38 protein-coding genes and 5 tRNA genes (1 of these 43 cut by a window edge) are annotated in these 49,368 nt (G+C 64.1%); 23 read left to right on the top strand and 20 right to left on the bottom strand.

The window, feature by feature from the left end; genetic code table 11:
* Window positions 1–30 precede the first annotated feature (30 nt).
* The 3 genes from GYK42_RS13500 to GYK42_RS13490 all read right to left on the bottom strand — a co-directional run bounded on the left by GYK42_RS13500 (window position 31) and on the right by GYK42_RS13490 (window position 422).
* A tRNA-Leu gene (locus GYK42_RS13500) sits at window positions 31–115 on the bottom strand.
* 68 nt (window positions 116–183) lie between these two features.
* A tRNA-Leu gene (locus tag GYK42_RS13495) sits at window positions 184–268 on the bottom strand.
* 69 nt (window positions 269–337) lie between these two features.
* Window positions 338–422 (bottom strand) — tRNA-Leu (locus tag GYK42_RS13490).
* Window positions 423–529: 107 nt separating this feature from the next.
* Here GYK42_RS13490 and GYK42_RS13485 point away from each other — a divergent pair.
* Window positions 530–694, top strand: coding sequence for a hypothetical protein (locus tag GYK42_RS13485; protein WP_166447911.1), 165 nt, complete (start codon window positions 530–532; stop codon window positions 692–694).
* A 30-nt stretch (window positions 695–724) separates the two neighbouring features.
* Here GYK42_RS13485 and GYK42_RS13480 read toward each other — a convergent pair.
* Window positions 725–809, bottom strand: a tRNA-Leu gene (locus tag GYK42_RS13480).
* 408 nt (window positions 810–1,217) lie between these two features.
* Here GYK42_RS13480 and rnr point away from each other — a divergent pair.
* The 4 genes from rnr (at window position 1,218) to GYK42_RS13460 (ending at window position 6,129) form a co-directional block, all read left to right on the top strand.
* Window positions 1,218–3,752, top strand: a complete 2,535-nt coding sequence (rnr, locus tag GYK42_RS13475) for a ribonuclease R (protein WP_166447910.1) — start codon at window positions 1,218–1,220, stop codon at window positions 3,750–3,752.
* Window positions 3,753–3,766: 14 nt separating this feature from the next.
* Window positions 3,767–4,510: a 23S rRNA (guanosine(2251)-2'-O)-methyltransferase RlmB gene (rlmB, locus tag GYK42_RS13470; RefSeq protein ID WP_034756912.1), complete on the top strand. Its 744-nt coding sequence runs from the start codon at window positions 3,767–3,769 to the stop codon at window positions 4,508–4,510.
* A 148-nt stretch (window positions 4,511–4,658) separates the two neighbouring features.
* Window positions 4,659–5,408 carry a serine O-acetyltransferase gene (cysE, locus tag GYK42_RS13465; protein WP_166447933.1) on the top strand — a complete coding sequence of 250 codons (750 nt, stop codon included), beginning with the start codon at window positions 4,659–4,661 and terminating at the stop codon, window positions 5,406–5,408.
* A 10-nt stretch (window positions 5,409–5,418) separates the two neighbouring features.
* Window positions 5,419–6,129 (top strand): YceH family protein, encoded by a 711-nt coding sequence (locus tag GYK42_RS13460; protein ID WP_046684714.1) that lies wholly within the window; start codon window positions 5,419–5,421, stop codon window positions 6,127–6,129.
* A gap of 16 nt (window positions 6,130–6,145) precedes the next feature.
* On the opposite strand, the gene GYK42_RS13455 is transcribed toward GYK42_RS13460, so the two are convergent.
* Window positions 6,146–6,559: a tetratricopeptide repeat protein gene (locus GYK42_RS13455; RefSeq protein ID WP_205711391.1), complete on the bottom strand. Its 414-nt coding sequence runs from the start codon at window positions 6,557–6,559 to the stop codon at window positions 6,146–6,148.
* Window positions 6,560–6,928: 369 nt separating this feature from the next.
* Between GYK42_RS13455 and GYK42_RS13450 the strand changes: the two genes are divergently transcribed.
* The 3 genes from GYK42_RS13450 (at window position 6,929) to udk (ending at window position 8,417) form a co-directional block, all read left to right on the top strand.
* On the top strand, window positions 6,929–7,432 hold the full coding sequence (locus GYK42_RS13450) for a DUF2199 domain-containing protein (RefSeq protein ID WP_166447909.1): 504 nt from the start codon (window positions 6,929–6,931) through the stop codon (window positions 7,430–7,432).
* 18 nt (window positions 7,433–7,450) lie between these two features.
* On the top strand, window positions 7,451–7,690 hold the full coding sequence (locus GYK42_RS13445; protein ID WP_166447908.1) for a hypothetical protein: 240 nt from the start codon (window positions 7,451–7,453) through the stop codon (window positions 7,688–7,690).
* Between the two features lie 82 nt (window positions 7,691–7,772).
* Window positions 7,773–8,417: a uridine kinase gene (gene udk / locus GYK42_RS13440; RefSeq protein WP_166447907.1), complete on the top strand. Its 645-nt coding sequence runs from the start codon at window positions 7,773–7,775 to the stop codon at window positions 8,415–8,417.
* A 12-nt stretch (window positions 8,418–8,429) separates the two neighbouring features.
* On the opposite strand, the gene GYK42_RS13435 is transcribed toward udk, so the two are convergent.
* The 7 genes from GYK42_RS13435 to GYK42_RS13405 form a co-directional block, all read right to left on the bottom strand.
* Window positions 8,430–9,599 carry an HlyD family type I secretion periplasmic adaptor subunit gene (locus GYK42_RS13435; RefSeq protein ID WP_166447906.1) on the bottom strand — a complete coding sequence of 390 codons (1,170 nt, stop codon included), beginning with the start codon at window positions 9,597–9,599 and terminating at the stop codon, window positions 8,430–8,432.
* The gene (locus GYK42_RS13430; protein ID WP_205711390.1) at window positions 9,596–11,740 is read right to left on the bottom strand and encodes an ATP-binding cassette domain-containing protein; all 2,145 of its coding nucleotides are present in this window, start codon (window positions 11,738–11,740) and stop codon (window positions 9,596–9,598) included. Before GYK42_RS13430 ends, GYK42_RS13435 begins: the two co-directional genes overlap by 4 nt.
* A 28-nt stretch (window positions 11,741–11,768) precedes the next feature.
* Window positions 11,769–13,040 carry a TolC family protein gene (locus tag GYK42_RS13425; protein ID WP_058048543.1) on the bottom strand — a complete coding sequence of 424 codons (1,272 nt, stop codon included), beginning with the start codon at window positions 13,038–13,040 and terminating at the stop codon, window positions 11,769–11,771.
* A 135-nt stretch (window positions 13,041–13,175) separates the two neighbouring features.
* The gene (locus GYK42_RS13420; protein ID WP_166447905.1) at window positions 13,176–20,273 is read right to left on the bottom strand and encodes a hypothetical protein; all 7,098 of its coding nucleotides are present in this window, start codon (window positions 20,271–20,273) and stop codon (window positions 13,176–13,178) included.
* Window positions 20,274–21,033: 760 nt separating this feature from the next.
* A complete protein-coding gene (locus tag GYK42_RS13415; RefSeq protein WP_166447904.1) occupies window positions 21,034–22,035 on the bottom strand; it encodes a hypothetical protein in 1,002 nt (333 codons plus the stop codon).
* Window positions 22,032–22,904 (bottom strand): ABC transporter ATP-binding protein, encoded by an 873-nt coding sequence (locus GYK42_RS13410; RefSeq protein WP_166447903.1) that lies wholly within the window; start codon window positions 22,902–22,904, stop codon window positions 22,032–22,034. Before GYK42_RS13410 ends, GYK42_RS13415 begins: the two co-directional genes overlap by 4 nt.
* Window positions 22,901–23,281: a GntR family transcriptional regulator gene (locus GYK42_RS13405; protein ID WP_166447902.1), complete on the bottom strand. Its 381-nt coding sequence runs from the start codon at window positions 23,279–23,281 to the stop codon at window positions 22,901–22,903. The genes GYK42_RS13410 and GYK42_RS13405 overlap by 4 nt, the downstream gene beginning before the upstream one ends.
* 245 nt (window positions 23,282–23,526) lie before the next feature.
* Between GYK42_RS13405 and GYK42_RS13400 the strand changes: the two genes are divergently transcribed.
* Entirely contained in the window at window positions 23,527–25,767 is a 2,241-nt protein-coding gene (locus GYK42_RS13400; RefSeq protein ID WP_166447901.1) for a hypothetical protein, read from the top strand.
* On the opposite strand, the gene GYK42_RS13395 is transcribed toward GYK42_RS13400, so the two are convergent.
* The 4 genes from GYK42_RS13395 to GYK42_RS13380 all read right to left on the bottom strand — a co-directional run bounded on the left by GYK42_RS13395 (window position 25,764) and on the right by GYK42_RS13380 (window position 28,580).
* Complete coding sequence (locus GYK42_RS13395; protein ID WP_166447900.1) at window positions 25,764–26,483, bottom strand: DUF72 domain-containing protein; 720 nt, start codon at window positions 26,481–26,483, stop codon at window positions 25,764–25,766. The two genes, GYK42_RS13400 and GYK42_RS13395, sit on opposite strands and share 4 nt — an antisense overlap.
* Window positions 26,484–26,552: 69 nt before the next feature.
* The gene (locus GYK42_RS13390) at window positions 26,553–27,299 is read right to left on the bottom strand and encodes a UDP-2,3-diacylglucosamine diphosphatase (RefSeq protein ID WP_046683598.1); all 747 of its coding nucleotides are present in this window, start codon (window positions 27,297–27,299) and stop codon (window positions 26,553–26,555) included.
* 86 nt (window positions 27,300–27,385) lie between these two features.
* Window positions 27,386–27,877, bottom strand: coding sequence for a peptidylprolyl isomerase (locus tag GYK42_RS13385; protein ID WP_034784044.1), 492 nt, complete (start codon window positions 27,875–27,877; stop codon window positions 27,386–27,388).
* 73 nt (window positions 27,878–27,950) lie between these two features.
* Window positions 27,951–28,580, bottom strand: a complete 630-nt coding sequence (locus GYK42_RS13380) for a peptidylprolyl isomerase (protein WP_205711389.1) — start codon at window positions 28,578–28,580, stop codon at window positions 27,951–27,953.
* Window positions 28,581–28,859: 279 nt separating this feature from the next.
* Here GYK42_RS13380 and cysS point away from each other — a divergent pair, with 279 nt between their 5' ends.
* The 6 genes from cysS (at window position 28,860) to GYK42_RS13350 (ending at window position 35,212) form a co-directional block, all read left to right on the top strand.
* Window positions 28,860–30,257, top strand: a complete 1,398-nt coding sequence (gene cysS, locus GYK42_RS13375) for a cysteine--tRNA ligase (RefSeq protein WP_166447899.1) — start codon at window positions 28,860–28,862, stop codon at window positions 30,255–30,257.
* Window positions 30,257–30,970, top strand: a complete 714-nt coding sequence (locus GYK42_RS13370; RefSeq protein WP_166447929.1) for a DNA-3-methyladenine glycosylase family protein — start codon at window positions 30,257–30,259, stop codon at window positions 30,968–30,970. Before cysS ends, GYK42_RS13370 begins: the two co-directional genes overlap by 1 nt.
* Before the next feature lie 54 nt (window positions 30,971–31,024).
* Window positions 31,025–31,999, top strand: a complete 975-nt coding sequence (locus tag GYK42_RS13365) for an acetyl-CoA carboxylase carboxyltransferase subunit alpha (RefSeq protein ID WP_166447898.1) — start codon at window positions 31,025–31,027, stop codon at window positions 31,997–31,999.
* A 147-nt stretch (window positions 32,000–32,146) separates the two neighbouring features.
* Window positions 32,147–33,565 carry a tRNA lysidine(34) synthetase TilS gene (gene tilS, locus GYK42_RS13360; protein WP_166447897.1) on the top strand — a complete coding sequence of 473 codons (1,419 nt, stop codon included), beginning with the start codon at window positions 32,147–32,149 and terminating at the stop codon, window positions 33,563–33,565.
* A 196-nt stretch (window positions 33,566–33,761) separates the two neighbouring features.
* Window positions 33,762–35,009, top strand: coding sequence for an aspartate kinase (locus GYK42_RS13355; RefSeq protein ID WP_034756957.1), 1,248 nt, complete (start codon window positions 33,762–33,764; stop codon window positions 35,007–35,009).
* Window positions 35,010–35,119: 110 nt separating this feature from the next.
* Window positions 35,120–35,212 (top strand) — tRNA-Ser (locus tag GYK42_RS13350).
* Between the two features lie 241 nt (window positions 35,213–35,453).
* On the opposite strand, the gene GYK42_RS13345 is transcribed toward GYK42_RS13350, so the two are convergent.
* Genes GYK42_RS13345 through tssK form a run of 4 tightly spaced genes read right to left on the bottom strand, consistent with a single transcriptional unit; the run spans window position 35,454 to window position 41,868 of the window.
* Window positions 35,454–35,906: a hypothetical protein gene (locus tag GYK42_RS13345; protein ID WP_166447896.1), complete on the bottom strand. Its 453-nt coding sequence runs from the start codon at window positions 35,904–35,906 to the stop codon at window positions 35,454–35,456.
* Between the two features lie 41 nt (window positions 35,907–35,947).
* On the bottom strand, window positions 35,948–39,730 hold the full coding sequence (locus GYK42_RS13340; RefSeq protein WP_166447895.1) for a type VI secretion system Vgr family protein: 3,783 nt from the start codon (window positions 39,728–39,730) through the stop codon (window positions 35,948–35,950).
* On the bottom strand, window positions 39,730–40,512 hold the full coding sequence (gene icmH, locus GYK42_RS13335) for a type IVB secretion system protein IcmH/DotU (RefSeq protein WP_166447894.1): 783 nt from the start codon (window positions 40,510–40,512) through the stop codon (window positions 39,730–39,732). Before icmH ends, GYK42_RS13340 begins: the two co-directional genes overlap by 1 nt.
* Window positions 40,513–40,521: 9 nt before the next feature.
* Entirely contained in the window at window positions 40,522–41,868 is a 1,347-nt protein-coding gene (gene tssK / locus GYK42_RS13330) for a type VI secretion system baseplate subunit TssK (RefSeq protein WP_166447893.1), read from the bottom strand.
* A gap of 289 nt (window positions 41,869–42,157) precedes the next feature.
* On the opposite strand from tssK, the gene GYK42_RS13325 reads away from it, so the two are divergent.
* The 8 genes from GYK42_RS13325 to tssH all read left to right on the top strand — a co-directional run.
* Window positions 42,158–42,733, top strand: coding sequence for a hypothetical protein (locus tag GYK42_RS13325; protein ID WP_166447892.1), 576 nt, complete (start codon window positions 42,158–42,160; stop codon window positions 42,731–42,733).
* A 72-nt stretch (window positions 42,734–42,805) separates the two neighbouring features.
* On the top strand, window positions 42,806–43,315 hold the full coding sequence (gene tssB, locus GYK42_RS13320) for a type VI secretion system contractile sheath small subunit (RefSeq protein ID WP_058047866.1): 510 nt from the start codon (window positions 42,806–42,808) through the stop codon (window positions 43,313–43,315).
* Window position 43,316: 1 nt separating this feature from the next.
* The gene (gene tssC / locus GYK42_RS13315) at window positions 43,317–44,801 is read left to right on the top strand and encodes a type VI secretion system contractile sheath large subunit (protein WP_166447891.1); all 1,485 of its coding nucleotides are present in this window, start codon (window positions 43,317–43,319) and stop codon (window positions 44,799–44,801) included.
* Window positions 44,802–44,834: 33 nt separating this feature from the next.
* Entirely contained in the window at window positions 44,835–45,326 is a 492-nt protein-coding gene (locus GYK42_RS13310; protein WP_035817450.1) for an Hcp family type VI secretion system effector, read from the top strand.
* Window positions 45,327–45,421: 95 nt separating this feature from the next.
* Entirely contained in the window at window positions 45,422–45,913 is a 492-nt protein-coding gene (tssE, locus tag GYK42_RS13305; protein WP_058047868.1) for a type VI secretion system baseplate subunit TssE, read from the top strand.
* A gap of 2 nt (window positions 45,914–45,915) precedes the next feature.
* Window positions 45,916–47,760: a type VI secretion system baseplate subunit TssF gene (gene tssF, locus GYK42_RS13300; protein WP_166447890.1), complete on the top strand. Its 1,845-nt coding sequence runs from the start codon at window positions 45,916–45,918 to the stop codon at window positions 47,758–47,760.
* Window positions 47,724–48,809 (top strand): type VI secretion system baseplate subunit TssG, encoded by a 1,086-nt coding sequence (gene tssG / locus GYK42_RS13295; protein ID WP_166447889.1) that lies wholly within the window; start codon window positions 47,724–47,726, stop codon window positions 48,807–48,809. Before tssF ends, tssG begins: the two co-directional genes overlap by 37 nt.
* 53 nt (window positions 48,810–48,862) lie before the next feature.
* Window positions 48,863–49,368, top strand: the 5' end (the start) of a protein-coding gene (gene tssH, locus GYK42_RS13290) for a type VI secretion system ATPase TssH (RefSeq protein WP_166447888.1). Its footprint extends 2,155 nt past the window's final position; only the first 506 of its 2,661 coding nucleotides appear in the window; it begins with the start codon at window positions 48,863–48,865; its stop codon lies beyond the right edge, outside the window.

Raw genomic sequence — 49,368 nt, 5'->3', positions numbered from 1 at the left:
AAGTTTGCGGCTTTTTTGCGAATTAGGTAATGGTGCCCACGAAGGGACTCGAACCCCTACACCCGAAGGCACATGGACCTGAACCATGCGCGTCTACCAATTCCGCCACGTGGGCACTGATGCTGCTTGCTGCTATATCTCACTACTTTACTGCGGACTACAACGAAAACAACCCGTTGCTGGTGGTGCCCACGAAGGGACTCGAACCCCTACACCCGAAGGCACATGGACCTGAACCATGCGCGTCTACCAATTCCGCCACGTGGGCATTGTGCTGCTTGTTACTGCAATCTTACTACTTTACTGCGGATCACAACGATGAACAACTCGTTGCTGGTGGTGCCCACGAAGGGACTCGAACCCCTACACCCGAAGGCACATGGACCTGAACCATGCGCGTCTACCAATTCCGCCACGTGGGCATTGTTACTGCTTGCTGCTTGTCGCTGCGTGTTCTGCAGCGAGGACAAAATCATAAGGGCTGGCGCGCATTCGGTCAATCAACATTTTGCACTTTTCTTCAAGAAACATGTTTTTTCGCCTGAAAAGGGCTGTTCCCTATGAAGAAAGGCTGGCTCTGCCTATTTTTTCAGCGTTTTTGCGCAGCTTTTCGTCCGCAGGCATGTCAGGCGAGTTGCTTGCTGGAAGGAGAGGGCTTTTCGCTGCGGAAATGAAAAAAGCCGCAAACTCGTGAAAGTTTGCGGCTTTTTTGCGAATTAGGTAATGGTGCCCACGAAGGGACTCGAACCCCTACACCCGAAGGCACATGGACCTGAACCATGCGCGTCTACCAATTCCGCCACGTGGGCACTGATGCTGCTGTGACTTATTACATTACTGCTCGAGTACTTGTTGCCAAATAACTTAGCAACAATTCTGCTATTATAGCGACTTGAAGAGTTTTGCGCCAGATGAGCTTTCGCTCCATACTGCACATCAACCCTGTACCGCTTTCCTGCAACTGCATTCCCGTGAAGGTTTGTCGCTGCAAGAGACCGAGATTATAGAGCAATATTTGCCGAAGTCAAATGCATTGCGCAGCTTTTCTCCTTTTTTTCATCGGCGGGGCACTTGTTCGGTTTCCGCTACGCTGTCCGTTAGGCAAACCAAGGCGTCCTCCGGTACACTACCGGACATCACCGTGTCAATATTGACGGTGATGTCATCGGTCTTTGTCTTCCGTTTGATCACTGTCAATAACAACTATAGAAATACTTTTGAGCCAAAATACCCACACCATCCCCAGCCGGGAGGACATTCTCGGCATATTCCGCAGCGTCAACGCGCCTCTCGACCCGCAGTCTCTCGGGAAAACGCTGCAAGTGCATGCCGATTCCATGGATGTCCTCGTTCGTCGCCTGAAGGCGATGGAGCGCGACGGCCAGCTCAAGTCTGACGCCAGCGGTGTTTTCAGCCTGGCCGACCAGAGCGCGCTTGTCGCCGGTCGCGTCACCAGCCACCGCGATGGCTTCGGCTTCGTCATTCCCGACGACGCCAGCGCCGACCTGTTCCTGCCTGAGAAAGAAATGCAGAAAGTACTGCATGGCGACAAGGTCATGGCCCGCATCGTCGGCACGGACCGCCGCGGCCGCCCGGAAGGCACGATCGTCGAAGTCACCTACCGCGCCAATACCCACGTCATCGGCCGCCTGATCCAGGAAAACGGCACCTGGGTCGTGGCGCCGGAAGACCAGCGCATCGGCCAGGACATTCTGGTCACCGGTTCGGTTGGCAAGGCAAAGGCCGGCCAGATCGTCAGCGTCGAGCTGACCGAGCAACCGATGCGCTTCAAGCAGCCGGTCGGCAAGATCGTCGAAGTGCTCGGTGCGCTCGACGACCCCGGCATGGAAATTGAAATTGCCGTGCGCAAATTCAACGTGCCGCACATCTTTTCCGCCGCCGCCCTCAAGCAAGCTGAAAAGCTGCCGTTCGAAGTGCGTGCCGCCGACCTGAAAGACCGTGTCGACCTGCGCGACGTGCCTTTGGTGACCATCGATGGCGAGGACGCGCGCGATTTCGACGATGCCGTGTATTGCGAACCCGTCAAGATCGGCCGCGCCAACTGCTTCCGCCTGATCGTGGCCATTGCCGACGTTAGCCATTACGTGAAACCGAACGACGCGCTTGATGTCGATGCGCTCGAACGCAGCACGTCCGTCTACTTCCCGCGCCGCGTGATCCCGATGCTGCCGGAAAAACTGTCGAATGGCCTGTGCTCGCTGAACCCGGCCGTCGACCGCCTGACCCTCGTCTGCGACGCCGTCGTCAGCGACAAGGGCGAGCTGAAGGCTTACCAGTTCTATCCGGCCGTCATTCATTCGGCCGCGCGCCTCACGTATGACGAAGTCGCTGCCGTGCTGGGCAACACCAAGGGTCCCGAAGCGGCACGCCGCGCGGACATCCTGCCGCATCTGCAGAATCTGGAAGCCGTCTACCGCGCTTTGCTGAAAGCACGCACGGAGCGGGGCGCCATCGACTTCGAGACGACGGAAACGTATATCGTCTGCAATAGCGCCGGCAAGATCGAAAAGATCATTCCCCGCACGCGCAACGAAGCGCACAAGATCATCGAAGAGTGCATGCTGGCGGCCAACGTTTGCGCGGCCGATCTGTTGCTGCGTAACAAGCACCCAGGCACCTACCGCATCCACGCCAGCCCGACCAAGGAAAAGCTCACGCAAGTGCGCACCTTCCTGAAACAGGTTGGCCTGAACCTGACGGGCGGCGACACGCCATCGGCATCCGATTACCAGACTCTGATGCAGCAGATCAAGCAGCGTCCCGACGCGGCCCTGCTGCAGACGATGCTGCTGCGCTCGATGCAGCAAGCCGTCTACAGCCCGGACAATATCGGCCACTTCGGCCTGGCCTACGAGGCGTATGCCCACTTCACCAGCCCGATCCGCCGCTATCCCGACCTGCTGACGCACCGCGCCATCAAGGCCATCTTGCAAGGCAAGAAATACGAGCCGAAGCTGTCCGACAAGGTCGTACTGAACACCAACGTGTCGAACGCCACGCGCAAGCAGCAGGCCAAGGACAAGGCCGACGGCAAGCCGAAGAAGACGGACCTGACGATCTGGGACGCGCTGGGCGTGCACTGCTCGGCCAACGAGCGCCGCGCCGACGAAGCATCGCGCGATGTGGAAGCATGGCTGAAGTGCTACTTCATGCAGGACAAGCTGGGCGAGGAATTCACCGGCACCATCACGGGTGTAACCACCTTCGGCGTGTTCGTGCAACTGGACACCCTGTTTGTCGAAGGCCTGGTGCACGTCACCGAGCTGGGCACCGACTACTTCCAGTACGACGATGCGCGCCATGAATTGCGCGGCGAACGCACGGGCAAGCGGTACCAGCTGACCGACCGTCTGACGGTGCAGGTGGCGCGTGTCGACCTGGAAACGCGCAAGATCGACCTGCGCCTGGTGACCGATGCGGAACTGGCGGGCGAAGAAGCGCCGGCCAAGCAAGCTGGCGGCAAGCGCAAGGGCGAAAAGAAATCGATGGTCAAGCCCGGTCCCGCGACCGAGCAGCGCCACGAGATCAAAACCAGCGTCAATGGCGGCGGCAAGGCTGGCAAGGGTTCCGGCGGCCGTTCCAATGGCGCCAAGGCGCAAGCCAAGCCTGCAGCCAAGGCCACCCCCAAGGCCGCCGCGCCGAAGCGCAGCAAGAAACCAGCCGCGGCACCCGCTGCGGCGGCACCAAGTGCAGCAAAAACTGTATCAAAATCAAGCAAGAACAAGCGATAAGCGATAGATAGATAATGAAGAATAAAATGATTTTCGGCTTCCACGCCGTCACCTCGCGTCTGCGTCATGAAGCGTCGTCCGTGGAAGAAATTTTCGTCGATGCCAGCCGCGTCGACGGCCGCATGAAGGACATGATCGCCGCTGCCAAGGCTGCCAACGTGCGCGTCATGCCTGTCGACTCGTCGCGTCTGGACAAGATCGTCGGCACGCGCCGCCACCAGGGCGTGATCGCGTTTGCCTCGCAACTGTCGCTGGCGCGCAATCTCGATGAGCTGCTGGACGCCATCGACGGCCCGCCGCTGCTGTTGATTCTCGACGGCATCACCGACCCGCACAACCTGGGCGCCTGCCTGCGCGTGGCCGACGGCGTCGGCGCACATGCCGTCATCGTGCCGAAGGACCGCGCCGTGGGCTTGAACGCCACGGCCGCCAAGGTCGCCAGCGGCGCCGCCGAAACCGTCCCGTACATCACCGTGACGAATTTGGCGCGCACCATGCGTGAACTGAAAGAGCGCGGCATCTGGCTGATCGGCACCTCGGACGACGGCGAAAAAGGCTTGTACGAAGCCGATTTCACGGGCCCGACGGCCCTCGTCATGGGTTCCGAAGGCGAAGGCATGCGTCGCCTGACGCGCGACACCTGCGATATCCTAGTCAGCATCCCGATGTTCGGCTCTGTCGAGAGTCTGAACGTGTCCGTGGCATCGGGCGTGTGTCTCTACGAAGCCCGCCGCCAGCGGATTGCGCTGGAAGCCTAAAAACGTCCATGGCTGCGTTGCATTGAACGTTTTGCAGCGCTTCCAAAAAATCAGCCGCCGCCCTTGAGGCGGCGGTTGTTTATCTGCCTCTCCGGCAGCACGCCGCCGAATACGCTACCATTTGCGTTCCACCTTATTCATTTTCATTATGTTCCACCACCTGCGCGAAGACATCAACAGCATCATCGAACGTGACCCGGCCGCCCGCAATGGCTGGGAGGTGCTGACCTGTTATCCTGGTTTGCACGCCATCGTCATGCATGGCTGGGCGCACTGGTGCTGGACGCGGCACATGAAGTGGGTGGGGCGCTTCATTTCGTATATCGCCCGCATCATCACGGGCATCGAGATCCATCCGGGCGCCGTCATCGGCCGGCGCGTCTTCATCGACCATGGCTTCGGCGTGGTGATCGGCGAGACGGCCATCGTCGGCGACGACTGCACCATCTACCAGGGCGTGACCCTGGGCGGCACCTCGCTGTACAGCGGCGCCAAGCGTCATCCGACCCTGGAGCGCGGCGTCATCGTCGGCGCCGGCGCGCAGGTGCTGGGCAGCTTCACGGTGGGCGAGTACGCGAAGGTGGGTTCGAACGCCGTGCTGTTGAAACCCGTGCCGTCCGGCGCGACAGCCGTGGGCAATCCCGCGCACATCGTGCAGAAGGATGTCAGCGCCCTGCGCGAGGGCAGCACGGCCCATTTGTTCGCCGCGTATGGCGTCACGCCCAACGGCGACGATCCGCTGTCGAAGGCCCTGCAAGGCCTGATCACGCACGCCGTGGCGCAGGAACAGCGCATCGAAACCATCCTTGCCACACTGAAGGCGGCGGGCATCTGCTGCCAGGCTGTGCCCGAGTGTGATAAATTCGATTCCGAGCAAATGAACAAGCTGGTTGATTAAGGATACAGGCATGACTACAGACGCAAACATAGCTGAAAACGCAGCAGAAAAAAGCACTGACAATCCGAATCTGCTCGACCCGTTCGAGATCCGCGTGTTGGCCGTGCTGGCCGAAAAGGAAGCACTGACGCCGGACAGCTATCCGCTCTCGCTCAACGCGCTGACGAACGGCTGCAACCAGCTGTCCAGCCGCGATCCCGTCATGGCCCTGTCCGAGGAAACCGTCTACGACGTGCTGCAGCGCCTGATGCAGCGCAAGTTCGTCAACGGCATCACGCAGGCCGGCGCCCGGGTCGCCAAGTACGAACACCGCATGCGCATCAAGTGGTCGCTGGAGCAGGACAAGCTGGCCATCCTGACGATTTTGATGCTGCGCGGCTTGCAGACGGCGGGCGAAATCCGCAGCCGCAGCGGCCGCGTACATGAATTCAAGTCCGTGGCGGAAGTGGAGTCGGGCCTGCAGTTCCTGATCGACAAATACCCGCCGCTGGTGGCCAAGCTGGCCGTCGCCCCCGGCGCCAAGGAACCGCGCTACGGCCACTTGCTGGGCGGCGAGGAAGCGCTGGCGCAGATCGAGACGGCGGCAGGCTACGCCGGCGCCGTCAGCGCGCCGCAGCAGGGCAGCCGTGTCGCCCAGCTGGAGCAGGAAGTGCTGCAATTGCGCAGCGACTTCGATGGCCTGGCGGCGCAGTTCGAAGCGTTCAGGAAGCAGTTCGAATAATTTTCGTGGTACGCGCCTATTGGGCCTGCGGGTCGAAGTAGGCGGACCAGGTCAGGCTGGACGCGGCAAGGCCGTGGGCCTTGCCAAATTGCGCCATGGCCTTGCGCGGTTTTGCCAGCCCCGTCAGGGCCACACCCAGGTTGTAATGGGTATGGCTGTCCGTCGATCCCAGCTTGAGCGCCGTTTCCAGCACCTTGACGGCTTCCCCATACTTGCCTTGGTCACACAGCACGGCGCCCAGGCAAGTGATCAGGGCGGTGTCTTGCCGGGCCGCCGGCAAGGCGCTGTGCAACACGGCTTCAGCGGCCGCCATGTGCACCTCCCATTGCCCGGCATCGTCTCCGGCCAGCTGGATATGCGCCTTGCTTGCGGCGATGGCGTCCATCGCCGCCTTGGCCGGGCCAGGAAGCGGATGTGCTTCCGGTTTCATACTCGACGCTGGCGGTAAAATCCCGGTACTCATCGAAGCCCTTGCTGTCCTTGACCGGCAACTCGGCGAGAGTTTCGGCCCATGCTTCCAGCGCCGTATCGGTCGCCGTCTTTCAGGGCCGCACGGTCGATGTGCTGTATCCGCTGCCAAAATTTTTCTTCGTTCATCGTTACTTCCGGGTAAACAGTCCATGCAATCCATCGAGACTGACGCAGGCCAGGCATGCAATGCGGGCGGCGCGGTTGGTCCCGCCTGTGCATCTTGGGCTTGTGTAGAATATCATCTTGCCTGAATACTACGCGCACGGCTTTCCCAAGTGACTATTTGGCAGTCAACGCCACCAACGATACGAATGAACGGCTTTTACGCATGACTTTTTCCTTCCTGTGCCGCTCCTGCGGCGAGACCCACACGGGCATGCCCAGCTTCGGCGCCGACGCGCCATGGATGTACGACCAGATGGCGCCTGCGGAGCGCGAAGCGCGCTGCCAGCTCGACAGCGACGCCTGCGTCGTCGACGCGGAACACTGCTTCGTGCGCGCCACCATCGACATTCCCGTGCATGGCGCTGACGAGCCATTCAGCTGGGGCGTGTGGGTATCGCTGAGCGGCGACAGCTTCGACGCCTGGGATGCCTGCTTCCATGACGCCAAGCGCGCGCACGTCGGCCCTTTCTTCGGCTGGCTCAGCACGCAGTTGCCCGTCTATCCGGCTACCCTGAACCTGAAGACCCGCGTGCACCTGCGCGACGGCGGCGTGCGCCCGGCCATCGAGCTCGAACCGACCGACCATCCGCTGGCCGTGGAACAGCGCGACGGGATCACGCTGGAGCGGGTGGCCGAACTATATGCATTGCTGGTGCATGCCGGCTGACGTCATGGAGGACAGGTAATGACAGGTAAATTTCTGCGCCGTGGCGCCCTCGTCGATCTCATCAAGAGCCAGGAGCGCACGAACGCCCTCCAGAAGCGGGCGGGAGGAATCGCTCACCCCGTGCGGACGGTCTTGTGCGGCTGTCCCGACGTGGACTGCGGCGGCTGGCACCGCATCCTTGCCGAGGCCACGATTCCCTCGGCAGAGCAATGTGTGGCGCTACTGAAGGAAGAAAAAGCCAACCGCAAGCGCCGCTAGCCGGTGGCCGGTAGCCGCGGAGCCTGGCTCGGCCGATCAAGCTGTCCCTGTCAGTCCGCGCATGTTTCCGGTATCATTCGGCATGAATACTATTTCCTTCCAACCGTTTGTTATTGGCGTCGCTGGCGGAAGCGGCAGTGGCAAGTCCACCGTATCCCAACAAGTACTGGCGTCGTTCGGCGCCGACATGGTCTCGGTCGTGATGCAGGACGACTACTACTGCGACCAAACCCATCTTTCCCCAGAAGTCCGGCGTCAGCAGAACTACGACCATCCGCAGGCGTTCGAGTGGCCATTGCTGGTGCAGCATATCCAGGCCTTGCGCAATGGCGAAGCGATCGAGATGCCCGAGTACGACTTCACGCTGCACAACCGCTCCAACCGGACCATACCCGTCAAGCCGGCGCCCGTGATCGTGATCGAAGGCCTGTTTGCCTTGTATGACGAAGACTTGCGCAACATGATGTCGCTGAAGATCTTTGTCGACACGGCCTCCGACGTGCGCTTCATCCGCCGCATGCAACGCGACATCACGGAACGCGGCCGTTCGGTGGAAAGCGTCATCGAGCAGTACCTGGAAACGGTACGCCCGATGCACAAGCAATTCATCGAGCCGACCAAGCGCAATGCCGATGTCATCTTGCCGCATGGCGCGAATGGCCCCGCGGTCGACATGATTACGGCCAAGGTGGCCAGCGTCATCGGCAGGTTGAAACCGGCCGGCTAAACGCCTGCTACGTCAGCGCTCTCCCATCGATTCCGAGAACGTCTTGGTGATCGGTTTCGTCAGGTAGCGCAAGACCGTCTTGCGGCCCGTATTGATTTCCACGGTGGCCGTCATGCCGGGCTGGATCAGGATCGGCTCGCCATTCTTGCCCATCAGATTACGCCCGCTGGTCTTGATCTGCACGCGGTAGTAGGGCTGCTCGTTGCCCTTGTTGTCTTCACTTAAAGTGTCGGCGCTGATGTAGCTGACGGTACCGCGCAGGCGCCCGTAGATGCCGTAGTCGTAGGCGTCCAGTTTGACGGCCGTCGGCAGGCCGGGCTTGATGAAGGCGATGTCGGCCGGTTTGACTTTCGCTTCGATGATCAGGTCATCGTCCGTCGGCACGATCTGCAGGATTTCCTCGCCCGGCTTGGCCACGCCGCCCAAGGTAGTGAGGCGCACGTTGCGCACGATGCCGTCCGTGGGCGCGTAGATGTCCGTCGAGCCCAGCTGCTCCTTGCGCTGCGTGACCGTCTGCAGCACGCCGGCCAGGTCTTCCTGGGCTTTCACCAGGTCCGTCTGGCTATCCTGCAGGTATTTGTTGCGCCGGTTGGTGATCTGCGCCTGGATGTCGACCACCTGCCGCCGCAGTTTCAGCACTTCGGCGCGGCTGACGTCCCCCGTTTCCAGCAGCGGCAAATTCATTTCCAGCTCTTCCTTGATCAGCTTCATGGCGCTTTCCAGCGAGCTCACTTCCGCCTGCACGGCGCCCTGGCGCTTGCTGAACAGGGCCAGCTGGTTGGCGCGAAATTCCGGGAACGCCTGCAGTTCGGGCGGGAACTTCGGCGCGCCGCCAAACACCTCGGCCTGCAGGCGCGCCACGGCCGCCTTCAGGCCGGCTGCCTTGGCCGTGCTTTCCAGGTAGCTCGTCTCGGCCCGCGTGCGGTCGAAACGGGCCAGCAATTCGCCCTTTTTCACCACACTGCCTTCATGCACGCGCAGTTCGGCCAGCACGCCGCCATCGGCTACCTGGATGATCTGGTTGCGCGAACTGGCAATGACCTGGCCGTTGGCGCGCGTGACCTGGTCCAGCTCCGCCCACGAAGCCCAGGCGATGACGCCCGCCAGCGCCGCCGTGCAGCTCCAGATCAGCACCCGGCCCCGTTTCGCTTCCTCTTTCGCTTCGACCTTGGCCAGCTTCATGCGACGGCTCCTTGCGCCAGCGGCGCAGTTGCTGGTGCAGCGACCGGCGTGGGCACGGCCTGCGGCTTGCCCGACAGCTTGGCCAGCACGGCATCGCGCGGGCCGTCGAGCAGTACTCTTCCCGCCTGCAGCACCACCAGGCGGTCGAGCAGGGGCAGCAGGGCGTTCTTGTGGGTGGTGGCGACCATGGTCACGCCTTCGGCCGCCAGTTCGCCCAATAGCCCGACGATGCGCGCCTCCGTCTTCGCATCCATGGCGCCCGTCGGTTCATCGAGCAGCCAGATGCGGGGTTTGGCCAGCAGCAGGCGCGTGACGGCGATCAATTGCCGCTGGCCGCCCGACACGCCGCGCCCGCCTTCGGTAATGCCCAGCGCCAGCCCCCGTGGCTGGCCCAGTATCAGCTCGATCAGGCCCGTGCGTTTGGCCGCCGCCAGGATCGCTTCCTCGCCCGGGTCGGCCAATCCCAATAGCAGGTTGTCGCGCAGGGTGCCGCTGAACAGCCGCGTTTCCTGAGGCAGGTAGCCGACCATTTCGCGCACCACGGCCGGCGCCAGCAGGGCCATGTCGACGTCGCCCAGGTACACCTTGCCTTCGGCCGGCTGGTACAGGCCCGAGGCCAGTTTCAGCAGGGTGCTCTTGCCCGAGCCGATGGCGCCCACCAGGCCGACCCGTTCGCCGGGGAGGATGGCCAGGTTTTCCACTTCCAGCGCCACCTTTTGCGCGCCGCCGTACGTAAAGCGGATGCGTTCGAAGCGCAATCCCGTATCAAGGCTGCGCGGCGTCAGGGCGAACTGCGCGTTGTCGGCCTCGTTGGGCAGGCTGATGACCTGTTCCAGGCCGTCGATCGAGGCGCGCGCGTGCGCCCACTGCACCATCACGGAGGGCAGCTGCACGATGGGCATCAGCGCGCGGTTGCTGATGATGGTGCAGGCCATCAGGGCGCCCATGGTCATCTGGTTCTCGGCCACGAACCACGCGCCCATGGAGATCAGCGCCACGTTGGTCAGCTGCTGGAAGGCGGCCGTGATGTTTTGCGACAGCGCCGCATAGTCGCGGATATTCTGTTCCGCGTGGCTGGTCTCGGCCACCAGTTCGGCCCAGCGCGCCTGCATCATCCATTCGGCGCTGCTGCCCTTGAGCGTTTCCACGCCATCGACGGCTTCCACCAGCAAGCCCGCCTTGCGGTTGCTGGCGTTGAGGTTCTTGCGCGTGTGGCTCTGGATGGCGCGCTGGAACATCAGCCCGCACACGAGGGCCAGAGGCAGGGCCACCAGCGGCACCACCACCAGCCAGCCGCCGATGATGGTGATCATGGCGAGGAAAATCAGGGCGAAGGGCACGTCCGTCAGCACGAACAGCGAGGTGGACGTGAGTACGCCGCGCACCATTTCAAAGCCTTTCACCTGCGCCGCCAGGGTGCCGACGGAAGCGGGGCGCGCCTCCATGCGGATACCCAGCATGCGCTGGAAAAACCACTCGGACAGTTCATGGTCGACGTCATTGCACGAGTGGTCGACGATGCGGCTGCGCACCTGCTTGAGGATGAATTCCAGGCCGATCGACAGCGCCACGCCCACCACCAGCACCCACAGGGTGCTGAAGCTCTGGTTCGGGATCACGCGGTCGTACACCTGCATGGAAAACAGCGAGGTGGCCATGGTCAGCAGGGTCACGAGCGCGGTGGCCAGCACGGCGTCGACAAACACGCTTTTCTTGAGCCACAGGGCCTTGCGCACCAGGTCCAGCGCACCGGGGCGGGCACCGCTTTTTTCGCTGCGGCGCGGCAGGCCCACGCCAGCGAGGCCGGCCAGCGAGGCCAGTTGCAGGGCGCGCCCATCGATGCCTTCTCCGCGCCAGGCGCCGTCCGCGCCGCGCGACTGCAGCAAGCCCCAGCCTGTGCTGGCGCTGTAGACGGCAAACGGCAGCTCGCCCGGCGTCGGCTCGTGCAGCGGGCGCGCCGCGCCTTCCAGGCCGGCCGCCTGCCAGATGGTGGTCAATACCGTGCTGGGCGCGCCATTGTCGTCGACGTCGTCGAGCTGGCGCTGCAGGTCGGCCAGGCGCGCTCTAGCGACGTGCTGTCCTGTCAGGCGGGCGGCCCGTTCGATGAGTGTCAGCAAGCCATGTTTGATGGAGGTATCCACGCTGTCTCCTGTGTGCATCATGTCGGTGTCAATTCGCGCGCGCCAGGCCTGCCGGCGTCGTGCGCCCGGCCAGGGTGCCCGTCTGCGCGGCCAGGCGCAGGCTGGCGGCAATCGCCTGCGCGCGCGTGTCTTCCAGCGAAAAGCGCGCCTGGGTTGCTTCGCGCACGGCGTTGAGCACGTCGTTCCAGCTCTTGCGGCCGATCACGTACTGGCGCGCATACGATTCGAATACCTGCGTCGAGGTGGTGCTGGCTTCGCCCGCGTTGCCCAGGCGCTGGCGGCTCGCTTCGGCCTCGTTCCAGTCCAGGGTGAAACGCTCGCGCACGTCGCGCTCGGCCGCATCGTGCGCGGCGCGCGCGCCTTCGCGCCGGGCAACGGCCGCGTCCACGCCGGCCTTGGCCGACAAGCCGGCGCCCGGCTGCGCTTGCAGCACCAGCATGGCGCGCGTGCTGTTGTCGGCATTGATGCCGCCGCCCGTGGGCTTTTCCATGCGCAGCACCACCTTCGGCATGTAGGCCGAGCGCTGCATGGTGATCTCGGAATCGGCTGCCTGCGCCTCGAAATCGAGGCGGTGCAGGGTAGGGGAGTAGTCGATGGCCTGGCGCATGACCCGATCCAGGCTGGCGTCGGGCAGCGGTTCGCCCACACCGATGCCGGCGGCGGTGACGAGGCGCACGGGTTTGCCTGCCAGCTGCGACAGCTGCGCCAGCGCATTTTCCTGCGCCTGGCGGGCATTCGACACGTCATTGGCCGCCTGGTAGGCGCGCGACTCGGCCAGGCGCTGGTCCGTTTGCGAACTGACCGACTGGGCCACGCGGCGCTTGATCATGTCCAGCAGGCGCTGGTGTTCGGCAAGACCCTCTTCGGCCGAGCGCATGCGGGCTGTCTGGCGCAGCGCTTCCGTGTAGGCGGCGATCACGCGCAGCGAGAGGGTCAGGCGTTCCTCTTCTATGGCCGCGCCGGCCGCGTCGACCCGGCTGCCGGCCGCATCGATGCCCGCGTTGATGCGACCGCCGCTCCACAGCGGCTGCTCGATGCGCACCACGCCGCCCGTTTCACGCGAACCTGCGGGAACTTCGGCCGACAGGCTGGGGAAGCGCTGCCACTGCGCGCCATCGAGGTCGGCGCGCGCGGCCGCCTGCGCCGAGCGCTTGCCTTGCACGGCGGGATGGTTTTGCAGCGCCTGCTGCAAGACCTGGTCGAAACTCCAGGCGGTGGCGCCCTGGGCCTGGGCGAAGGAGCTGATGGATGCCATGGCCATGGCCGCCAGCAAGGCCGCGCCACGTGGCAGTACAAACAATGCTGGGAAACCGCGTAATCTCATCCCGTATTTTTCCGGCACCAGGCCTGAAGCATTTCAAGGTAGGGGCGGGAGCGCGCTGCTGCACGCTCCCGCTGCCGTGCCAGGCGCGGCGCCTGGCTTGGGTGCACGGCGTCAGACGACGAAGTTGGCCGCCGTCAGTTGCGTGATGTTCACCCCGCTGAGCAGTACCAGCGCCGTGTCGATGGCGTTGGCGTTGCTCAGGTCACTCGAGTGATATACCGTCACGGCGCCGCTGTTTTGCGCATCGGCGATGACGATGTAGCCCTGTCCCGACAAGACGCTGTCGTCGGCCGCGATGGCGCTGGCCGCCGCGCCGATCGACACGGACGTGCCGTCGAAGATGAACAGGTTGTTGTTGCTGAAGTCCGTGCCCACGTTGACGCCGACGGCCACCGACGCCGTCAGGTCGGCGATGGCCGACATGTCGATGACGTCGCCGCCGGCGGCCGGCAGGCCCGTGCTGAAGTCGGCTACCGTCAGCGGGTTGTGCAGGGCATTCTGGCTCAGCACGAACAGCTGGCTCGCATCCGTCAGGTCGGCCTGCGCCTGGGCTGCCGCCGCCGCCGCGGCATCGGCATTCGCCGCCACCGTCAGCGAGCCCGCATCCGTCAGGTCGGCTTGCGCCTGCGCCTGCAGGGCGGCGGCCGCCGCCGCATCGGCTGCCAGGTGCAGGGCGTTGGCGTCCGTCAGGTCGGCCGTTTGGGTCGCTGCCAAGGCCGCTGCCGCTGCCGCATCGGCGGCCTGCGTCAGCGCCGCGGCATCGGTCTGGTCGGCGATGGTTTGCACGGCCGCGGCGTGGGCCGCGTCCGTGGCTGCCACGGATGCCAGGGCGCTGGCGTCGGTCTGCGCGGCGATGGCGTTCGCTTGCGCCAGGGCGATGTCGGCCGCTTGCGCGTCGGCATTGGCCTGTGCTGCCGCCGCGTCGTCCGCATACGCGGCGTTCGCATTGGCATGCGCCTGCACAGCTGCCGCTGCCGCGCTGGCGGCGGCGGCATCGTCGGCTTGCGCCACTTGCAGGGCCAGCAAGGATGCTGCGGCCTGTGTCTGCGCCAGTGCCGCTGCCGCATCGTCGGCATGGGCGGCCAGCGCGGCTGCCGCCGCATTGTTGGCGTTGATGGTGGCAGTCGCTGCCGCCGCATCGTCGGCCTGCGCCGCCTGGGTGAGCGCCAGGGAGGTGGCGGCCTGCGCTGCCGTTGCCGCGGCCGCGTCGTCGGCGTCCTGCGCTGCGGTGGCCGCTGCCAGTGCGCTGGCAGCCGCTGCCGCCGTGCTGACAGCCAGGGCGTCGGCGGCAATGGCTGCCGTGTGCGCGGCGGTGGCGGCGGCGGCATTGGCCGCTGCCTGGTTGGCGGCCGTGTCGTCGGCCTGCGCCGCCTGTGCGGCGAGCAGTGACGCTGCCGCTGCGGCGGCGCTGGCGGCAGCGGTGGCATCGGCCGCTGCCGCTGCCGTGGCAGCCGCTTGTGCCAGCGCTGCGGTGGCGGCGGCATCGGCTGCCGCCTGGTCGTCGGCGACGGCGGCGTTGTGCGCTGCCTGGGCGTTGGCGGCGTTGGCGGCTGCCAGCGCGGCTGCCGCGTCATCGGCCTGCGCCGCCTGGGTGGCTGCCAGGGTAATGGCTGCCGCAACGGCGGCGGCTGCCGCCGCAACATCGGCGTCATGCGCGTTTTGCGCCGCCAGCTGGGCTGCCGCTGCCGCGGCGGCGGTGGCGGCGACGTTGGCGTCGGCTGCCAGGGCTGCGTCCAGCGCCGCTTGCGCGCTGGCTGCCGCCGCAGCGGCAGCGGCTGCCGTGGCGTCGTCCGCCTGGGCATTGAGGGTGGCGGCCATGGAACTGGCCGCTTGCGCCGCTGCCGCTGCCGCGGCGGCATCGGCGTTTTGCGCCGCGACCGCCGCCGCATGCGCGGCAACTGCATTGGCGGCGGCGGTGGCGGCCGCCGCGTCGTCGGCCTGGGCCGCCGCCAGCGCCGCATGGGCGGCAGCCGCATTGGCATTGGCCTGGGCCGCGTCATCGGCCGCCCCTTGGGCGGCGATGAGGAGGTTCAGTTTCAGCGTCTTGTCATTGTCGGCATCCGTGGCGTTGATATCGGCCGTCACGGCGGCGCTCAGGTTGGCGATGGCCGCGTTGAGCGCGGCATGGGCGTTCAGGGCTGCCGTATCGGCCAGTTGCGCCGCCAGGGTGGCCGCCGCCGAGAGGGCTGCCGTATGCGCGGCATCGGCGGCGGCATCGTCGAGGGCCAGCGCCGTGCTGGCGGCGTTCAGTGCGTTGTTGGCCGCCGTGGCAAGGGCCGCCAGGGCGCCATCGGCCAGCAGCGCCGCATCGGCAAGGAGCTGGGCCGCTGCGGCAGCTGCCGCCGTGCTTGCCGCCGTGGCGTCGTCTGCCGCAGCGGCATTGGCGGCGGCGAGCGAGGCGCTGGCCGTCAATATCGCCGCGTTGAGTGTGGTCGTGGCGTTGTTCAGGGCCGTTTGTGCGTTGGCCGCTGCCGTGGCTGCTGCTGCGGCGGCGCCGTCATCGGCCAGGGCCTGGTTCAATGCTGCCAGCGCGCTCGCCGCCGTTGCCGCAGCCGTGCCGACGGCGAGATCGGCGGCCTGTGCGGCTTGGGTGGCGGCCAGCGAGATCGACGCCGTGAGGGCGGCAGTGGCGGCGGCAATATCGTCCGCTTGCGCGTGCTGCGTGGCGGCGGCCGAGATGGCTGCCACGGCGGCCGCCGCGGCGGCAGCCGTGTCGGCGGTGGCAGCGGCAACTGCGGCAGCCGTTGCATTGGTGGAGTTCAGCACAGCCGCAGCGGCGGCCGCATCGTCGGCCAGGGCCGCATTCAGCGAAGCGAGCGCGTTGGCGGCGATGGTGGCGGCGCTGGCGGCGGCATTGTCGGCCAGTTGCGCCGCCTGGGCAGCCGCTTGCGAGACATTGGCGACCGTGGCGGCCGTGGCAGCGGCCAGATCGTCCGCGATGGCGGTAGCGGTGGCCGCGTTGGCCAGAACGGCGGCCGCAGCCGTGGCGGCCGCATTCGCATCCGCTTGCAAGGCAGCATTCAGGGCGGCCAGGGCGTTGGCCGCCGTCGCTGCCGTCGCGGCGGCGGCCGTATCGGCTGCCTGCGCCGCCTGGGCCGCTGCCAGCGAGGTGGCGGCCACGCCAGCGGCGGTGGCCGCGAGCGTGTCGTCCAGCGCCGCCGCCGTGGCTGCCGCCTGGGAAGTCAGGGCCAGGGTGGCGGCAGCGGTGGCGGCATTGTCTGCCGCGAGCGCATTGTTCAGGGTTGCCAGGGATGCTGCGGCCGCGGCGGCTGTCGAGGCAGCAGCGGCGTCATCGGCTTGCGCCGACTGCGCGGCGGCGAGCGACAAGGATGCCGTGGTGGCGGCGACGGTGGATGCCAGCGCCGCCACCAGGTCGAACGGATGGGCGGCCGAATAGGCGGCCAGGGCGGCGGCATTCGCCGCATCGTTGTTGGCGACGGTGGTCAGGGCGGCGGCATCCGTCAAGGCGGCCTTGGTGGCCGCCACGGTGGCGGCCGTGACGTCGAGCGTATGGGCCGTGCCCAGCAGGACGGCGTCGGTGAGGCCGGCGACGGCTGCCGCCGCCGTGGCGGCGGTGGCGTTGGTGGTCGCTGCCAGGCCCAGGACGACGGCGTCCGTCAGGTTGGCCGTCGTTTGCGCCGCAGTGGCGGCGGCCGCATCGACGGTCGCTACCAGGCCCAGGGCGACAGCGTCGGTCAGGGCTGCCGTGGCCGCAGCCGTGTTGGCGGCGGCCGTGGCGGCCGTCGAGACGGTGCCCAGGGCGACGGCATCGGTCAGGCTGGCAACGGCGGCAGCGGCGCTGGCGGCCGTGTTGGCGGCCGTCGACACGAGGCCCAGTGCCACAGCGTCGGTCAGGTTGGCCGTCGTTTGCAGGGCGGCAGCGGCAGTCGCGTCGGCCGTGGCGACCAGGCCCAATGCCGTGGCGTCCGTCAGCGCGGCGGTGGCGGCAGCCGTACTGGCGGCCGTGGTGGCGGCGGTCGAGAGCGTACCCAGGGCTACCGCATCGGTCAGGTTGGCAACATTTGTCGCCGTATTGGCGGCCGCCGCCGCAGCCGTGGCGAGCAGGCCCAGACCGGCGGCATCCGTCAGGTTGGCCGTTGCCTGCAGGGTGGCGGCCACGGCGGCATCGGCGGTCGAGATCAAGCCCAGCGCCGAGGCATCCGTCAGCGCCGCCAGGCTGGCGGCCGAGGAGGCGAGCAGTGCATCGGCATTCGAGATGAGGCTCAACGCGGTGGCGTCGGTCTGGCCAGCCGTCGTGACGGCCAGGGCTGCGGCAGCATCGGCGGCCGTCGAGACGAGGCCCAACGCCACGGCGTCGGTCAGGTTGGCAGCAGATTGTGCCGCCGTCAGCGCGTTTTGCGCCAGGGTGTTGGCGGCCGTCAAAGTGGTGACAGCCGTCTGCGCGGCAAGTTCGGCGGCGGCGTCGGTGGTGGAAACGAGGCCCAGCGCGCCGGCATCGGTCAGCAGGGCCTGTGCGGCGGCAGCCGCGGCGGCGGCCTGTGCGGCGGCAGCAGCGCTGACTGCCGAGATGTCGACCCCGCCCAGCCCGGCGGCCACCTCCGCCGCCGAGACGGCAGCAGCGGCCGTGGCGATGAGTGCCTGGGCATCGGTCGCGGCGGCGAGGGTTTGCAGGCCGGCTGCCGTCAGCGCATCGGCGGTGGAGATGCCGGCAAGGATGGTGGCATCGAACAGGGCGGCAGTGATATCGGCATTATCGGCACCGAGCTGCAAGGTATTCACGGTGGCCGTCAGGTCGAGCACGCTGGTTTGGCCAGCCGTCACGTTGGCGGCCAGGGCGGCGAGGCTGGCGAGATTGAAGGCATTGAGCGCGACATTGACGTCCAGCAGGCTGGCCTGCGCATTGGCGGCGGCCGCATCGGCATCGGCCTGGTCGGCTGCTTGCTGCAGGGCGACGACATCGGTCTGGTCGGCCACTGCCTGGGCGTTGGCGGCATCGCTGGCGGCGGCTGCGTCGGCGGCGGCCAGGGCGGCCGCATCCGTCTGGTTGGCCGTCGTTTGCGCGGCCAGCGCGGCGGCGGCATCGGCGTCGGAAATCACTTGCAGGGCGGCCGCGTCCGTCAATGCCGCTTGTGCGGCGGCGCTGGCGGACGTGCCGGAGGCTGCATCGGCCGTGATTTGCAGGGCTGCCGCGTCGCTCTGGTTGGCGGTAATCACGGCATTCGCCGCTGCGGTGGCGGCAGCGGCGGCGGCGACATCAAGCGCGGCGGCATCGGCGCTGGCGGCCAATGCGGCTGCCGCTGCCGCGGCAGCGTCGGCATCGGAAATCAGGGCCAGTGCAGCCGCGTCGGTCAAGTCGGCCTGCAGTTGTGCCGCGTCAGACGCCGCGGTGGCGGCATCGGCGATCAGGCCCAGGGTGGGCGCGTCCGTCATGTTCGCTTGCGTCTGTGCATTGGCGGCGTTCGTGGCGGCGGCATCGGCGGCGGCCTGCAGGGCGACGGCGTCGGTGGCGTTGGCGATCGACGCATCCTGGGCGGCGATGGCGGCAGCGGCGTCCGCTGCCATGCTCAAGGCGACGGCGTCGGTGAGGCCCGCTTGGGTGCTGGCGGCGGCGGCCGCATTCGCGGCGGCGGTGGCGGCGATACCGAGTGCCGTGGCGTCGCTGGCATTGGCGGCGGTTGCCGCGTTCGCTGCCGCGGTGGCGGCGGCGTTCGAGGCGGCGGCCAGGGCTGCTGCATCCGTGGCGGCGGCCAGGCTGGCCGCTGCGGCGGCGTTGGCGGCATCCGCATCCGAGATGAGGGCCAGGGCGGCGGCATCCGTCAGGCCCGCCTGGGTGTTGGCCGCGACGGCGGCGTTGGCGGCGGCGGCGGCCGCCAGGTCCAGCGCTGCGGCGTCCGTGGCATTGGCCAGGGTCGTGGCGGCGGCGGCGGCGGCGGCATCATTGGCCGAGATGACGCCCAGCGCGGCCGCATCGGTCAGTGCTGCCTGGGTGTTGGCTGCGGTGGAGACGACATCGGCCGCATCCGCGATGGTTTGCAATGCCGGGGCGTTGGTCTGGTCCGCTTGCGTTTGCGCCGCATCGGCAGCGGCGTGCGCGGCGGCGGCGTCGGCGGCGGCCGTGGCGGCGGCGGTATCGGCATTTTGCGCCGATGTGGCGGCGGCCTGGGATATGGCAGCGGCGGCGGCAGCGGCGGCAGCGGCGCTGTCGTCGCTCGTGGCGGCGGTAGCGGCCGCTTGTGCTGCGGGGACGACAGCGGCCGTGCTGGCCGCCAGGGCATCGTCGCTGGTAGCGCTATTGGCGGCGAGCAAGGCCGCTGCTGCAGCGGCAGCGGCTTGCGCCGCCAGCTGGTCGGCCAGGGTGGCCGCATTTGCCGCAGCCAGCGAAGCTGCTGCCGTGGCTGCCGCAGCGGCGGCGGCAGCGTCATCGGCCAGCGCATTGTTGGCGGCGGCAACGGCGGCCGCGGCGGCCAGTATGGCCGCGTCGGTCACAACGGTGGTGGTGGATTGATTGCCCGTGCCACCGCCGGTCGAGCCGCCCGTGCCACCCGTGCCGCCGGTACCGCCCGTGCCCGTGCCACCGCCGGTTCCCCCCGTGCCTGTACCACCGCCGGTTCCGCCAGTGCCACCGCCAGTACCGCCAGTGCCTGTACCACCGCCGGTGCCGCCCGTGCCCGTCCCACCGGTGCCGGAACCGCCGGCCGCGGCGCCACCGCCTCCGCCGCCGCCTGCTGCTGCGGCAACGAGGCCAAGGCCGCCGAGCGCGCCCAGCACGCCAAGACCACTCAGCCCGCCCACAGCACCCGCGCCGGAGGCGGATCCTGCGCCAGCAGATGCGCCGGCGACATCAACGACACTGCCGCTGGGGATGCCGGCGGCGCCCGCGCCTGTGCCCGCAGCGCCTGCGGCGCCGCCATTGTTATCGCTTTGCGGCGTGCCGAGGTCGGCACCAGCCTGTCCCGCCTGTCCTGCGCCTGCGCCCGCGCCACCTCCACCGGCGGCCAAGGCGGCTGCCACAGCGGCGGCTGTGCCGAGGGCGGCGGCATTGCCGTTGCCGGCGCTTCCCGTGACTTCCACGACATTTTCAGGCGGCATAGTCGCGCTGGCATCGGCCCCTTTGATCAGTTCATCTTCGTCATATTGCTTGCGGTCGCCGGTTTTCTGGTCGACGGCTTTTTTTGCGGGCGTCGCGGTCTTGGCGCCAGCGCCTTCGGCATTGACGGGAACTTGTGCTGGATTTGGGGTGGTGGCCATTTGAAAGTCTCCGGGAAAGGTTATGTGTTCGTTCAATTTTCTAAAATAATAAAAAATCAATAATATGGTTCACTTCCTTGCTTGCTCCGGCGAGGCTTGGGCCGAGGTCGAACTTTGGTGTTTCCGATGTTGATAGTGGCAAGTAAAACATAATTGGGAAAAAAACGCTGCGGCAAAAGGGCGCTACTTCGGCAATATTTAAAATGTCATTTTCATATTCGTTTTATGTATTGCCGCTTTCCTGTATTTTGTTGCGCCGGCAACGGGCTTATCCGGCCAGACGCGCTGACAGGGCGAAGCCTTTGCACGAGGCATGTACTGGCTCCCACTCTGAGAATAGTTTCAATTTTGAAATTTCCAATTGGATTTTGATCACTTTCCATGACGCTATTCTGTCCAGCGCTGTGTGTGATAATTCTCACGGATTGTCACCAAATGGACTTTTTCGGCTGTATTTGCTGCTGTGTTCCCGTATCTCTGCACCTTTTATTCAAAAAACTAGCTTGCTATCGAATTGCTAGTTGTTGTTTTTTTGACTGTCGATTATCAAATGTGATTGGTAATAAAATACGATAGGAATAATTATTTGTAATTTTTATATCGCATTAATACTATCGAATGAATAGCCTGAATGTGGTGAGCGGGATTTTTCATAATAACTATCAATAAAGTAGTTATTATTTCAGAGGCTGAATTGGGATAGAAATGCAAAACGCCCCGGCGGGCGGGGCGTTTTTTATGGGGCGGTGATACTGCGCTGTCAGCCTTCCTCGCGCCAGCGGCGCAGGCGGATGGCGGCGTAAATCAGCGCCGCGCCCGCCGCCGCACCCAGCCAGACGGCTGGCAAGGCGAGGCTGGACCAGGAATTGCTGAACACATCGATGCGCGTCATGTGCGATCCCCCTTCCGCCAGGGCGTGCATTTGCGACAGCAGTTGCGGCTCGAACAGATACCAACTGCCGGGGAGAGTGCCCAGCAGGGCGCGTCCGATGACATTCATCTGTATCCAGTCGACGCCGCTTTCCGTCTGCGCCAGTTTGCCGGCCCAGACGGTCAGGATGAGCAGCAGCAGCGGCACGCCGACGGCCCACAGGAAGACTTTCGACTTGGCCCAGCTCGATACCATCAGCAGCCAGCCGACCGTCGGCAAGGCCCACAGGCAATATACGGGCAGCAAGCCGAACACGCGCAGCGGTCCCAGGTACAGGCCGGGGGTGGCGAGCAGTTCGGCAAGCACGTGGATGCCGTTGGCCGCCAGCACGCCGCTGAGGATCAGGATCAGGGCCAGCGAAGTCAGGCTGGCAGCGGCGGCCACGATCAGTGGCGCGACCAGCAGGGCGATGGCCGCTTTCGACAGCACCGTCTGCGCATCCGAGATGGGCAGCGATTTCCAGAACAGCACGCTGCGGTCGCGGCGGTCGTCATGCAGGGCGCTCAGGCAATAAAAGAACACGAGGAAGCCCAGCGCCAGGAACAGCGGCGCGGCCGCGTACGTATAGTTGTTGGCGACGGCGTCGATGATTTCCGTGCGGCGCGGGCCGAAGGTGCGCGTGTTGAAGACGGTGCTCCAGGACACTTCCTCGCCATTGACGATCAGCGCCGTGCGCATCTTGGTCTTGGCGATGGTGGCTATCGTCATCAGGGCGCCCAGCACGGTCATGGCGATGCCGATCAGGGCGGGCGTCCACACCAGCATGCCCTTGTGTTCCCACAGTTCACGCCGGATCAGCCATTGCATCTTGTTGGCAGGGGAAATACTCATTGGTACGATCCTTTCATGGTCGCGACAAACAGGTCAGCCAGGCTGGGCGTGCGTACTTCGCCCAGGGCGGCCAGCTGGGTGCGGGCGACGCCATCGAACAGCATCACCGACTTGCCGAACACGCTGCGTTCGCTGATCGGCTGCAGGGCGCGCGCCGGATTGACGTGCTGCGGGCCCACCATCACTTCGATATAGCGTTCGCCCACTTCTTCCATGCTCGAGGCCAGCACGATCTTGCCGTCGCGAATGAACATCAGGTCGCTGAGGATATGTTCCACTTCCTCGATCTGATGCGTGGTGATGACGATGGTCTTTTTTTCATCGAAATAGTCTTCCAGCAAGTTCTGGTAAAACTGCTTGCGGTACAGGATGTCCAGGCCCAGGGTCGGCTCGTCGAGCACCAGCAGCCTGGCGTCGATGGCCATGACCAGCGCCAGGTGCAACTGCACCACCATGCCTTTCGACATGGCCTTGACCTTCATCTTCGGCGCCAGCTTGGTGTGGGCCAGGTAGCGCTCGGCCTTGCTGCGGTCGAAACGGGGATGCACGCCCGCAACGAAATCGATGGCGTCCGCCACGCGCAGCCAGCCCGGCAGGATGGCCACGTCGGCGATGAAGCACACGTCGTCCATCAGCGCGTCGCGCTGCACGCGCGGGTCGCGCCCCAGCACCGACAGCTCGCCTTCGAAGCCCGTCAGTCCCAGGATGGCTTTCAGGGTGGTGGTCTTGCCCGAGCCGTTAGGCCCGATCAAGCCGACGATGCGTCCCGGCGCGATATCGAAGCTGATGCCGGCTATGGCCACCTGTTTGCCATACTGCTTGCGCAGGCCGCGTGCGCTGATGACGCTGTCCTTGTTCAATGCATTCATGCGCTCTCTCCGTGTGCGCCACTGTCGCGGCTTGCTTGCAGTAGTTGCTCGAAATTCAGGCCCAGTTGCGTGATGCGTTCCAGCATCGCCGGCCACTCTTCGCGCATGAAGCGCTCGCGTTCACTTGCCAGCAATTTGTCGCGGGCGCCTTCCAAGACATACATACCGAGTCCTCTGCGTTTTTCCACCAGGGCCTCGTCGACCAGTTCCTGATAGGCGCGCGAAACCGTGATGGGATTCAATTGATAATCGGCCGCCACCTGGCGCACCGAAGGCAGGGCATCGCCGGACTGCAGCGCGCCATCGAGCATCATGCCCACCACCCTGGCCTTGAGCTGGCGGTAGATGGGGCTATTGTCATTCCATTCCGCGCTCATGGGATGCGCTCCCATAAAGGCGGGGCGGTGCGGCGCGTGAAAAATGCGGTAGGCATCGAAGCTCCGTGGTGTAGTTTATTGGTGTTGTAGTTAACTATAACAGTAAAAAATCGGATGTCAACACAATCTGTGTATTTTCAACATTGTTAAACGGGTAATATGCTGGCTCTCGAATAGTGCCTATAGGCAACTATCAGAGAAAATCTTCCTCAACAGCAATGAAAGCAACGATGAGAATGAAGTGCATGGAGAAACAGAATCTGTTCGGGCGCGCGGCCTGCGGCGTCGCCTTGCTCATTGGACTGAGCGCTTGCGGCGGCGGTTCCAGCGATGCCGGTGCCCCGGTTGCGCCAGTCGCACCGGTCGCACCGGTGGCCGAAGCGCCGAGCTACCTGGTGGGCGGCACGGTGAGCGGCCTGGTGCCCGGCGCCCAGGTGGTGCTGGCCAACGGCAGCGACAAGGTCACCGTCACCGCGAATGGCGCTTTTCACTTTGCGGGCAAGCTGGCGCCAGGCGCCAGTTACGATGGCAAGATAGCGAGCACGTCCGAGGGCCTCGGCTGCACCCTCGCCAAGGGGGCAGCGACGGTGGGCAATGCGGACGTCAACACTGTGGCCGTGCGTTGCCTGCCTGTCGTGCTGGCTGGCGTGCAAGAGAAAATCCAGAATGTGTCCGGCATGGTGCAAGATGCGGCGGGCAACTATTACATTGCCGATGCTGTCCTGCAGGTCATCCATAAAGTCACGCCTGCGGGCGCCGTGAGCGTGTACGCGGGCATTCCGGGCAAGCCGGGCGCCGACGATGGCGCCGCTGCGGCAGCCACTTTCTATCTGAAAAGCGGTGTGTCGATCCTGGCCATCGACCGGGCAGAGAATTTGTATCTCTTCGAGAATTGCAATGCGCTCTTGCGCAAGATTACGCCAGCCGGCGTCGTCAGCACGGTGGCGGGACAGCGCGGCGCCGCCTGCGATTGGTCCGCCCCGGAATCGGTAGTCGCCGATGGGCAGGGCGCGCAGGCGAAATTCGGCTGGACGACGGGCATGGCCATGGATAGCAATGGCGATGTCCTGCTTGCGAATGCGGCGCAGCAAATGATTCGCCGGGTGACGCCTGCGGGCCTCGTCAGCTCCGAAAAGCTGGTCGATGGCAAGGGTTTCCGGATATCCCCATCGCAAATTGCCGTCGATGCCAGCGGCACGATTTACTTCAGCGAAGGGGCTGGCAGCCGGATATTTCGCTGGCAGCAGGGAGTGGCCGTCGTGGTTGCGGGAAGCAACAAGCGCATGAGCGCGGACGGCAAAGGCGTCGCCGCCAGCTTCAGTAATATCCGGGGCATGGCGACTGACCGTGACGGCAATGTGCTGCTGGCCGATACCGCCTCGCTTCGCCGCGTCACTCCGGATGGCAACGTGACGACCCTGGTGGGCGGAACGGTGGCCGATGCGGCGGGGACTTCGGCCGACTGGACGAACCTCGGTTCGCTATTGCTGGAGCCTTCCGGCAGCATGATCGTCCACGATGTCAGCAAGCACCGTTTGAACAGACTGGACACGGCAAAGGTGTTGTCCGCCATGCCTGTCATGCCGGGCAATAGGGGAGTGACCGAAGCTGTCGGCGGGGCGGCCCGCGTGGGAAACGTGGGTAGCTCTGGCATGTGCAGCGATCCTGCCGGCAACGTCTATTTGCTCGACATGGCTAACAAGGTGCTGCGCCGTGTGACGCCGGATGGCGCATTGAGCGTCTACGCGGGCATGGCTGGCGTCGCCGGCAGCAATGACGGGCCACGCGCAAGCGCGACCATGCTTGGTCCTGTCGCGATCGCCTGCGACCAGGATGGCGCCGTATATTTTGCCGACAAGGCAGCGGCAGGCACCGCGTTTAATTTGCGCAAGATCAGCAAGGATGGCCAGGTGTCGACACAGGAAGCGTTGCCTGCCGGCACAGGCAAGCCTTTGCAGTATCGGCTGGCCATCGACAAGGATGGCTATATGGCCTGGCTGGGCTGGGGCCGCGACGGCATCTTCCGCCGCCCTCCCGGTGGAACGTTCTCGGCGTTTCTGTCATTCGAAGCCATGATGCGCTCGCTGGGGGAGGCAGACAGTTGGGAGCACATGGACCCAGGCAGCCTGGTTTTTGACAGCAAGGGCAATCTGTATTTTGACGATAGTGTGCACCAAGTCGTCTTCAAGGCCGATCGCACAGGCAAGGCCAGCGTGTTTGCCGGCACCCTCAACAAGGGCAGCGGCGGCGATGGCCCGCCAGGCGTGGGCGGCTTGCCGTTTTCGGGGACATCAACCCTGGCTGTCGATGCGAGCGACAATCTGTACCTGAGCGGCCAGGGCTGGCTGCGCAAGATCGATACGGCTGGCGTCATTTCCACGCCAGCATTGGCATGGGGCCGTCCTGCCATCAGTATCCTCGCCTTCGGCAACGGCACCCTGTACGGTTTCACGTCCCAGGCCGTGCTGCAGACGCCCTTGCCCTAGGCGCTGATCCGCGCCTGCACCTCCAGCGCATTGAACACGGCGGCGCCCGCCGCCGTGTTGTCGAAGATGCACCAGCTGCCCGCATGCGCTGGTGCGCGCAATTCGGTCGCCAGCGCTGCCAGGTACTCGGCCGGGTAGTCCGAATAATATATTTTCGGACTGCCGTGCAGGCGCAAGTAGGCGACTTCCGTCGTCGGCACGTGCGGACCGGGCTGGCCTGCAGGCGGATCGGCGCGCACGCGGGTGATGCCATGCATCGTTAACAGTTCGGTCGCGCCCATTTCGAACCAGCTGGGGTGGCGCGCTTCGCACGCGAGCATGCCGTCGAAGCGCTGGCGCAGTGCATGGAAAAATGTTGCGGCCACGTCCGCTTCGAAACGCAGGCTGGGCGGCAGTTGCACCAGCACGCAGCCCAGCTTATTCCCCAACTGCAAGACTTCTCCCGCAAAGCGATCCAGTTCGGTCGCGGCATCGCGCAAACGCCGTTCATGCGTGATGCTGCGCGGCAATTTCACGCTGAAGCGGAAATGGTCGGGCACGCTGTCTGCCCAGCGCGCGTAGGTGGCGGGCTGGTGTGGGCGGTAGAACGAGCTGTTGATTTCCACGCAATCGAGCACTTGGGCATAGCGCTGCAGGTGGCTGCCATCGAGGGGGAAGTGGCTGGCGGCGGCGCTGGAAATGCTCCAGCCGGCCGTGCCGATGTAAACAGTATGCATGGCACCATTACAACAAGGCCAGGCGGGCGCGGCTATCGGACAAACGCCCGTGCGGCCGTCGGCGCGGGTCTAGTCGATGATGTCGCCGTTCAGGTCGTGGCGCGTGATGTTGCCGCGCGTATCGATGGCGATCCAGCCGCCGCGCGGCGGCGTGACATCGCATTCCCAGTCCGGCAGGACATAGCGCAGGGTATGGTCGACCTGGTGCAGGGCGGGGCGGTGCGTGTGGCCGTGAATCATGATGGTGCTCGCATGTTCGGCAAACACTTGCGCGACAGCATCGGGGGTGACATCCATGATATCCATGGATTTTTCGCCATTGTGCTCGCGGCTGCTCTGGCGCAAACCGTCGATGATGGCCTTGCGCTGCGCCAGCGGCATGGACAGGAACTGTTTTTGCCAGGCGGGCTGGCGCACCATGGCGCGAAACTCCATGTAGCTGACGTCTTTCGTGCATTCAGCGTCGCCATGCAGCAAGACGATGCGCTGGCCGGCTATCGTGGCCACGTGCGGTTCACTGAGCAGGGTGGCGCCGGCGGCGGCGGCAAAGCCGGAGCCGACAAGAAAGTCGCGATTACCGGCGATCCAGTAGACGTGCACGCCCGCATCGCTGACGGCGCGGATGGCAGCCGTCATGCGCGCATTGAACGGGTCTTCCAGGTCATCGTCGCCGGCCCAGTATTCGAACAGGTCGCCTAATAGATACAGCGCTTGCGCATATTGCGCATGGTGTTCCAGGAAAGAAAGAAACGCCGCGCTGGTGCGCGGGTGCGAGCTCTGCAGATGCAGGTCGGAAATAAAGAGTGCGGCAGGCATTGTCATCGTTCAACGCTCCCAAAAAGTGATGTGCATGGAGAGGCGCAAACGCTGCAATGCCTGTTATTCATGATGCTGTAACCGAATTAAACCGCTTCAACTTTTTCGATGATGACATCGGTCACTGGCACATCGGCGAACATGCCGGCGCGCGAGGTTTTGACGGCACGGATGGCGTCGACGACTTCCTTGCCTTCGGTGACTTTACCGAACACGGCGTAGCCCCAGCCGTCCTGGCCTGGGTAGTCGAGGAAGCTGTTGTTCTTGATGTTGATGAAGAACTGGGCCGATGCCGAATGCGGATCCGACGTGCGGGCCATGGCCAGGGTGTAGGTGTCGTTTTTCAGGCCGTTCTTGGCTTCGTTTTCCACGGTGGTATCGGCCGGCTTTTGTTTCATGCCTGGTTCGAAACCGCCGCCCTGGATCATGAAGCCGTCGATGACGCGGTGGAAAATCGTGTTGTCGTAGTGACCGGCTTTCATGTAAGCCAGGAAGTTGGCAACCGTTTTCGGCGCTTTCTCGGCGTCCAGTTCAGCGGTGATCTTGCCCAGATTGGTGGTGATGATGACGGAGGTCATGATGATCCTTAATAAATTGGATGAATAATTGATTCAGCGGCGCCAGGCAGGCCGGCGCCGTAAAAACGCTATTTTACAGTTTTGCGGGCGCGGACTTGAGTAAAGTCGCCGATTCGATCACCACGGGGGTGACCGGCACGTTCTGGTGCGGGCCCTTGTCGGCCACGGGCACGGCCTTGATCTTGTCGACCACGTCCATGCCGCTGACGACTTTGCCGAACACCGTGTAGCCGAAACCGTCGCGGCCCGGGTAGTCGAGCGCACCATTGTCATTGACGTTGATAAAGAATTGCGCGGTGGCCGAATGCGGGTCGCCAGTGCGCGCCATGGCGATGCTGTAGGTGACGTTTTGCAAGCCGTTCTGCGCTTCATTCTTGATCGGCGCCTTGGTGGCTTTCTGCTTCATGTTCTTGTCGAAGCCGCCTCCCTGTATCATGAAGCCGTCGATGACGCGGTGAAACACGGTGCCCTTGTAATAACCGCTTTTGACGTACTGCAAGAAATTGGCCACACTTTGCGGCGCTTTTTCCTGGTTCAGTTCCAGCACGATTTCGCCCATGCTGGTTTTCAGGGCCACGTGGGGCGTGGGGTCGAGGGCGGTCACCGGAGCGGCCGCCACGACGGCGCTGCCCAGGGTCAGGCCGGCAAACAGGGTGCAAAAACGGGCCAGGAAAGACAGGCGTTTCGATTTGGTTTCTTGCATGAAGGCGTCCTTGATCGTTATTTTTCTTTAAACTTGCTTTAATTGTAAAGAAATGAAAATTCGGTTGAACATCGTAAAAACCTGATTCATATCGGGCCAGTATGGTTTTTATCAATGTTATACTTGACCGCTAACGCCCTAATTCTAACAAACAAGAACAACAATATAGCGGGTCGTACAGTCTTTGGCGCACACGGCAGTTCTGTGGCGCGGCACCCCCGGTGTCCGCGCCTGTCTGTCGTTTTGCCAGGCTGGCGGCCGCTCCACTTGCAAAGTACGATGAGCAATCTAAAGATTTACAACACCCTGGCGCGCGAGAAGCAGGTATTCGTCCCGATGGAAGCGGGCAAGGTACGCATGTACGTGTGCGGCATGACCATCTACGATTATTGCCATATCGGCCATGCGCGCATGATGATGGCGTTCGACGTCATCTACCGCTGGCTGAAGGCGTCCGGTCTCGACGTCACCTATGTGCGCAACATTACGGACATCGACGACAAGATCATCCGTCGCGCCGTGGAAAACGGCGAGACGATTTCCCAGCTGACGACGCGTTTCACCCAGTACATGGATGAAGACACGGCCGCGCTGGGCATCTTGACGCCCGACCACACGCCGCGCGCCACCGAATACGTGCCGCAGATGCTGCGCCTGATCGAGCAGCTGGAAGCGAAAGACCTGGCTTACCAGGGCGCGGATGGCGACGTGAATTATGCCGTGCGCAATTTCCCCCACTACGGCAAGCTGTCGGGCAAGTCGCTCGACGACCTGCGCGCGGGCGAACGTGTCGACGTCAACACGGGCAAGCGCGATCCGCTCGACTTCGTGCTGTGGAAGTCGTCGAAAGAGTCCGAGCCGGAAGAAGTCAAATGGGATTCGAAGTGGGGCAAGGGCCGCCCGGGCTGGCATATCGAGTGCTCGGCCATGTCCTGCGCCTTGCTTGGTGAGCAGTTCGACATCCATGGCGGCGGGGCGGACTTGCAATTCCCGCACCACGAAAACGAGATCGCCCAATCCGAAGGCGCGTTCGGCCATACCAGCGTCAATTACTGGATACATAACGGTTTCGTGCGCCTGGACAATGAAAAAATGTCGAAGTCGCTCGGCAACTTCTTCACCATCCGCGAAGTGCTGCAAAAGTTCGATGCCGAAGTGATCCGCTTCTTCATCCTGCGCGCGCACTACCGCAGCCCCCTCAATTACTCGGACGTGCACCTCGACGATGCGCGTCTGTCCCTGACCCGCTTGTACACGGCGCTGGCTGACGTGGCGGTGGAAGAGGGCACCATCGACTGGAACGAAGCGCATGCCGTGCGCGTGGCGGAAGCCATGGATGACGATTTCAACACGCCGCTGGCCGTGGCCGCCCTGTTCGATCTGGCAACGGAAGTGAACAAGAGCAAGTCGCCAGCGCTGGCGCGTCAATTGAAGGGCCTGGCGGGCGTGTTCGGCTTGCTCGAACGCACGCCGCAGCAATTCCTGCAAGCGACTGTCGGCGCCGCCGCTGGCGGCCAGGACGAAGCGGCCGGCATCGAAGCGGCCATCGCAGCGCGCAGCGCGGCGAAAAAGGCGCGCGACTTTGCCCAGTCCGACAAGATCCGCGCCGAATTGTTGGCCGCAGGCATCATTCTCGAAGACAAGCCTGACGGCTCGACCAACTGGCGCCGCGCATGATGTCAACGTCCAGGGAAAACGGGGAAGCGCCAGTAACAGCTGCGCAGGTGATCCAGGTGCCGCATTACTGGGAAGAGGCGAAGATCGAGCTGATGAAGCGCGACCGCATCATGAAAAAGCTCATCCCGCAATTTGGCGACCTGCACCTGGTCGGCCATAGCGACCCGTTTACCACCCTGGCCCGTTCGCTGGTGGGACAGCAGATCACGCCCAAGGCGGCAGATGCCGCCTGGAAAAAGCTGCTGCTGGCTTGCCCGAAATGCACGCCTTCGCAAGTACTCAAGGCGGGCGCCGAGCAGCTTTCCGCCTGCGGCTTGTCCAAACGCAAGACCGAATACATCCTCGACCTGGCCGACCATTTCAAGGCCAAGCGCGTGCACGCGAGCCAGTGGGACCAGATGGATGACGAAGCCGTCATCGCCGAACTGGTGCAAATCCGCGGCATCGGCCGCTGGACAGCCGAGATGTTTCTGATATTTAATCTGCTCCGGCCGAATGTCTTGCCGCTCGACGACCCCGGTTTGATCCAGGGCATCAGCGTCAATTATTTCTCCGGCGAACCAGTTTCCCGCAGCGATGCGCGCGAAGTTTCCGCCAATTGGGAACCGTGGCGCACCGTGGCGACGTGGTATTTGTGGCGCAGTCTCGACCCTGCAGCCGCCCCTGCCGCACCCGATGCAGCCCCCGGCGCACCAGCCGGTACGGTAAAATAAACATAGATGACGCCGCGCGCCCTGGCGCCGTGGCCGGTAAAACCTGGAGGTACAATGACTAAAACGACTTTCCTCAATTTTGAACAGCCGATCGCGGAACTCGATTCCAAGATCGAAGAGTTGCGCTTCGTGCAAGACGATTCGGCCGTCGACATCTCGGAAGAGATCGACCGCCTGGCCAAGAAGAGCCAGCAGCTGACCAAGGATATCTACGCCAAGCTGACGCCATGGCAAGTGGCGCAGATCGCGCGCCACCCGCAACGCCCCTACACCATGGATTACGTGAATGAAATCTTTACCGACTTCCACGAATTGCATGGCGACCGCAGCTATGCGGACGATCTGTCCGTCGTCGGCGGCCTGGCCCGCTTCAATGGGCAGCCGTGCATGGTCATCGGCCATCAGAAGGGCCGCGACACGAAAGAGCGCGCCATGCGTAATTTCGGCATGCCGAAACCGGAAGGCTACCGCAAGGCCATGCGTCTGATGAAAGTGGCTGAAAAGTTCAACTTGCCGATCTTTACTTTTGTGGACACGCCAGGCGCTTTCCCCGGCATCGACGCGGAAGAGCGCGGCCAGTCGGAAGCCATCGGTCACAACCTGTACGTGATGGCCGAGCTGAAAGTGCCGCTGATCGCCACCATCATCGGTGAAGGCGGTTCCGGCGGCGCGCTGGCCATCGCCGTGGGCGACGCCACCCTGATGCTGCAATATTCGACCTACGCCGTGATCTCGCCGGAAGGCTGCGCCTCGATCCTGTGGAAGAGCGCCGAGCGCGCCTCCGACGCGGCCGAAGCGCTGGGCCTGACGGCGCACCGCCTGAAAGCCATGGGCCTGATCGACAAGATCATCAACGAACCGCTGGGCGGCGCCCACCGCGATCCGAAACAGATGGCCACCTTGCTCAAACGCGCACTGGCCGATACCCTGCGTCAGTTCCAGGGCATGAAAACCAAGGACCTGCTGGCCGCGCGCCATGAAAAACTGCTGAGCTACGGCAAGTTCAAGGAAACCACGCCAAGCGAGTAAGCCATCGCTGGTCGGCGTAGGTCGGCTTAGCGCAGCGTAAGCCGACAGGACGTAAGCCGACAAGACAGTAGAACACACCAGGGACAGTCCGCTAAACGACACCATCCGTTTAGCAGCCTGTCCCTCTTTGCATTCCCGGAGTCCACATTGAAAAAGCAACAAACCGCCACCGTCGCCGACATTTTCGCCAGTGCGTTGGAAACCTGCGCACCGCAAGCCGGCGAGACGGTCGGCATTGCCCTGAGCGGCGGCCTCGATTCCTCGGCCCTGCTGCACCTGGCGCATGCCTGGGCGCAAGAGCATGGCGTGGCCTTGCACGCGTTTCACGTGCACCACGGCCTGAGCCCGAATGCGGATGCGTGGCTGGCCCACTGCGCGCAATTGTGCGGCGGCATGGGCATCGCCTTCGAGGCGCGCAAAATCACCTTGGAGAAAAATGCGAAGACGGGCACGGAGGAGGCGGCCCGCAAGCGCCGTTATGCGGCCTTGGGCGAGCTGTGCGCTACGCACGGCGTGCGCTTGCTGCTCACCGCCCACCACCAGGATGATCAGGCAGAAACCGTGCTGCTGCAATTGCTGCGCGGCTCGGGCACGGCGGGCCTGTCCGGCATGGATGGCGCCAACAGCGCGCCCGAGTTGCTGGGCAACCCGGACCTGGTGATGGCGCGCCCCTTGCTGCCCGTGTCGCGCAAACAGCTCGAAGCGTATGTGGCGAAACATGCGATCGCGCACATCCACGACGAATCGAACGACGATCCCCGCTTTGCCCGCAATGCCCTGCGGCACCAGGTGATGCCCGTGCTGGCGCAGGCGTTTCCCGGTTTCCAGGAGCGTTTCGCCCGCAGTGCCCAGCACGCGCAATCGGCGCAGCGCCTGTTGACGGAACTGGCGACGCAGGATCTGGCGGCGTGCCTCGATGGCGACTGCGTCGAACTGGCGAAATTGCGCGAGTTGAGCGCGGACCGCTGCTACAACCTGCTGCGCCACTGGTTCGGCACGCGCGGCTTGCGCATGCCATCGACGGCGTGGCTGGCGGAAATGCTGGCGCAATTGCTGGAAGCGCGGCCCGATGCGCAGTTGCTGGTCACGCACCCTGAATGCCACGTGCGGCGCCACCGCGACCGTTTATATCTGACGCCGAAGCTGAATGACCTGGCCGGCATGCGCGACAAGAGCGACGCGGGCATTCCCGGCCTGGAAAAGGCCAGCCAGGAGTTCAAATGGCAGGGCGAAGCGAACCTGGCGTTTCCCGCGTATGGCGGCGTGCTGCATTTCGATGCGGTGGAAGAGGGCGGACAAGGTATTGATATTACTTGGTTGCAATCTCAAACCTTGAGCATCGATTTCCGCCAGGGCGGCGAGCGCCTGAAACTGGCCTTGAACCGTCCCACGAAGAGCTTGAAATACCATTACCAGGCGTTTGACGTGCCCGCCTGGGAGCGCGAACGCCTGCCCCTTGTCTGTGCGGCGCAACAATTGCTGTTCGCGGCTGGTATTGGCCTCGATTGCCATTGCCTGAGTCTGTTGGATCGTCCCCGCGTCGCCTTGCGCTGGGTCTCCTGCTGAGCGTAGGGGCAGCCGCCACGGCCACTCCCGGGGTGGTCGCCAAGTGGCTGTGCAAGCCGGCTGGACTGCATGGATAGCTTATTTCCATATACCCAATCTGTATGAGCTAATGCGCTTTTTAGCTTGTTATTTTGCATTGCGGCATGTAGAGTAAAGCCCTCCTTTTTTATTCTTCTTGAGCGGAAACTTCACTCTTATGGCTTTAATCGTCCACAAATATGGCGGTACGTCGATGGGCTCGACTGACCGTATCAAGAATGTCGCCAAGCGCGTTGCCAAGTGGCACGACGCTGGGCATCAAATCGTGGTGGTGCCATCCGCCATGTCGGGCGAAACCAACCGCCTGATTGGACTGGCCAAGGAAATCATGGATCAACCCGATCCCCGTGAACTTGACATGATCGCCTCGACAGGCGAACAAGTATCCGTCGGCCTATTGTCGATGGCACTGCTGGCGATCGGCAAACAAGCCGTATCCTATGCTGGCTGGCAAGTCGCGATCAAGACCGATTCCGCCTTTACCAAGGCACGCATCCAGTCGATCGATGACGAAAAAGTCAAACGCGACCTCGATGCGGGCAAGATTGTCATCATTACCGGTTTCCAGGGCGTCGACGAACACGACAACATCGCGACCTTGGGCCGCGGCGGTTCGGACACGTCAGCCGTGGCGATCGCCGCCGCCATGAAGGCGTCCGAATGCCTGATCTTCACGGACGTCGACGGCGTCTACACGACCGACCCGCGCGTGGTCTCCGAGGCGCGCCGCCTGAAGACCATCACCTTTGAAGAAATGCTGGAACTGGCTTCGCTGGGCTCCAAAGTGCTGCAAACGCGTTCGGTGGAATTTGCCGGCAATTACCGTGTACCCACGCGCGTGCTGTCGTCGCTGACCGACCCGATGTTGCCGCTGGAAATAGAAGCCAATTCAGGCACCCTGATTTCGTTTGAGGAAGATACAAACATGGAACAAGCAGTCATCTCCGGCATCGCCTTCAACCGCGATGAAGCCAAAATCACCGTGCTCGGCGTGCCCGACCGTCCAGGCGTGGCGTACCACATCCTGGGACCGGTTGCCGACGCGAACATCGAAGTCGACATGATCATACAGAATCAGTCGGTCGACGGTAAAACGGACTTCACCTTCACCGTCTCGCGCGGCGAATACACGCGCGCGCTGGCCGTGCTGGAAGCGAACCGCGAATCGCTGGGCGCGGCCAGCATCACGGGCGACGCGAAAGTGTCGAAACTGTCCGTCGTCGGCGTGGGCATGCGCAGCCACGTTGGCGTCGCATCGCAAATGTTCCGTACCCTGTCGGAAGAGGGCATCAACATCATGATGATCTCCACTTCCGAGATCAAGATCTCCGTGCTGATCGATGAAAAGTACATGGAACTGGCCGTGCGCGCGCTGCATAAGGCGTTCGAGCTGGAAAAAGCTTAAATATCCAAAAATATTGCCCCACGCCCTTGACCAAAAGGGGGGCAATCGATATTATGACGTTCGTCGCTGCAGCGCAGTTAGCTACAGAGACATAGTTGAGTAATCAGCTAGGAGACGTGGCCGAGTGGCCGAAGGCACATCCCTGCTAAGGATGCATACGGCTTATACCTGTATCGTGGGTTCGAATCCCACCGTCTCCGCCAGAATCAAATAAAAAAGCCTCCCCTGCGGGAGGCTTTTTTGTTTGTCTGGACGGAACGGTGGGATTCGAAGACGCAGCGCCCTGAGGGGCGCGAGGCTATCCGAATCGCCCAGCCACCGCGCAGCGGCCAACGCCGTCCCCTCATCTCAAGCCGTAGCGGCCAGCACCTACGCATCGTGCCCCACAGCCAGCATAGCCAGCATCACGCAGTCCCCCCCCCGGCATCACCCAGAGGACCAGCATCACCGCTTCGCCTCCCGCTCCAGAGTATCCCTGCCAATAATCTTCAAGTTCGTCCCGCCCTTGAAGGGCAGCGCTTCCTCGCTGCCGTCCGTCCGGATCCCCGCCGAGACGCCGATTTCGGCCGTCACATCGACGAATTCCTTGCGGAACAGCAGCAGCTCCGTATGCTTGATGATGGTTTGCAGCGCCACCGACTGCCCCGGAGCGATGGTGGTGAAGGCGCGCTTGAGCGCATGGTCCGCCAGGCCGGTCTTCAGTACCTGGCTGCGCTCGCTGGCATTGTCGATCAGGCGCAGGTTGGGGCCGCGCTGCTGAATGTAGTCGAGCGGATAGCCGACGGCCGTGCTGCCGGTATTCTTGATGACGACCTCGATGCGCATGTCGCTGCCCGTGAAAATGCAGGCCGGGTTGTCGAGGCAATGGGCGCTAACGGAAAGTACGTCGTTCGGCATGGCGTTTCCTGTAAGGTGGAGGGACACTGCAAGCAGTGCGGCTAGGAGCGGATGAGGATGATATCGCATTTGATTTTCCGTCCTATTTCCGCGCGCAGCAATTCTTGCACTTCGATGGCGATTTGCCAGGCGTGGCGGTGATAGACAATCGTGGAGCCGACCGAGTTCATGATATTGGCCAGCCGCGCTTCCGGTTCCTCGTCGTCCGACAGCGCCGACACGGGCGCGTCCCAGGTGCCGTCCGGCTTCATGTACTTGACGGTTTCATCGTCCCCTTCGACATACGAGTATTCGTCGGGAATGCCATAGCAGTGGCCGAACTCATGGGCGTGCACCTGGCCGTTGGTGGAGGGGGAAACGTCGATCACGGTACCCGTCACGCCCTCGCGATCGTAGCGCTTGTGGATCTGCATGAGGTAGTGCTCGTTGCTTTCCACGTAGACGATGCGGTAGACGATGGGCAGGATGCGCGTGCCGCATTCGGGATCGCGGATTTCCATTTGAAATTTATTGTTCCAGTGGGCTTCCAGGCCTGCGGTGGCGATGCCCTTGACGTACTTGATGGCGGCGGCGCGCTGCTTGACCCTGGCCGCCGCCTGAGGGGTGCCCCGCTCGCGCTCTTCCAGCGCCTGGTCGGCCGCATCGAGCACCGTGATCGCCTTGACGCGCAATTCGGCGATGATGCTGGTATTCGACTTGACGGGCACGTAGATCTTGTAGCGCACGGTATCGAAATAATTATGCGGCGCGCCATTGGCGCCGAAAGTGTTGTTGTAGCGCGGCACACTGGAGACGTCGATCTCCTTTTCGTAGTCGTCGATCCAGCAGGCGGGCCGCTTGATCAGCACTTCCTTGCGCTGCTTGTTGTCGACGGGGCTGGTGCTTGAAGTCCCCGTTTCCTTGAATTTCGGCTCGGGCTTGGGCGGCGCCTTGGCCGTCGTGCCGGGCGCGGGCGCAGGGCTGTCCGACGTCTCGGGCAACTGGCCCGGCGACTTGAGCAGTTCGATCACCAGCGCCTCGACGGCGGCGGCGGCCACGACATGGGTCAAGCCCCTGGCGTCCGTCATGCCCGTTTCGATACTGCCATCGGCGCGCTTGACGCGGTACGGCTGGCGCGGCATCAGTTCGCCCGTGTCGCGGTCTTTCAGCACGAAGCCTTCGTCGAACAGTTTCAGGCGGCTGTCGGGCAAAGGCGGCAGGCCGGCGGCCGCGCTGGCGCCGCCGTTGAAGACATGCTGCCCGCCCTTGACGGTGAAATTGCCCGGGCAGCGGAAGGTGATGTCGCCGCCTTCGAGCGTGATCGACGATTGTCCCGCCTGCAGGACGATTTTCTGGTTGGCCTTGATGTCGATGCTGTCGCTCACGGAGATCACCGTGACGGCTTGATCGGCGAGGATTTCCAGCTGGTCGGTATGTGCTTCGAGTGAGACGGGGCCGTTGCCCGCGACAGCCTTGATGCCACCTTCCTGGCTGAACAGCGTGGCCGCGTTGGCCGCCACCGATGCAACCGTCTGGCCGGCCGTCATGTGCAGGTCTGCCTGCGCCGTCCAGTGCAGCTGCTGGCCCGCGAACAGCACGGTCGAAGCGGGCGTCGCCCAGTTGATGCTGCTGGGCGACTCCATCAGCACGAGCGGCTGGGCGTAGCGTTCCACAGGCTGCGCCGTATCGGGGGCGCGCGTGCCGCTGCCCGCCTTGCTGGCTTCCTGGCCGCCGACAGCGGCCTGGTACTTGCCGTCCTGCTGCGGGTCGATCTGCGCCGCCATGTCCAGCTGCGCCTGGTTTGCATCCTTGCTGACGAGGGCTTTTTGCTGGCTAGCCGACGTCGCCACCGTCTTGCTCAGTTCACAGGCGCCGCGCAGCAGGGCCAGTGCTTCCTTGGTGTCGAGCTGGCTCGACGCCACGCCGGCGCCCTGGCGCGCGCGCGCCGTGGTCGAGATCAGCATGCCTTCGCCGGCGCGCAGCATGGCCCAGGCATCGGTGCGCAATTCAAAGCCGCTGCCGCGGTAGCTGCCCCGTTGCGCCGTGGTGGCGCCTTGCTGCACCAGGTAGCCCAGATTGAGCTCGGTGGCGGCGCTGCTCGAAGCGAGCCGGGTGCGCAGCTGGCCCCGGGTATCGTCGAGCACCCATTGGTTGTAGCCGGCGCCGTCGAAATTGTGGCTGTGCATGCCCGACAGGACGCCCGCATGGTTGACGCCCGAATCCTCGCCGGCCGCATACGGCGGCGTGTCGCTGCCCGTGTAGAGCTGGGCGACGACCAGCGGGCGGTCCATGTCGCCTTCGATGAAGTCGACCAGTACTTCCGTGCCCAGGCGCGGCGTGAATTGCGAGCCCCAGTTGGGGCCGGCCAGCGCTTCGGCCACGCGCACCCAGGCGCCGGATGCCTCGTTGCCGGGTGCGCTGCCCTGCTGGTCGGTGTTGTGCGCCAGGCCGCCCGGATTGGCGGCGCTGCCGCGCTGCCAGGCAAACTGGATGCGCACCTGATGGTCGCGGCCCGTGGTGGCCACGCTGTCGGCCAGGCCCACCACCAGCGCCGTCTGCGGACCCAGCGCCACGGCCGGTGCGCGCGCGGCGGTGGCGCGCGGCACGATGGCCACGCTGGCGCGCACGCAGCCGAAGCGGTTGCGGTAGGTGCCCGGTTCGATCTGGCCGCTGATCCAGTCGGCCACGCCGCCCAGGCCGGCCGTCCTGGCCAGCTGCGACAGCATGCCGCCCAGGCTGGCGCCCGCCGGTCCCGCATTGTTGCGTGCCTGGTGCTCGGCCCACAGCACGGTGAATGCGTTGGCGCCATCGGCATGCTGCTCGTGCTGCAGCAGGCGCATGGCGTGGCCGGCGGCCAGGCGGCGCACGGCGCCGGCGCCGTCGAACTGCTTGTTGTCCAGTTCCAGGGCTTGCAGCATGCGCTCGCTGTGGGGCCCGGCCGCCGCGCGGTCGGCGTGCAGGCGCTCGCCGGCGCCGTCATACACGGCCAGCTGCGGCAATTGCCCCGTCTCCAGGCTGGAGACCTGCTCGGCGGCGGGCGCCGTCACCTGCTCCGGGTGCCAGCTGCTGATGCTGACGGCATTCGACTGCACCTGGCGGCGCGCGCCGAAGCAGTCGATGGCGTCGTCCGTATCTGTGGCGCGCACGCCGTGAAAGCGCATGTCGGCGCCGCCCGGCGTCTGCGGCGCCGTGGCCTTGCTGTCGAAGATCACCAGTTTGTGCCTGGCCTGCGCCTGGCCGTCGCCGCCTTCCTGCGCGCCGCCGGGCTGGTCGTGCTCGAAGCGCCAGCTCAGGCCTTCGGCGGCCAGCAGGCGCGCGAAGAAATCGAAGTCGCTTTCGCGGTACTGGGTGCAGATGGCGCGCATGGCCAGCGCCTGGCTGACGTCGAATTCGAAGCGCAACTGCGGGTAGTCGGCCAGCAGCTCGGTGACGATGTCGCGCGCATGCTTGTCCTGGAAAATATAGCTGTCGCGGCGCAGCCGCAGCAGCGCCAGGGCCGGTTCGAGGCGCAGCCGGTAGCGCGCCACGCCGCCATCGGCGCCCAGCCAGGCGCAATCGGTGCAGATGCCGTGCCAGGCGCGCTGGCTGCCGTCGGGCTGAAGCAGGCACAGCGTCATTTCCTCGCCGATGAAGGAGGCCAGGTCCAGGCTGGCCGCGGTGCTCAGGGCATCGACCTCGAAGCGGAACAGTTCATTGACGGCCTCGCGGCCCTCGAACTGTTCCGCCATCAGCGACTCGGGCTGCCCGGACTGCTGCGCCGTGGCCAGGGTGATGAGCCGCGCATGCTGGCTCAGGCCGGTGCCGAACTGGCCCGTGGCGGCGGGGGCTTGTTGTGCGCCGTCCATCACGGCAGGGTAATGCTCAGGTTGGCCACGCGCGGCGCCAGCTTGACGATGTCGTTGTAGGCATTGATCTGCGCTTCCGTCTGCTTGGCCAGCATGGTGCGCAGCCCCAGGTAGCCCAGCGCGCAGATCAGGGCGAACACCGAACACAGCACCCATGGCGGCACGTTGTTGCGCAGCTTGTGGATGATCTGGTCGGGCCGCTCCGCATGCGGGGCGAAGCCGGTTTTCTTGCCCTTCATCTGGGCGATTTCGTCGCCCAGGCGCGCCGTCAGGTAGTTGAGTTTTTCCGGGCCTTCCAGGATGTAGCGGCCCTGGAAACCCAGCAGCAGGCACATGTGGAATACCTCGAGCGCCTGCAGGTGCGCGCTGCCGCGCGCGCGCAGCGCTTCCAGGCGGATGAAGAAGTTTTCGCCGGCCAGCTGGTCGCCGAACAGCACCAGCTGCAACGGCCGCCGCGCCCATTCGTCGCGGATGCTGTAGGGCGAGCGCAGGATGATTTCATCGACGGCCGCGCAGAACGCATATTTTGCGGCGTCGATATCGTCCGCCGACGCGCCCTGTTTTTTCGCGCCGCGGCTGAACTCATCGAGGAAGTGCGTCATCTTGCTGATGAAATCGGCATTGTCTTGCGGCCCGCTGCCGTTCTTCAGCATGAACAGGGCGTAAAAACCGTCGTACATCAAGTCCATCAAGGTTTGTTCCGTGCCGGGACCGGCAGCCGTGCTGGAGGCATAGGCGGCCTGGCTGCCGGACATCAGGGAAGGGGGAGCGGTGGAATGCATCGTTTGACCTCAGGAAGTGACGGCGACAAGTTCGAGTTTCAGTTCACGCATGCCGGAGGGGACATAGATCAGGAGCGACTGTGCCTGCAGCATGCGTTCGTACATCTGGCCCTTGGCCTCGATGGTGAAGTAAAACATGTCGGGACGCACCGGCACGGCGGCAGGCACCTGCGGCGCGTGCTGCAGGCGCACGCCGGGCAGGGCGGACAGGACGAACTTTTCCACGTCGTCCGGCGCACCCACCTTGAAGCGCAGCGGCACCACGTCGACCAGTTCCACGCCGGCCATGTCGGCCGAGACACCCAGGTAGAACGCCGTCTTGGCGTCGATCTTTTGCGAGTCCAGCTTGCCGTGGTGGTAGGACGGCTTGGTTTCCGTCAGCGCGATGGCGAAGTATTTCGACGAGATCACGGTGTCGAGCAATTCGCGGATCATGGCGTGCAGCTGGGCGAACGGCGGGCCGGGATCGGCATGCCGGTACGGCGGCAGGTCGGCCAGCGCATGGCTTCTCGAAAATGTCATCAAGCCGCCCGCCAGGGCCAGCAGCTGTTCGTACAGCCGCTCCGGATGCAGCGCCGGATGATGGAAGTAGTGGCTGAGCGAGGCGTAGGCCGCGCTGGCCGTATGCAGCAGCCAGAACGAGGACATGTCGCCCGAGCGGAATTCGATCACGCTCTTGCTCGGCTCGCGGTGATGCCCGTACAGCGCATTGACCTTGGCCTGCAGTGCGTCGATCAGGCGGCGCAATTGCAGGAACAGCAGGGGCGCGCTGCGGATGGACAGGCTGGGGGGCACGAAGGCCGGATCCTGTTCGAAGCCGCCCGTCGACAGGCGCCGCAGGCGCAGCAGGGGAAAGCTGACGTAGGAATCGCGCGGTTCGGAATCGGCCACCAGGCGCAGGGTTTTTTTCAGGTACGTCAGTTCGGCCTGCGCGGCCTGGGTGTACAGGTCCGGCGTGCTGAGATTGGCCTGAGCGTAGCGCGCCGCGCTGTTGGGCTGGCCGCTGGCGGCGAAGTTGCCGCCGAATGGCTTGAAGGCCGGCAAGGCGGCGTGGAAGGTCACCGATTGCAGCGACGAGGGCAAGTTGCCCAGGTCGAGCGCCTCGGGCAGGTCATCGCCGCCGACCGCATTGTAGATTTCGCCGTCCTGGAAGACCAGCGACAGTTCCAGCAGGCGCAAGCTGTTGTTGGCCAGCGCATCGCGGTCGATCTGCAGCTGGTTCACTCCCCACGCATACGGGTGCAGCGCCTTGACGCTCTCGTGCAGGCGCTGTTCGTGGTACTGGTCTTGCTGCTGGAAATGCTGGGGCCGCAGGAACAGGCCTTCGCCCCATAACAATTTGTTTGCCATGCTCATGAATTGCCCTCTATGCCAGACACAGTGAGGCGCGCGGCGGCGACTGAAAAACATGCTTCGCATCGCGCAACTTGGTGCTTTTTTCGCAACTGCAAGAACATTAGCATTATCTTGAGGAATGGTGCGTACTGTACGTTTTTAGCGTCAATAGTGTGAGTTTTCGCGTATTTTCTATTGAACGCAGTAAATTTTCAAATCATGCTACGCTCCGAAAAATAAACAATTAACAACTATAAAAAGCAACTTTTTAGTCGTCAAAACGGTCTTCTTTTTTGAAGGAACGCTCAACATGACACCCTCGGTTTCGCTACGCACTCTTGCAGTTCTTACCTGTGCTTTTGCCCTCAGCGCCTGCAGTACGGCGCCGGTGGTCAAACCGCCGACCGCCGTGGCGCCGCCGACGCTGGAAGAGCTGATGGCCAAGGCCACGCAGGCGGTGGACACGGGCAACAAGGCGGCGGCGCTGGCGCTGTGGCAGGAGGCCGCCGCCGCCGCGCCCGCCGACAAGCAGCCCTGGGTGCGCATGGCGCAGAGCCGCTACGATGCGGGCCAGTATGGCGAAGCCATCCTCAGTGCCCAGGAAGTGCTGGTGCGCGATCCTGCCGACAAGCTGGCCAACAGCGTGATCGCCATCAGCGGACTGCGCCTGTCGACGCGGGCGCTGGCTGATCTGAGCCGCCAGAACAACTTGTCCGGTCCGCTGCGCGCGGAATCGCAGGACCTGGCCAAGCTGCTGCGCGAGAGCCTCGGCGAAACCGTGCTGGTGCCGCCGCCGGACAAGCCGCCCGTGCGCCAATCGCGCAAGCAGCCAAGCAAGCGCGCTGCCGATGAGGGCAGCGCCAATCCATTCAATGCCCTGAAGTAGCCAGCCAGGCACAGGTACGCCGCAGTTCAACAGGCGCATCGCCGATGCCGCCAACATTTGGAAGGGGATGTCATGTCGAAAAAAGATAGTGTGCAGAAGCGCTTGCAAAAGGTACGCCCGCCACGCGTGCAGATGACCTATGACGTCGAGATCGGCGACGCCATCGAAAACAAGGAGCTGCCTTTCGTGGTGGGCGTGGTGGGCGATTTCGGAGGCAATTCGGAACTCGAGCAGAAGCGCCTGAAGGACCGCAAGTTCGTCGATATCGACCGCGACAATTTCGATGAAGTGATGAAGGGCATCGAGCCGCGCGCCACCTACCGCGTGCCCAATGAACTGGGCGCCGGTGGCGGCCAGTTCGGCGTGGAGCTGAAATTCCGCTCGATCGCCGATTTCCGCCCGGAAGCGGTGGTCGAGCAGGTCGAACCGCTGCGCAAGCTGCTCGAGGCGCGTACCAAGCTGGCCGACCTGCGCAACAAGCTGGCCGGCAACGACAAGCTGGAAGACATCCTGAATGACGTGCTCAACAGCACGGAAAAACTGGCCCAGCTGGAACAACATTCCCACGTCAGGAAAGATTGATATGTCCGCACAACTGACCCCCGCATTGAGCGCTGCCGGCGCCGCCGAAATCGACTTGCTCGACCAGATCGTCGAGCAGAGCAAGGTCGCCAAGTCCAGCGTCGAACACGCCCGCGCCAAGGATCTCATTTCCGAACTGGTCAGCCAGGTCATGGATGGCACGGTGGTGGTGTCGAACAATCTGGCCGCCACCATCGACGCCCGCGTGGCCGAACTGGACCAGCTCATTTCCGCGCAGCTCAGCTCCATCATGCACGCGCCCGAATTCCAGAAGCTGGAAAGCAGCTGGACGGGCCTGCATTACCTGGTGAAGAACACGGCCACCGGCACGAACCTGAAAATCAAGCTGATGAACGCGACCAAGCGCGAACTGGTCAAGGATTTCCAGAGCGCGCTGGAGTTCGACCAGTCGACCATGTTCAAGAAGGTCTACGAGGAGGAATTCGGCACCTTTGGCGGCGCGCCGTTCGGCACCTTGCTGGGCGACTTCGAATTCAGCCGCCAGCCGGAAGACATGTATTTCATCGAACAGATGTCGCATGTGGCCGCCGCCGCGCACGCGCCGTTCATCTCGTCCGCGTCGCCGGAACTGTTTGGCCTCGAAAGCTACAGCGACCTGGGCAAGCCGCGCGACCTGGCCAAGGTATTCGACACGGTCGAGTATGCGAAGTGGAAATCCTTGCGCGAATCGGAAGACGCGCGCTATGTGGGCCTGACCTTGCCCCGCTTCCTGGGCCGGCTGCCGTTCAATCCGCTCGATGGCGCTACCGTCGACGGCTTCAATTTCGTCGAGGACGTGGACGGCACCGATCACCAGAAATACCTGTGGTGTAACGCCGCCTACGCTTTCGGCACCAAGCTGACGGCCGCCTTCGAGGATTACGGCTGGTGCGCGGCGATCCGCGGCGTGGAAGGGGGAGGCCTGGTGGAAGACTTGCCGACGCATACCTTCAAGACGGACGAGGGCGAAGTGGCGCTGAAATGCCCGACCGAGATCGCCATCACGGACCGCCGCGAAAAGGAATTGAGCGACCTGGGCTTCATCTCGCTCGTGCACTGCAAGAACACGGACTATGCCGCGTTTTTCGGCGCCCAGTCGGCGCAGAAGGCGAAAAAATACAATACGGACGCCGCCAACGCGAACGCCGTGCTGTCGGCGCAGCTGCAATACATCTTTGCCGTCTCGCGCATCGCCCATTACATGAAGGCGATGATGCGCGACAAGATCGGCAGCTTTGCCGCCGCCTCCAACGTGGAAGATTTCCTCAACCGCTGGCTGACGCAGTACGTGCTGCTCGACGATAACGCCAGCCAGGAACAGAAAGCCCAGTTTCCGCTGCGCGAAGCTTCGGTGCAGGTGGCGGAAGTGCCGGGCCGGCCCGGCGTGTACCGCGCCGTGTCGTTTTTGCGTCCGCATTTCCAGCTGGACGAATTGTCCGTTTCACTCCGTTTGGTCGCGGAGCTTCCGCAGTCGACCAAATCGTAATGTATTTTTCTTTACACTATTGAAAGGAATAACATGGCAATCGACGTATACTTGCAAATTGATGGCATCAAGGGCGAATCCACGGATAACAGCCACAAGGATTGGATCGAATGCAAGTCGGTCCAGTGGCAAGTGCTGCAACCCAAATCGGCGACCGCCTCGACGGGCGGCGGCCATACCGCCGAACGTACCGAGCACAAGGATATCGTCATCGCCAAAATGGCCGACCTCGCCAGCCCCTTGCTGCTGCAAACTTGCTCCTCGGGCAAGACCATTCCGAAAGCCAAGCTCGAGTTCCTGCGCGCCGATGGCCAGGGCGAACGCATCAAGTACTTCGAAATCGAACTGGAGAACGTGATGATCAGCAGCGTGGCGCCATCGGTGGCCGCGGGCGACATTCTCGGCGAAGACCTGGCGCTCAAGTACTCGAAGGTCAAGTGGAAATACACCCAGCAAAAAGTGGGTGGCGGTTCGGGCGGTAACACCTCTGGCGGCTGGGACCTGTCGGCCAACAAGACGGCCTGACCGTATCCGACCGCGTACGCCAGCGGCGCGCTGCCGCCGCTGGCTTTCCTGGCCGCCGGCCGCGGTGTCCACGCCACCCATGAAACGGAAAGCCCATGAAAGGTTTTACGCCGGGCCTGTTCGACCGCCTGATGGATACGCCCGTGCACGGCGCCTCCAGCGGCACCGTCTCGCGCCTCTCGCTCGAGGATTTGAAAGACACCGTGGCGCGCGATCTTGAAGCGCTGCTCAACACGCGCGCCGTGCTGCCCGAGGCGCTGCTCAAACCCTTTCCCGAGTGCGGCAAGTCGATCATCACATACGGCTTGAACGATTTCGCCGGGCTTAGCCTGTCGAGCACGGACGACCGCGCCCACATCTGCCAGTGCCTGGAAAAGGCCATCGCCCGCCACGAGCCGCGCTTGCGCCAGGTGCGCGCATCGCTGGAAATCGAGGAAGGCTCGATCAACCGCCTCAATTTCGCCATCAGTGCGCTGCTGGTGGTGCATGCGGCGCACGAACCGGTCAGCTTCGACGCCATCCTGCAGCCTTCCAGCCTGCATTACACGATCAGCAAAGGGCGCCGCGCCGCGTCCACGGGAGCCTGACCTTGGAAGACTTGCTGCCCTACTATGAGCGCGAACTGGGTTTCCTGCGCCGCTATTCGCGCGAGTTTTCCGAGCGCTACCCGAAGATCGCCGGCCGCCTGCTGATGGGCGGCGAGGTGTGCGAGGACCCGCACATCGAGCGCATGATCCAGTCGTTCGCACTGCTCAATTCGCGCATCTCGAAGCGCATCGACGACGATTATCCCGAGTTTACCGAAGCGCTGTTCGAAGTGCTGTACCCGCATTACCTGCGGCCGTTTCCCTCGTGCTCGATCGCGCGCATGGATAGCGGCGCCGCGGCGGCGCAGCTGACGGCGCCTGCCGAAATCGCCCGCGGCACCGAGCTGACGACGCGTCCCGTGAAAGGCGTGGCCTGCACCTTCCGCACGGCCTACCCCGTGACGGTGGCGCCGCTGGCGCTCACGCATGCGGCGTTTTGCGCCATCATCGAGGCGCCGGAGCAGGTGCTGCTGCCGGCGAATGCCACCTCGGGCGTGCGCATCACCATCGAGTCGAGCGCCGCGCAGCTGGCGCTGGGCCAGCTGGGACTGGCCTCGCTGCGCGTGTTCATCGATGGCCAGCCCTCGTTTTGCGCGGCGCTGCGCGACGCCCTGTTCATGCGCACCGTGAAGGCCTACGCGGAGGCGGACGGCAGCGGCAGCTGGGTCCCGCTCGACGGCATTCCCGTGCGCAGCGCAGGCTTTGCCGAGGACGATGCGCTGATCCCGTTTTCCGCCCGCTCGCATCCGGCCTACCGGCTGCTGACCGAGTATTTCTGCTTTCCCGAGAAATTCAATTTTTTCGACATCGACCTCGGCGCGCTGTGCGCCGCGCTGCCGGCCGGCTGCCGCCGCATCACCCTGCACCTGGCGCTGAGCGGCCTGCGCACCGATTCGAACACGGCGCGCCTGCTGGGGACGATGAACACGCACAACCTGCTGCTGGGCTGCACGCCGGTGGTCAACCTGTTCCGCCAGCGCGGCGAGCCTATCCGCCTTACGCACACGGCCGCCAGCTATCCCGTGCTGGCCGATGCGCGCCGCGCCTATGCATTCGAGGTGCAGTCCATCGATTCGGTCAAACTGGTGCGGCAGACGCCGCAGGGCGAATCCGTGGTGGAATTCCGTCCGTTTTATTCACTGCGCCATGGCGAGTCGCCGGCCAGGGATGGCCACTACTGGGTCATGCGGCGCGACGAGATCATCGCCGGCAAGAGCCCCGGCTACGAAACGCAGATCTCGATCGTCGACATCGATTTCGACCCGGCAGCCGTGGAAACGGACACGCTCAGCCTGGAGCTGAGCTGCACCAACCGCGACTTGCCAGCGCAGCTGACCTACGGCTTGCACGGCGGCGACCTGTTCCTCGAAGGCGGTTCCAGCGTGCGCAGCATCAGCCTGCTGCGCAAACCCAGCGAGTCGCACCATTTCGAACGGGGGCGTGGCGCCCACTGGCGTTTGATTTCGCATTTGTCGCTGAATCACCTGTCGCTGGCCGGCAGCGGCCTGGAAGCGTTCCAGGAGATGCTGACCCTGTACGACTTGCCGCGTTCGGCCACGTCGCAGCGGCAAATCCGCGGCATCACCGCCATCGCCCACCAGGCCGTCAACGCCTGGCTGCCGGGCAATCCCTTTGCCTGCCTGGTGCGCGGCGTCGAAGTGCGGCTGACGATAGACGAAGAGGCCTTCGTCGGCAGCGGCATCCACGCCTTTGCGCACGTGATCGAGTGCTTCCTGGGCTTGTATGTGCATGCGAACAGCTTCACGCAGCTGGTGGTGCAGGCAAAAAAATCAGGAGAGGAGCTGTGGCGATGCAAACCACGCAGCGGCGATTCGAGCCTAGTGTAATCGAGCGCCTGTTTGCCCAGCCCTGCCGCTTCCAGTACTTCCAGGCGGTGCGCATGCTGGAGCTGTGGCTCAGGCGCAATGGCTTGCCGCACGACGATGCGGTGGCCAGTTTCCTGCGCTTCCAGAATTCCATCTCGCTCGACTTCGCCCCCAGCCAGCTTGAAGCGCTGGCGCCCGAACCGCGCGAACTGGCGACAGACGCCAGCGCCCTGGGCGCGGCGCTGCGCGGCGGGCAGCTGAAATACGTGCGCGTCACGCCGGCCTTCATGGGTTTTCTCGGCGTCGCCGGCGCGCTGCCGCTGCACTATACGGAACGCATCGCCACGCACCAGCTGTATGAAAAGGAAGAGGGGCCGCGCGCCTTCCTCGACACGTTTTCGAATCGTGCGCTGGCCCTGTTCTATGAAGCGTGGCGCAAGTACCGGCTCGAGCTCAAATACCAGCTCGACGGCAAGGACCAGTTCCTTCCGCTGCTGCTGTCGCTGGCGGGGCTGGGCAATGCCTCGCTGCGCCAGCGCCTGGCCGGGGACGGCGCCGGCGTGCTCGACGAATCCGTGGGTTTTTTCGCCGCCGCCATGCGCCACCGGCCGCCGTCTGCCGTGCTGATCGGCCAGGTGCTGTCCGAGTATTTCGGGCAGCGCATCGCCGTCAGCCAGTTTGTCGGCTGCTGGTACGACGTGCCGCGCGAGCAGCAAAGCACGCTGGGCGGCAGCAACGCCTTGCTGGGCGCCACCGCCATGGTCGGCGCGCGCGTCTGGCAGCGCGACCTGCGCCTGCGGCTGACCATCGGTCCGCTGGCCCGCTGCCACTTCGACGCGTTCCTGCCGGGCGGCACGGCCGCCCTCGCGCTCGAGAGGATGCTCGCCATGTTCACCGGCTTGACCCTGGAATACGAAGTGCAGCTGGTGCTGCGCGCCGCCGACGTGCAGGGCATTGCGCTGGCGGTGCCGCGCAGCGGCGGGCGGCTGGGCTGGGACAGTTTTCTGATCACCGGCGGCGAGGCGCGCGACCGCGCCGATGTCCGCTATGAACTGCATGCGCTGGCTTGAGCGCGCCACTTCACCGATTTCGCCAACCATCACCCGACAAGGACCGCCGCCCCATGAGCATCAACCTGAAAACATTGATCAGCAAGTTGAACGACACCTGCCGCACGGCCGCCACGCGCGCGGCCAGCCTTTGTGTCGGCCTGGGGCAGTATGAAGTCGACCTGGAGCACGTCTTCCTCGCGTTGCTGGAGCAGCCGCGCAGCGATTTCGTGCTGATTGCCCGCAGGAGCGGCGTCAGCGTGAGCATGCTGGAAGCGGATTTGCGCGCCGAAGTGGCGCGCCTGCAGACGGGCAACACGCGCACGCCCGTGTTTTCCGTGCGCCTGCCGAAGCTGTTCGAGCATGCCTGGCTGATCGCTTCGCTCGATTTGCGGGCCGGGCGGCAGGTGAGCATCCGCAGCGGTCACCTGCTGCAGGCGCTGCTGACCGAGCCGGAACTGGCGCAGCTGGCCTACCGGGGCTCGGCGCTGTTCCACGAATTCAAGCTCGACGAGATCAAGCACGGGCTCGACAAGCTGACCGAGGGCTCGCAGGAAGCCGGCGTGGCGGCTACAGGGCA

It is taken from the genome of Janthinobacterium lividum, assembly GCF_011601275.1.
Classification (GTDB): Bacteria; Pseudomonadota; Gammaproteobacteria; order Burkholderiales; family Burkholderiaceae_D; genus Janthinobacterium; species Janthinobacterium lividum_E.
Note: the sequence above shows the minus strand (reverse complement) of the source record. Positions and strands in the feature narration are given on the sequence as shown.

Excerpts from the sequence above, each read along its gene's own strand:
- GYK42_RS13485 (WP_166447911.1), top strand. The coding sequence starts at position 530 with ATGTTTTTTCGCCTGAAAAGGGCTGTTCCCTATGAAGAAAGGCTGGCT.
- rlmB (WP_034756912.1), top strand. The coding sequence starts at position 3,767 with ATGAAGAATAAAATGATTTTCGGCTTCCACGCCGTCACCTCGCGTCTG.
- cysE (WP_166447933.1), top strand. The coding sequence starts at position 4,659 with ATGTTCCACCACCTGCGCGAAGACATCAACAGCATCATCGAACGTGAC.
- GYK42_RS13460 (WP_046684714.1), top strand. The coding sequence starts at position 5,419 with ATGACTACAGACGCAAACATAGCTGAAAACGCAGCAGAAAAAAGCACT.
- GYK42_RS13455 (WP_205711391.1), bottom strand. The coding sequence starts at position 6,559 with ATGAAACCGGAAGCACATCCGCTTCCTGGCCCGGCCAAGGCGGCGATG.
- GYK42_RS13450 (WP_166447909.1), top strand. The coding sequence starts at position 6,929 with ATGACTTTTTCCTTCCTGTGCCGCTCCTGCGGCGAGACCCACACGGGC.
- GYK42_RS13445 (WP_166447908.1), top strand. The coding sequence starts at position 7,451 with ATGACAGGTAAATTTCTGCGCCGTGGCGCCCTCGTCGATCTCATCAAG.
- udk (WP_166447907.1), top strand. The coding sequence starts at position 7,773 with ATGAATACTATTTCCTTCCAACCGTTTGTTATTGGCGTCGCTGGCGGA.
- GYK42_RS13435 (WP_166447906.1), bottom strand. The coding sequence starts at position 9,599 with ATGAAGCTGGCCAAGGTCGAAGCGAAAGAGGAAGCGAAACGGGGCCGG.
- GYK42_RS13420 (WP_166447905.1), bottom strand. The coding sequence starts at position 20,273 with ATGGCCACCACCCCAAATCCAGCACAAGTTCCCGTCAATGCCGAAGGC.
- GYK42_RS13415 (WP_166447904.1), bottom strand. The coding sequence starts at position 22,035 with ATGAGTATTTCCCCTGCCAACAAGATGCAATGGCTGATCCGGCGTGAA.
- GYK42_RS13410 (WP_166447903.1), bottom strand. The coding sequence starts at position 22,904 with ATGAATGCATTGAACAAGGACAGCGTCATCAGCGCACGCGGCCTGCGC.
- GYK42_RS13405 (WP_166447902.1), bottom strand. The coding sequence starts at position 23,281 with ATGAGCGCGGAATGGAATGACAATAGCCCCATCTACCGCCAGCTCAAG.
- GYK42_RS13400 (WP_166447901.1), top strand. The coding sequence starts at position 23,527 with ATGGAGAAACAGAATCTGTTCGGGCGCGCGGCCTGCGGCGTCGCCTTG.
- GYK42_RS13395 (WP_166447900.1), bottom strand. The coding sequence starts at position 26,483 with ATGCATACTGTTTACATCGGCACGGCCGGCTGGAGCATTTCCAGCGCC.
- GYK42_RS13390 (WP_046683598.1), bottom strand. The coding sequence starts at position 27,299 with ATGCCTGCCGCACTCTTTATTTCCGACCTGCATCTGCAGAGCTCGCAC.
- GYK42_RS13385 (WP_034784044.1), bottom strand. The coding sequence starts at position 27,877 with ATGACCTCCGTCATCATCACCACCAATCTGGGCAAGATCACCGCTGAA.
- GYK42_RS13380 (WP_205711389.1), bottom strand. The coding sequence starts at position 28,580 with ATGCAAGAAACCAAATCGAAACGCCTGTCTTTCCTGGCCCGTTTTTGC.
- cysS (WP_166447899.1), top strand. The coding sequence starts at position 28,860 with ATGAGCAATCTAAAGATTTACAACACCCTGGCGCGCGAGAAGCAGGTA.
- GYK42_RS13370 (WP_166447929.1), top strand. The coding sequence starts at position 30,257 with ATGTCAACGTCCAGGGAAAACGGGGAAGCGCCAGTAACAGCTGCGCAG.
- GYK42_RS13365 (WP_166447898.1), top strand. The coding sequence starts at position 31,025 with ATGACTAAAACGACTTTCCTCAATTTTGAACAGCCGATCGCGGAACTC.
- GYK42_RS13355 (WP_034756957.1), top strand. The coding sequence starts at position 33,762 with ATGGCTTTAATCGTCCACAAATATGGCGGTACGTCGATGGGCTCGACT.
- GYK42_RS13345 (WP_166447896.1), bottom strand. The coding sequence starts at position 35,906 with ATGCCGAACGACGTACTTTCCGTTAGCGCCCATTGCCTCGACAACCCG.
- GYK42_RS13340 (WP_166447895.1), bottom strand. The coding sequence starts at position 39,730 with ATGGACGGCGCACAACAAGCCCCCGCCGCCACGGGCCAGTTCGGCACC.
- icmH (WP_166447894.1), bottom strand. The coding sequence starts at position 40,512 with ATGCATTCCACCGCTCCCCCTTCCCTGATGTCCGGCAGCCAGGCCGCC.
- tssK (WP_166447893.1), bottom strand. The coding sequence starts at position 41,868 with ATGAGCATGGCAAACAAATTGTTATGGGGCGAAGGCCTGTTCCTGCGG.
- GYK42_RS13325 (WP_166447892.1), top strand. The coding sequence starts at position 42,158 with ATGACACCCTCGGTTTCGCTACGCACTCTTGCAGTTCTTACCTGTGCT.
- tssB (WP_058047866.1), top strand. The coding sequence starts at position 42,806 with ATGTCGAAAAAAGATAGTGTGCAGAAGCGCTTGCAAAAGGTACGCCCG.
- tssC (WP_166447891.1), top strand. The coding sequence starts at position 43,317 with ATGTCCGCACAACTGACCCCCGCATTGAGCGCTGCCGGCGCCGCCGAA.
- GYK42_RS13310 (WP_035817450.1), top strand. The coding sequence starts at position 44,835 with ATGGCAATCGACGTATACTTGCAAATTGATGGCATCAAGGGCGAATCC.
- tssE (WP_058047868.1), top strand. The coding sequence starts at position 45,422 with ATGAAAGGTTTTACGCCGGGCCTGTTCGACCGCCTGATGGATACGCCC.
- tssG (WP_166447889.1), top strand. The coding sequence starts at position 47,724 with ATGCAAACCACGCAGCGGCGATTCGAGCCTAGTGTAATCGAGCGCCTG.